The organism is Campylobacter concisus (assembly GCF_002913045.1).
Taxonomy (GTDB): domain Bacteria; phylum Campylobacterota; class Campylobacteria; order Campylobacterales; family Campylobacteraceae; genus Campylobacter_A; species Campylobacter_A concisus_AP.
Map to the genome: position 1 here is coordinate 113,942 of NZ_PPAF01000038.1, position 56,101 is coordinate 170,042.

General features: G+C 38.2%; 58 protein-coding genes and 1 tRNA gene (2 of these 59 cut by a window edge). 35 read left to right on the plus strand and 24 right to left on the minus strand.

The genetic code is table 11. The features are described from left to right. The 8 genes from CYP43_RS07770 to CYP43_RS07805 form a co-directional block, all read right to left on the minus strand. Positions 1 to 337: the beginning of a DMT family transporter gene (locus CYP43_RS07770; RefSeq protein ID WP_103583132.1), read on the minus strand. 551 nt of this gene lie to the left of the window's left edge; the window shows 337 of its 888 coding nt (coding positions 1-337); its start codon is at positions 335 to 337; the stop codon falls past the left edge of the window. A gap of 5 nt (positions 338 to 342) precedes the next feature. Continuing rightward, positions 343 to 1,020: a DUF799 domain-containing protein gene (locus tag CYP43_RS07775; RefSeq protein WP_103583133.1), complete on the minus strand. Its 678-nt coding sequence runs from the start codon at positions 1,018 to 1,020 to the stop codon at positions 343 to 345. Further along, positions 1,010 to 1,414 carry a DUF4810 domain-containing protein gene (locus CYP43_RS07780; protein ID WP_103583134.1) on the minus strand — a complete coding sequence of 135 codons (405 nt, stop codon included), beginning with the start codon at positions 1,412 to 1,414 and terminating at the stop codon, positions 1,010 to 1,012. The genes CYP43_RS07775 and CYP43_RS07780 overlap by 11 nt, the downstream gene beginning before the upstream one ends. Further along, a complete protein-coding gene (locus CYP43_RS07785) occupies positions 1,399 to 2,067 on the minus strand; it encodes a CsgG/HfaB family protein (RefSeq protein WP_103583135.1) in 669 nt (222 codons plus the stop codon). The genes CYP43_RS07780 and CYP43_RS07785 overlap by 16 nt, the downstream gene beginning before the upstream one ends. A 47-nt stretch (positions 2,068 to 2,114) precedes the next feature. Next, entirely contained in the window at positions 2,115 to 3,473 is a 1,359-nt protein-coding gene (locus tag CYP43_RS07790) for an MATE family efflux transporter (RefSeq protein WP_103583136.1), read from the minus strand. 79 nt (positions 3,474 to 3,552) lie between these two features. Beyond that, a complete protein-coding gene (locus CYP43_RS07795; RefSeq protein ID WP_072595397.1) occupies positions 3,553 to 4,884 on the minus strand; it encodes an acetyl-CoA carboxylase biotin carboxylase subunit in 1,332 nt (443 codons plus the stop codon). Further along, the gene (gene accB, locus CYP43_RS07800; protein WP_084041901.1) at positions 4,884 to 5,330 is read right to left on the minus strand and encodes an acetyl-CoA carboxylase biotin carboxyl carrier protein; all 447 of its coding nucleotides are present in this window, start codon (positions 5,328 to 5,330) and stop codon (positions 4,884 to 4,886) included. The genes CYP43_RS07795 and accB overlap by 1 nt, the downstream gene beginning before the upstream one ends. Positions 5,331 to 5,439: 109 nt before the next feature. After that, positions 5,440 to 6,282 carry a DUF3737 family protein gene (locus CYP43_RS07805; protein ID WP_103583137.1) on the minus strand — a complete coding sequence of 281 codons (843 nt, stop codon included), beginning with the start codon at positions 6,280 to 6,282 and terminating at the stop codon, positions 5,440 to 5,442. Between the two features lie 118 nt (positions 6,283 to 6,400). Between CYP43_RS07805 and dcd the strand changes: the two genes are divergently transcribed. The 8 genes from dcd to CYP43_RS07845 all read left to right on the plus strand — a co-directional run bounded on the left by dcd (position 6,401) and on the right by CYP43_RS07845 (position 14,335). Further along, positions 6,401 to 6,961 (plus strand): dCTP deaminase, encoded by a 561-nt coding sequence (gene dcd / locus CYP43_RS07810; protein WP_021091674.1) that lies wholly within the window; start codon positions 6,401 to 6,403, stop codon positions 6,959 to 6,961. Between the two features lie 217 nt (positions 6,962 to 7,178). Further along, the gene (gene pseB, locus CYP43_RS07815; protein ID WP_103583138.1) at positions 7,179 to 8,174 is read left to right on the plus strand and encodes a UDP-N-acetylglucosamine 4,6-dehydratase (inverting); all 996 of its coding nucleotides are present in this window, start codon (positions 7,179 to 7,181) and stop codon (positions 8,172 to 8,174) included. Further along, positions 8,171 to 9,283: a UDP-4-amino-4,6-dideoxy-N-acetyl-beta-L-altrosamine transaminase gene (pseC, locus tag CYP43_RS07820; RefSeq protein WP_103583139.1), complete on the plus strand. Its 1,113-nt coding sequence runs from the start codon at positions 8,171 to 8,173 to the stop codon at positions 9,281 to 9,283. The genes pseB and pseC overlap by 4 nt, the downstream gene beginning before the upstream one ends. 2 nt (positions 9,284 to 9,285) lie before the next feature. Continuing rightward, a complete protein-coding gene (gene pseF, locus CYP43_RS07825; RefSeq protein WP_103583140.1) occupies positions 9,286 to 9,966 on the plus strand; it encodes a pseudaminic acid cytidylyltransferase in 681 nt (226 codons plus the stop codon). Beyond that, positions 9,967 to 10,839, plus strand: a complete 873-nt coding sequence (gene pseG / locus CYP43_RS07830; RefSeq protein ID WP_103583141.1) for a UDP-2,4-diacetamido-2,4,6-trideoxy-beta-L-altropyranose hydrolase — start codon at positions 9,967 to 9,969, stop codon at positions 10,837 to 10,839. It abuts the gene before it with no gap. Further along, entirely contained in the window at positions 10,824 to 11,282 is a 459-nt protein-coding gene (pseH, locus tag CYP43_RS07835; RefSeq protein ID WP_103583142.1) for a UDP-4-amino-4,6-dideoxy-N-acetyl-beta-L-altrosamine N-acetyltransferase, read from the plus strand. Before pseG ends, pseH begins: the two co-directional genes overlap by 16 nt. Positions 11,283 to 11,285: 3 nt before the next feature. Further along, positions 11,286 to 12,317, plus strand: coding sequence for a pseudaminic acid synthase (gene pseI, locus CYP43_RS07840; RefSeq protein ID WP_103583143.1), 1,032 nt, complete (start codon positions 11,286 to 11,288; stop codon positions 12,315 to 12,317). Beyond that, a complete protein-coding gene (locus CYP43_RS07845) occupies positions 12,314 to 14,335 on the plus strand; it encodes a motility associated factor glycosyltransferase family protein (RefSeq protein ID WP_103583144.1) in 2,022 nt (673 codons plus the stop codon). The genes pseI and CYP43_RS07845 overlap by 4 nt, the downstream gene beginning before the upstream one ends. Before the next feature lie 364 nt (positions 14,336 to 14,699). Here CYP43_RS07845 and CYP43_RS07850 read toward each other — a convergent pair whose 3' ends face one another. Further along, a complete protein-coding gene (locus CYP43_RS07850; protein ID WP_103583145.1) occupies positions 14,700 to 16,205 on the minus strand; it encodes a flagellin B in 1,506 nt (501 codons plus the stop codon). 191 nt (positions 16,206 to 16,396) lie between these two features. Here CYP43_RS07850 and topA point away from each other — a divergent pair, with 191 nt between their 5' ends. From topA to crcB, 3 genes are all read left to right on the plus strand, one after another. Next, entirely contained in the window at positions 16,397 to 18,514 is a 2,118-nt protein-coding gene (gene topA, locus CYP43_RS07855) for a type I DNA topoisomerase (RefSeq protein ID WP_180998672.1), read from the plus strand. A gap of 699 nt (positions 18,515 to 19,213) precedes the next feature. Beyond that, the gene (locus CYP43_RS07860) at positions 19,214 to 20,053 is read left to right on the plus strand and encodes a biotin synthase (RefSeq protein WP_103583147.1); all 840 of its coding nucleotides are present in this window, start codon (positions 19,214 to 19,216) and stop codon (positions 20,051 to 20,053) included. Next, on the plus strand, positions 20,053 to 20,406 hold the full coding sequence (gene crcB, locus CYP43_RS07865; RefSeq protein WP_084041889.1) for a fluoride efflux transporter CrcB: 354 nt from the start codon (positions 20,053 to 20,055) through the stop codon (positions 20,404 to 20,406). Before CYP43_RS07860 ends, crcB begins: the two co-directional genes overlap by 1 nt. A gap of 665 nt (positions 20,407 to 21,071) precedes the next feature. Here the strand turns inward: crcB and CYP43_RS07870 are convergent. Next, the gene (locus CYP43_RS07870; RefSeq protein WP_103583219.1) at positions 21,072 to 21,554 is read right to left on the minus strand and encodes a hypothetical protein; all 483 of its coding nucleotides are present in this window, start codon (positions 21,552 to 21,554) and stop codon (positions 21,072 to 21,074) included. 117 nt (positions 21,555 to 21,671) lie between these two features. On the opposite strand from CYP43_RS07870, the gene CYP43_RS07875 reads away from it, so the two are divergent. Genes CYP43_RS07875 through CYP43_RS07885 form a run of 3 tightly spaced genes read left to right on the plus strand, consistent with a single transcriptional unit; the run spans position 21,672 to position 24,918 of the window. Continuing rightward, the gene (locus tag CYP43_RS07875; protein WP_072595383.1) at positions 21,672 to 22,835 is read left to right on the plus strand and encodes a cation:proton antiporter; all 1,164 of its coding nucleotides are present in this window, start codon (positions 21,672 to 21,674) and stop codon (positions 22,833 to 22,835) included. A gap of 2 nt (positions 22,836 to 22,837) precedes the next feature. Continuing rightward, entirely contained in the window at positions 22,838 to 24,115 is a 1,278-nt protein-coding gene (locus tag CYP43_RS07880) for a citrate synthase (protein WP_103583148.1), read from the plus strand. Beyond that, positions 24,112 to 24,918, plus strand: a complete 807-nt coding sequence (locus CYP43_RS07885) for a 3'(2'),5'-bisphosphate nucleotidase CysQ family protein (protein ID WP_103583149.1) — start codon at positions 24,112 to 24,114, stop codon at positions 24,916 to 24,918. Before CYP43_RS07880 ends, CYP43_RS07885 begins: the two co-directional genes overlap by 4 nt. A 107-nt stretch (positions 24,919 to 25,025) precedes the next feature. Here the strand turns inward: CYP43_RS07885 and CYP43_RS07890 are convergent, their stop codons facing one another. Genes CYP43_RS07890 through CYP43_RS07920 form a run of 7 tightly spaced genes read right to left on the minus strand, consistent with a single transcriptional unit; the run spans position 25,026 to position 30,490 of the window. Then, complete coding sequence (locus CYP43_RS07890; protein ID WP_258032191.1) at positions 25,026 to 26,477, minus strand: class I SAM-dependent methyltransferase; 1,452 nt, start codon at positions 26,475 to 26,477, stop codon at positions 25,026 to 25,028. Positions 26,478 to 26,485: 8 nt separating this feature from the next. Continuing rightward, complete coding sequence (locus tag CYP43_RS07895; protein WP_103583150.1) at positions 26,486 to 26,983, minus strand: redoxin family protein; 498 nt, start codon at positions 26,981 to 26,983, stop codon at positions 26,486 to 26,488. A 48-nt stretch (positions 26,984 to 27,031) separates the two neighbouring features. Then, complete coding sequence (gene modB / locus CYP43_RS07900) at positions 27,032 to 27,709, minus strand: molybdate ABC transporter permease subunit (RefSeq protein WP_103583151.1); 678 nt, start codon at positions 27,707 to 27,709, stop codon at positions 27,032 to 27,034. Then, positions 27,706 to 28,563 (minus strand): sulfate/molybdate ABC transporter ATP-binding protein, encoded by an 858-nt coding sequence (locus tag CYP43_RS07905; RefSeq protein ID WP_103583152.1) that lies wholly within the window; start codon positions 28,561 to 28,563, stop codon positions 27,706 to 27,708. Before CYP43_RS07905 ends, modB begins: the two co-directional genes overlap by 4 nt. After that, positions 28,560 to 28,955 (minus strand): TOBE domain-containing protein, encoded by a 396-nt coding sequence (locus CYP43_RS07910; protein ID WP_103583153.1) that lies wholly within the window; start codon positions 28,953 to 28,955, stop codon positions 28,560 to 28,562. Before CYP43_RS07910 ends, CYP43_RS07905 begins: the two co-directional genes overlap by 4 nt. Next, positions 28,952 to 29,707, minus strand: a complete 756-nt coding sequence (modA, locus tag CYP43_RS07915; RefSeq protein WP_103583154.1) for a molybdate ABC transporter substrate-binding protein — start codon at positions 29,705 to 29,707, stop codon at positions 28,952 to 28,954. Before modA (CYP43_RS07915) ends, CYP43_RS07910 begins: the two co-directional genes overlap by 4 nt. Beyond that, complete coding sequence (locus tag CYP43_RS07920; RefSeq protein ID WP_103583155.1) at positions 29,708 to 30,490, minus strand: TOBE domain-containing protein; 783 nt, start codon at positions 30,488 to 30,490, stop codon at positions 29,708 to 29,710. Between the two features lie 165 nt (positions 30,491 to 30,655). On the opposite strand from CYP43_RS07920, the gene CYP43_RS07925 reads away from it, so the two are divergent. The 3 genes from CYP43_RS07925 to CYP43_RS07935 are packed head-to-tail and all read left to right on the plus strand — an operon-like array spanning position 30,656 to position 34,415. Next, positions 30,656 to 31,366 carry an MlaA family lipoprotein gene (locus tag CYP43_RS07925; RefSeq protein ID WP_103583156.1) on the plus strand — a complete coding sequence of 237 codons (711 nt, stop codon included), beginning with the start codon at positions 30,656 to 30,658 and terminating at the stop codon, positions 31,364 to 31,366. Positions 31,367 to 31,368: 2 nt separating this feature from the next. Beyond that, complete coding sequence (locus CYP43_RS07930; protein WP_103583157.1) at positions 31,369 to 31,971, plus strand: ABC transporter substrate-binding protein; 603 nt, start codon at positions 31,369 to 31,371, stop codon at positions 31,969 to 31,971. Then, positions 31,971 to 34,415 (plus strand): efflux RND transporter permease subunit, encoded by a 2,445-nt coding sequence (locus tag CYP43_RS07935; RefSeq protein ID WP_103583158.1) that lies wholly within the window; start codon positions 31,971 to 31,973, stop codon positions 34,413 to 34,415. The genes CYP43_RS07930 and CYP43_RS07935 overlap by 1 nt, the downstream gene beginning before the upstream one ends. 7 nt (positions 34,416 to 34,422) lie before the next feature. Here the strand turns inward: CYP43_RS07935 and CYP43_RS07940 are convergent, their stop codons facing one another. Beyond that, positions 34,423 to 34,998, minus strand: coding sequence for a BON domain-containing protein (locus CYP43_RS07940; RefSeq protein WP_087579260.1), 576 nt, complete (start codon positions 34,996 to 34,998; stop codon positions 34,423 to 34,425). A 75-nt stretch (positions 34,999 to 35,073) separates the two neighbouring features. Between CYP43_RS07940 and CYP43_RS09540 the strand changes: the two genes are divergently transcribed. Further along, positions 35,074 to 35,171 (plus strand) — tRNA-Sec (locus CYP43_RS09540). 8 nt (positions 35,172 to 35,179) lie between these two features. Here CYP43_RS09540 and CYP43_RS07945 read toward each other — a convergent pair. Both CYP43_RS07945 and modA (CYP43_RS07950) read right to left on the minus strand, forming a co-directional pair. Then, the gene (locus CYP43_RS07945; protein WP_103583159.1) at positions 35,180 to 35,839 is read right to left on the minus strand and encodes a molybdate ABC transporter permease subunit; all 660 of its coding nucleotides are present in this window, start codon (positions 35,837 to 35,839) and stop codon (positions 35,180 to 35,182) included. An 8-nt stretch (positions 35,840 to 35,847) separates the two neighbouring features. After that, positions 35,848 to 36,546, minus strand: coding sequence for a molybdate ABC transporter substrate-binding protein (gene modA, locus CYP43_RS07950; RefSeq protein WP_103583160.1), 699 nt, complete (start codon positions 36,544 to 36,546; stop codon positions 35,848 to 35,850). Between the two features lie 124 nt (positions 36,547 to 36,670). Between modA (CYP43_RS07950) and CYP43_RS07955 the strand changes: the two genes are divergently transcribed. The 11 genes from CYP43_RS07955 to CYP43_RS08005 all read left to right on the plus strand — a co-directional run bounded on the left by CYP43_RS07955 (position 36,671) and on the right by CYP43_RS08005 (position 45,452). Beyond that, positions 36,671 to 37,759: a nicotinate phosphoribosyltransferase gene (locus CYP43_RS07955; protein WP_103583161.1), complete on the plus strand. Its 1,089-nt coding sequence runs from the start codon at positions 36,671 to 36,673 to the stop codon at positions 37,757 to 37,759. A 29-nt stretch (positions 37,760 to 37,788) separates the two neighbouring features. After that, positions 37,789 to 38,265 carry a hypothetical protein gene (locus tag CYP43_RS07960; RefSeq protein ID WP_180998666.1) on the plus strand — a complete coding sequence of 159 codons (477 nt, stop codon included), beginning with the start codon at positions 37,789 to 37,791 and terminating at the stop codon, positions 38,263 to 38,265. 112 nt (positions 38,266 to 38,377) lie between these two features. Next, on the plus strand, positions 38,378 to 39,193 hold the full coding sequence (locus CYP43_RS07965; RefSeq protein WP_232524634.1) for an MqnA/MqnD/SBP family protein: 816 nt from the start codon (positions 38,378 to 38,380) through the stop codon (positions 39,191 to 39,193). Beyond that, positions 39,190 to 39,459, plus strand: coding sequence for a flagellar biosynthesis protein FliQ (gene fliQ / locus CYP43_RS07970; protein WP_223154231.1), 270 nt, complete (start codon positions 39,190 to 39,192; stop codon positions 39,457 to 39,459). The genes CYP43_RS07965 and fliQ overlap by 4 nt, the downstream gene beginning before the upstream one ends. Beyond that, a complete protein-coding gene (locus CYP43_RS07975; protein ID WP_103583164.1) occupies positions 39,456 to 40,253 on the plus strand; it encodes a UDP-N-acetylmuramate dehydrogenase in 798 nt (265 codons plus the stop codon). The genes fliQ and CYP43_RS07975 overlap by 4 nt, the downstream gene beginning before the upstream one ends. Positions 40,254 to 40,261: 8 nt before the next feature. Then, positions 40,262 to 40,750, plus strand: a complete 489-nt coding sequence (locus tag CYP43_RS07980; RefSeq protein ID WP_103583165.1) for an addiction module antitoxin — start codon at positions 40,262 to 40,264, stop codon at positions 40,748 to 40,750. A gap of 63 nt (positions 40,751 to 40,813) precedes the next feature. After that, the gene (gene recA, locus CYP43_RS07985; RefSeq protein WP_021085361.1) at positions 40,814 to 41,911 is read left to right on the plus strand and encodes a recombinase RecA; all 1,098 of its coding nucleotides are present in this window, start codon (positions 40,814 to 40,816) and stop codon (positions 41,909 to 41,911) included. After that, positions 41,911 to 43,161 (plus strand): phosphopyruvate hydratase, encoded by a 1,251-nt coding sequence (eno, locus tag CYP43_RS07990; protein WP_103583166.1) that lies wholly within the window; start codon positions 41,911 to 41,913, stop codon positions 43,159 to 43,161. The genes recA and eno overlap by 1 nt, the downstream gene beginning before the upstream one ends. 104 nt (positions 43,162 to 43,265) lie before the next feature. Next, a complete protein-coding gene (locus tag CYP43_RS09815; RefSeq protein WP_180378667.1) occupies positions 43,266 to 43,448 on the plus strand; it encodes a hypothetical protein in 183 nt (60 codons plus the stop codon). Positions 43,449 to 43,453: 5 nt separating this feature from the next. Further along, positions 43,454 to 44,314, plus strand: a complete 861-nt coding sequence (locus CYP43_RS08000; RefSeq protein WP_103583167.1) for an AMIN domain-containing protein — start codon at positions 43,454 to 43,456, stop codon at positions 44,312 to 44,314. A 76-nt stretch (positions 44,315 to 44,390) separates the two neighbouring features. Next, entirely contained in the window at positions 44,391 to 45,452 is a 1,062-nt protein-coding gene (locus CYP43_RS08005) for a tyrosine-type recombinase/integrase (RefSeq protein WP_103583168.1), read from the plus strand. A 220-nt stretch (positions 45,453 to 45,672) separates the two neighbouring features. On the opposite strand, the gene CYP43_RS08010 is transcribed toward CYP43_RS08005, so the two are convergent. The 4 genes from CYP43_RS08010 to CYP43_RS08025 form a co-directional block, all read right to left on the minus strand. Continuing rightward, positions 45,673 to 48,663: a molybdopterin-dependent oxidoreductase gene (locus CYP43_RS08010; RefSeq protein WP_103583169.1), complete on the minus strand. Its 2,991-nt coding sequence runs from the start codon at positions 48,661 to 48,663 to the stop codon at positions 45,673 to 45,675. A gap of 13 nt (positions 48,664 to 48,676) precedes the next feature. Then, complete coding sequence (locus tag CYP43_RS08015) at positions 48,677 to 49,414, minus strand: 4Fe-4S dicluster domain-containing protein (RefSeq protein WP_103583170.1); 738 nt, start codon at positions 49,412 to 49,414, stop codon at positions 48,677 to 48,679. A 325-nt stretch (positions 49,415 to 49,739) separates the two neighbouring features. Next, positions 49,740 to 50,495, minus strand: a complete 756-nt coding sequence (locus CYP43_RS08020; protein ID WP_103583171.1) for an XRE family transcriptional regulator — start codon at positions 50,493 to 50,495, stop codon at positions 49,740 to 49,742. Positions 50,496 to 50,737: 242 nt separating this feature from the next. Beyond that, positions 50,738 to 51,514, minus strand: a complete 777-nt coding sequence (locus CYP43_RS08025; RefSeq protein WP_103583172.1) for a hypothetical protein — start codon at positions 51,512 to 51,514, stop codon at positions 50,738 to 50,740. A 66-nt stretch (positions 51,515 to 51,580) separates the two neighbouring features. On the opposite strand from CYP43_RS08025, the gene CYP43_RS09550 reads away from it, so the two are divergent. The 6 genes from CYP43_RS09550 to CYP43_RS08050 form a co-directional block, all read left to right on the plus strand. Then, positions 51,581 to 51,751 carry a hypothetical protein gene (locus CYP43_RS09550; protein ID WP_180371744.1) on the plus strand — a complete coding sequence of 57 codons (171 nt, stop codon included), beginning with the start codon at positions 51,581 to 51,583 and terminating at the stop codon, positions 51,749 to 51,751. Beyond that, a complete protein-coding gene (locus CYP43_RS08030; protein ID WP_103583173.1) occupies positions 51,752 to 54,211 on the plus strand; it encodes a Mu transposase C-terminal domain-containing protein in 2,460 nt (819 codons plus the stop codon). A gap of 11 nt (positions 54,212 to 54,222) precedes the next feature. Continuing rightward, on the plus strand, positions 54,223 to 55,092 hold the full coding sequence (locus CYP43_RS08035) for an AAA family ATPase (protein WP_103583174.1): 870 nt from the start codon (positions 54,223 to 54,225) through the stop codon (positions 55,090 to 55,092). A 4-nt stretch (positions 55,093 to 55,096) separates the two neighbouring features. Continuing rightward, positions 55,097 to 55,294 (plus strand): sigma factor-like helix-turn-helix DNA-binding protein, encoded by a 198-nt coding sequence (locus tag CYP43_RS08040; protein ID WP_159070832.1) that lies wholly within the window; start codon positions 55,097 to 55,099, stop codon positions 55,292 to 55,294. Positions 55,295 to 55,469: 175 nt separating this feature from the next. Beyond that, positions 55,470 to 55,802, plus strand: coding sequence for a DUF1937 family protein (locus tag CYP43_RS08045; RefSeq protein ID WP_103583176.1), 333 nt, complete (start codon positions 55,470 to 55,472; stop codon positions 55,800 to 55,802). 81 nt (positions 55,803 to 55,883) lie between these two features. Beyond that, positions 55,884 to 56,101 carry the 5' portion of a hypothetical protein gene (locus tag CYP43_RS08050; RefSeq protein WP_103583177.1) on the plus strand. The gene runs 193 nt beyond the window's last position, so only the first 218 of its 411 coding nucleotides appear in the window; its start codon is at positions 55,884 to 55,886; its stop codon lies beyond the right edge, outside the window.

The window sequence follows — 56,101 nt, forward strand, 5'->3', positions numbered from 1 at the left end:
TGAGAACTGGCGCGGTGTATTGAATAACAGTCGCTACTGCGGCATTTGAAAGCTCAATGGAGTAAAAGTAGGCGTACTGCGTCATCATAAGCCCAAGCAAAGCATAGACTAAAAACTCACCAAGTAGCTTTATATCTTTAATCGGAGCAAAAACGGTACTTGGTTCTTTAAAAGCATAAAAAATCACAATAACAATGCCAGCTAGCATCAGTCTATATGGCACCAAAAAATCAGAACTTATACCAAGTGAAAATAGATACTGCCCACAAACCCCACTAAATCCCCAAAGGATACCGCCAACTAAAGTAAGGAGTATCCCAAGACGATGAGTATTCATTAAATTTATCTATCTTTATGAAGCTGTGCATCTTTGCCATAATACGGCGAATATGGTCCATAAAGTATGCAGTTATGGCAATCTCTTGAAAATAAATAAGCATCTGCCATTACTGCTAGATCGTATGATCTATCTGAGATGGTATTTGCCACCTGTGAGATGACAGCTGAGACTAACATACCAAGTAGGCTACTTTGACCGCTACTGCTATCTTCTGCTGCTATGGCACTGCCTTGCCAAAGAGTAGCGCCACTTTTTATATCGATAAGCTTTGCTTCAAGGACAACCTTTGTAGAGCTTGAGATGACCGCATAGCTCGTACCATAATCTTTTATGTTTATGTAAAGTACACTATCGGCATGGAAAATTTTATCAAGCTTATTTAGTGGCACTGCTGCGATCTCGCTTGGCTCGGTTATGCCATTTAGCTTAAAGGTATCATTTACAAGAGCTACTGGAAATACGTAGTATCCTGCCTCACTTAGTGGTGCAACTGTATTTGCTAAAACAGCTGCTGGGCCTGAAATTTCTGTACTATCGTTTGTTGGCATAAGCACTAAGATAGAGTGAGGTCTTTTTTGTAAAAATGCTGAGTAGTCGTATGGCTCAGGCTCTTTTATAGAGCAGCCCGTAAAAAATACTACTAAAAATGCAAAGGCTATAAATTTAAGGCTATTTTTCATTATTTGCCCCCTCTTTTTGCTCTACTTTTTTTGGAGTCAAATTTTTAGAGCCTTTGATGAAATTTATATACTCCCTTGACTCTGGGAAATTCTCTACTTCTTTGTCAAAATTTGCATTTGCAGCACCTAAATTTCCATTATTTAGATACAAAAGTCCAAGGTGTGCGTATACGCCAGGAGCGATCTTATAGCCCTTTTGTGTTGATATCTGCACCAAATTTTCTAAGCGTGAAATTTGCTCGTTTATATCGCCCTCTTCATTTAGGTAGCTATATAGCGAGCTACTATATGATCCGTCCCAATAATAAAGTGATCTTGGAGCGTTTGAATGACCGCAACCCGCTAAAAGTAGCACAAAAAACGCAAAGCTGCCAAGCTTTATTTTACTTGCCATGCTCCACTTTCTATGCCATTTACTAGATTATTTACTGCTTCAATAATAGCTAGGCTTAAAACCTTGCCATTTAGCGTAGAGTCGTATCCTGCTGTGCCGCCAAAGCCTATGATCTCTCTGTTTGAAAGAGTGTATTCGCCAGCGCCGCTAACCGAATAGACAACCTCAGCTGTTTTGGTATCAACGATATTTAAATTTACCTTTGAATAGGCAGTTTGTTGCTTACCTTTGCCAAGTATGCCAAATAGCTGATGATCGCCCGTAGTTTTTCGTCCAAACTCGGTTACATCACCGGTTATCACGTATCTTGCGCCTTTTAGATTTTGAGCGGTTTTACTTAGCTCGCTCTCTTGTTTGATCACTTTCATATTTGATCTATCAAGCACTAAAAATCTACCGCTTTGCTGTAAATTTGTGATCAAAATACTTTGAGCTTGGTTACCAAGCCTATCCTCGCCATCAGCAAATACACCATTTTGGTAAGCTGATTGATTATTAAATCGACCTATCGAAACCGAAATTTTTTGACCATTGTAAACTGTGCCGTAGCTTGCTACTTTTGGAGTCTCAACAACCCTTGAACTCTCACTCGCGCATCCAGCAAAAAGAGCTGCCATAAGCAAAACTGCACCAAATTTAAATATATTTTTCATTTTTTATCCTTTGCGACAAAATCGCTTGTATATTACTAAATTTCTTTTTAAATAGCTTTAAAATTCATCCATGTGCCTTTTAGGTATCTAATCGTAAAAAGCACCGCCTTTACAGCCCAGTCAGCAAACATTGCAAACCAAGTACCTATCATGCCAAGATCAAATGTGAGTGCAAAGACATAGGCCAAGATGACTCTACAAGCAAACATACAAACTAAATTTACAATCATCGGATATTTAGCATCCCCTGCTGCTCGAAAAACGGTTGGATATGTGTAGGCAAGTGGCCAGATAAGACACATAGCGATACCGTGATACCAGACGATCTGCCTTGTTAAATTTATGGCTTCGCTTGAGAGATTATAAACCCTAAGCAGTGGCTCAAGAAGTAGTAAAATCACAGCTGTGCTAAAAAGCTGGACAATATAGATGCTTATCATCGACTTTCTTACGTAAAATTTAGCCTGAGCAAAGTCGTTTGCGCCAACACACCTTGAGATAACCACACTAAGCCCTGTTCCTATCGCCATACCAGGAAGTACTTGAAACATCACGATCGTCCCGCCCACGGCATTTGCAGCGATACTTGCCGTACCAAAGAGAGAAACTAAACTTAAAACAATAATGCGACCCACATAAAACATCGAATTTTCAAAACCATAAGGCACTCCGATATTTAAAATTTTCTTGATGATCTTGTAGTCAAATTTATAGATAAAGCTCTTTCTTATGTGAAGTTTTAGCCTTATATCAAGAAGCAAATAGACTATAACAAAGCAAGCAAGCACCTTTGCTATAAGCGTACTTATGGCGATACCTAAAACACCAGTATGAAATGTGTAGATACTAATGGCAGTTAGAAGTACGTTTAATAAATTTGCAGCCGCCATAATATACATAGGAAGCTTCGCGTTTGACATTGTGCGAAAGATCGCAGCTGCTGCTGCATAGACAGCCAAAAATGGCGCGGAAATGGCCGAGAAAACAAGATAGTGGCTAGCATCATGCCTTACTTGCTCTCCAATATCGCCAAAGACATAATCTAGGATAATATCTTTTAAAACTATGATGACCACTGCGATAAAAAGGGCAAAGATAAAACTAAACCAAACGAGCTGATTTGCTGTGATTTTGGCATTGCCACTTTGTTTACTACCAAGATACTGGCTAGCAACCACTGAGCCGCCAGTAGCGATAGCAGTAAATATGCTAATAAATAGCGCCATGACAAATTCCACAAGACTAATCGCACTTACAGCGCTTTCACTAACACTTGCTGCCATTAGCGAGTTTGCAAGCCCCAAGCTATACTCTAAAAACTGCTCAACTGCAATAGGGAAAAATAGCTTTGCAAGGTCGGCATCTGAGAAAAATTTTGTATTTTGATCTTTGATTTTGTTTACCATACTTCCCCTAAGATAAACTTAAAAATTTTAATAGATTTAAGCCAAGATCTGCCTTTTTGCAAATCCTGACTTAAAAATTTTAGTGTCTTGAAAGGTAGTTTGTATCGTAGTTATTGCTTAAAAAGTCTTTGTTCTCCATCATAGCGATGTGAAAATCTTTTGTTGTTTTTATACCATTTATTATGAGCTGATCAAGAGCTACTTTCATTTTATGGATCGCCCTATTTCTATCGGTATCCCAAACCACGAGTTTGCCAATCATACTATCGTAATACGGTGGTATCGAATAATCTTGATAGATATGACTATCCATTCTAACATTGCGGCCACCTGGACAGACATATTTTGTGATCTTACCAGGACACGGCGTAAATGTATTTGGATCTTCAGCTGTTATCCTGCATTCGATCGCATGACCTTTTAGTTCAATACTCTCTTGTGATGGTAGTGCCTCACCTTCAGCCACTTTTATCATAAGCTCGATGATATCAAGTCCGCTTACCATTTCGCTCACTGTGTGCTCAACTTGAAGTCTTGTATTCATCTCGATGAAGTAAAAGTCTAAATTTTTATCAACCAAAAACTCAAACGTACCAGCTCCCTCGTAGCCGATCGCTTTTGCCGCTTTTATGGCTGTTTCGTGAAGCCTCTCTCTTGTTTTTTCATCAAGTAAAATAGCTGGGCTCTCTTCGATCAGCTTTTGGTGGCGACGCTGCATAGAGCAATCACGCTCACCGATGTGAAGTACATTGCCATGGCTATCGCCAATTACTTGAACTTCGATATGACGTGGATTTAGGATATATTTTTCCATATACATTGTGCCATCACCAAATGCGCTCATAGCTTCGCTTTCAGCAGACCAAAACGCTTTTTCTAAATCAGCCTCTTTTTCAACCACGCGCATACCACGTCCGCCACCACCTGCAGCAGCTTTTAAGATGACAGGATAGCCTATCTTTTTAGCTAGCTCTTTTGCAGCTTTTGTGTCAGCCACAGCGCCGTCTGAGCCAGGAATTACTGGTACGCCAGCTCTTTGCATGACCTGCTTTGCCTTGCTCTTATCGCTCATCAAAGCCATCGCAGCGACACTTGGTCCTATAAATTTGATCTTGTGATGTGAGCAAATTTCAACAAAATTTTGATTTTCACTTAAAAAGCCATATCCAGGGAAAATAGCGTCTGCTTCGCTGATCTCAGCTGCACTTATGATAGCTGGGATATTTAGGTAGCTATCGCTTGAGCGCTCTTTGCCGATGCAAATGGCTACGTCAGCATATTTTACGTAAAGTGCGTCTTTATCAGCGGTTGAATAGACTACAACGGCTTCTTTACCCATCTCCTTTATCGTTCGCAAAGCACGAAGGGCGATTTCGCCTCGGTTTGCGATTAAAATTCTTTTTAATTCCATTAATTTTTCTCCACGCCAAATAACGGCAATCCAAACTCAACTGGCTGTCCGTCAGAGACTAGCATTTCAGTGATCTGGCAGTCAAACTCAGCCTCGATTTCATTCATGATCTTCATAGCCTCGATGATACCTACTACATCGCCTTTTCTTACTCTTTGACCTACTTTTACAAACGGAGCAGCGCCTGGGCTTGGAGCAGCGTAGAAAGTACCTACCATAGGAGATTTTATGCTATCTTTTGGCGAGTTTGCAGCTGGTTTTACCTCTGAATTAACGACAACATTTACAGGTGCTGGAGCTGGCGCTTGTGCTGCTGGTTTAGCAGGCGCGCAATAATCTGAAAATTTTTCAAGCTCTACCTCAAAATCACCACTTTTTATTTTGATATGATTCATCTCCATATCATTAAAAAATTCGATAAGCTCTTTTATATCTTCTTTTTTCATAGAAATTTCTCCTAAATTTTTATATAAGCGTCTAATTGTAGCGAAAATTAGATAAAAAATTTTTTTATGAAGCAAAAACGAGAACTCAAAGTTACTCTTTTTTGCTAAGTTATTTTTCAGTAATAATTATCTTAATGCCTTTAGTATCAACTAAATTTTCATCGATGATGATCTCATCTATCTTTGCTGCCCTTATCACGCCACTTTTTGGATTTTTTATACTTTTTATCGCTCCGATTGTGCTTACATCGACACTTGAATATTCAAACGCAAGACTCGTATCCATAAAAATGCAATCTTTTACGATCAAATTTTCCACGTAACAAAGTGCTTGCAAGCTTTTTATCGTGCAGTTTATGAGCGTTACATTTTTTGAGTTCCAAGCTAGATATTCACCTGAGATTAGGCAATTTTGCGCGGTCACGTTTTCGCAGTTCCAAAATGCATCTTTTGAAATGAGCTTTGAGTTTGTGATATGGACATTTTTACAACTATCAAAGCAGTAGTTTCCATCTAAATTTAGCCCATCGATCTCTAAATTTTCGCTATTTGCCCCAAAGTAATCCCCCTTTGCAAAAACATTTTTTATCCTAACGCCCGCGCATCCCCAAAGTGTTTCACTAGCATCTGAAAAATTTACATTTTCTAGCGAAATTTGCGAGCTTTTTCTAAAGCTTTTTGGAGCGTTGATGAGCGCGTCTTTGAAGCTTAAATTTGCACTGTACCACATGCCAGCTCTTGCTAGAGGCTCTAAGTATCCGCCATTTAGCGTGATATCATTTGCGTACCAAAGTGGATATTTGTAGGCAAAAACGCACTCATTTAGCTTTAAATTTGAGCTGTGTTTTAGCGACGACTCGCCATCTTCAAAGATACAGTTTGTAAAATTTACACTTTTTGCCCCAAACATCACACGCTCGCCAGTAAAAATTTCTGCATTTTTCTCTTGCATTTTTGTCCTTTATTAATTTTTGCTGTTAAAATTATACTAATTTTCATCTAATTTATTCGCTTTATTAAATTTACTTTAAAGACGTAAATCGTTATAATCGCCCAAAAAAGGAGCAAAAATGGGTTTAAAGTCAGACTCTTGGATAAGAAAAATGTCGGTTGAGAAAAATATGATAGTGCCGTTTGCCGAGGAGCAAGTCGGACGCGGCGTGGTTAGCTACGGTGTTTCTAGCTACGGCTACGATATCCGCGTGGGAGACGAGTTTAAAATTTTTACAAACATCGGCGGAACCGTAGTCGATCCGAAAAATTTCGACGAAAAAAACGTGGTCGATTTTAAGGGTGATGTCTGTATCGTGCCACCAAATTCTTTTGCTTTGGCGCGCACGATCGAGTACTTTAACATGCCTGATAATGTTCTAGCGATCTGCCTTGGCAAAAGCACCTACGCAAGGTGCGGCATCATCGTAAACGTAACGCCTTTTGAGCCTGGATTTAAGGGGCACATCACGATAGAAATTTCAAACACGACGCCACTTCCTGCAAAAATTTATGCGAACGAAGGTATCGCGCAGGTGCTATTTATCGAGGGTGATGAGCCTTGCGAAGTGACGTATGCTGATAAAAATGGTAAATACCAAGCCCAAGAAGGCATCACACTACCAAGAATTTTGAAGTAATTTTTTAGCCTTTGCGACCTTGCAAAGGCTAAATTTAAATACTGCTTTTATAATTTCCTCTAAACATTAATTAAAATTTGACGAAATAGAATCTAGAAAGGTAAAAACTTTTGTAATAAATTTTAAAAATTTGGCATAGCTTTTGCTTAAATTTTTATAAAATACAATTTAGATTTAGCTATTTATACCCCAAAAATAGTTAGTAAAGGGTGCAATAATGTTTAATGATAAATCAATACTAATCACCGGCGGAACAGGAAGTTTTGGTAAAAAGTACACCGAAATTTTGTTAAAAAAATACAAGCCAAAAAGGCTAGTTATCTACTCACGCGATGAGCTAAAACAATACGAAATGGCACAAGTCTTTAAAGACAAGGCGATGCGTTTTTTTATAGGCGATGTGAGGGACTATAAGCGCTTAAGAACCGCGATGAATGGCATAGACTACGTCATCCACGCAGCTGCGATGAAACACGTACCAATCGCAGAATATAATCCAATGGAGTGCATCAAAACAAATATTGACGGCGCTCAAAACGTTATCGATGCCTCTTTGGAGTGTGGCGTTAGCAAGGTAATCGCTCTCTCGACTGACAAAGCATGCAACCCTGTAAATTTATATGGAGCCACAAAATTAGCAAGTGACAAGCTTTTTGTTGCTGCAAATAACATTGTTGGGGATAAAAAGACAAGATTTAGCGTCGTAAGATATGGAAATGTCGTTGGCTCTCGTGGCTCAGTAGTGCCACTCTTTAAAAAGCTAATCGCACAAGGTGAAAAAGAGCTTCCTATAACTCACGAGAAGATGACAAGATTTTGGATCACGCTTGAGCAAGGTGTAAATTTCGTCCTTAAAAATTTTGAGAGGATGAAAGGCGGTGAAATTTTCATACCAAAGATCCCATCGATGACGATGGTGGATCTTGCAAAAGCCCTTGCACCAGAGCTTGGCGTAAAGATCGTAGGCATTCGTCCAGGTGAAAAGATGCATGAGATGATGATCTCAAGAGATGATGCGCATCTTACATACGAATTTGATGATTATTACGTTATTAGTCCGTCTATCCAGTTTTTAACAGCGCAAGACTTCTCGACAAATGCTCTTCATCAAAAGGGCAAACCAGTTAGCGAAGACTTTGAATATAGCTCAAATACAAATAAAATTTGGCTCGATAGAGCAGGCCTTCTTGAGATGATAGGAGATGCTAAATGATCCCTTACAGCCGTCAGCAGATCACAGAAGAGGACATAAAGGCAGTCACAGATGCCTTAAAAGATGACATCTTAACAGGTGGCCAAAAGGTCAGTAAATTTGAAGAGGAGCTGGCAAAGTATGTTGGCGTAAAGCACGTGATCGCTATGAACTCAGCCACTTCGGCCCTTCACGTAGCCTATCTTAGCCTTGGCGTAAAGGCTGGCGATGAAGTGATCACGACACCCATCACCTTTGCAGCCACTGCAAATGCAGCTTTGATGGCTGGAGCACAGGTGAAATTTTGCGACGTAAAAGCAAATGGCAACATCGACGAAGAGAAAATTCCAGCTCTTATCACGCCAAAGACAAAAGTGATAACAGCAGTCGACTATGGTGGCAACCCAGTAGAGCTAGATAAGATCATAAATTTAGCCAAAAAACACGGCATAAAAGTGATAGACGACGCCTCTCACGCCCTTGGTAGCGTGCAAAATGGCGTAAAAGTGGGCGTTAAGGCTGATATTAGCATATTTAGCTTTCATCCAGTAAAGCCTATCACAACGCTTGAAGGCGGCGCGATTGCTACAAACGACAATGAGCTTGCAAGACTAGCAAGACTATATAGAAGCCACGGCATCGCTAAAACAAAGCTTTGGGATAGCGACATGAGCCTTCTTGGATACAACTACAGGATCACGGACGTAGCCTGCGCTTTGGGGCTTAGCCAGCTAAAAAGGCTGGACGGCTTTATCTCCAAAAGAAATGAGATAGCTAAATTTTATGATGAGAAATTTAGCGGGTGTGAATATTTTAAAACTATAAATATCCCAGCAAATACAACTAGCTCAAGGCACCTATATCCAGTGCTTTTGGATGAGAAATTTTGGGATAAAAAAGAGCAAATTTTTGAAGCACTTTTGCAAAAAGGCGTTGGTGTGCAGGTGCACTATAAGCCAACATATAAATTTAGCTTTTATAAAGCGCTACTTGGCGAAATTTCGCTGCCAAATGCGGAGAAATTTTATAGCGCCGAGCTTAGTATCCCTTGCCACCATGGCATGAGCGTGGATGATGCTAAATTTGTTGCAAGCATGCTTTTTGACGTGCTAAAAAGCTTTAGCGAGTAAAAATGATCTGTATCATCCCAGCAAGAGGCGGCAGCAAGAGGATACCTGGCAAAAACATAAAAGACTTTTTAGGCAAGCCTTTAATCGCATATAGCATTGAGGCCGCGCTAAATTCTAAAGTTTTTAGCGAAGTGATCGTAAGCACCGATGATGAAATGATCGCAAATGTGGCTAGAGAATTTGGAGCTAGCGTGCCATTTTTTAGAGAGGCGAGTCTAAGCGATGACTACGCGACAAGCACTGACGTGATAAAAGACGCGATAGGGCGCGTAAATTCTGGCTTTAGTGATGTCTGCTGCCTTTATGCCACAGCACCGCTCATAACGGCTGAAATTTTAAAAGAGGCTGCAGGAGAGTTTAAAAAGCAGGAGTGTAAATTTTTATTTTCAGCGACTGCGTTCGATTTTCCTATACAAAGGGCGATAAAACTTGATGAAAACGCTAGCGTTAGCATGTTTTATCCTCAGTTTGAAAAGACACGCTCGCAAGATCTTGAGCCTGCGTTTCATGACGCTGGGGCATTTTATTTTGGCAAAAAAGAGGCTTGGCTGGAGTGCAGTGCTTTGTTTGCGCCACACTCAAAGGCATATTTGCTGCCAAGAAATTTAGTCTGCGATATCGACACGCTAGAGGATTTTGAGTTTGCTAAGAAGCTTTATTTGATAAATAATGGAAAGATCTGATTGAAAGAATTTAAAGGACTCCTCTTGCTAAAAACGCTCGTGCGCGCTGATAGTAGCAGCAAGATAGGGCATGGGCACATCAGGCGAGACCTTTTGCTTGCTAAAAAATTTAACGACATCTCATTTGCATCTTTGAGGCTAGATGGTGACATTTTTAATGAGATAAACTACCCTAAATTTAGTTTAAGTAGTGGCGAGATAGATGAACTTTGTGAACTTATAAAAGATGATAAATTTGAGCTTCTCATCATCGACCACTACGGCTTTAGCTTTGAAGACGAAAGAGCTATAAAAGAAAAAACCGGCGTTAAAATTTTATCATTTGACGACACTTACGAAAAACATTTTGCAGACTATATTTTAAATGTAAATTTATATGCGCAAAAGGCAAGATATGAGGGGCTGGTAGAAAAAGATAGCGAAGTTTTTTGCGGAAGCGAGTTTTTGCTGGTTAGAGATGAGTTTTATGAAGAAGCGCAGGTAAAAAGGGATAAAATTTATGACTACGCTATTATTCTTGGAGGCACTGATATCTCAGGGCTAAGTGCAAAAATTTCAGAAAAACTGCTCTTAAAAGGACTAAAAACAGCCGTCATAACAACTAGTGGAAATAAAAACTTAAGCGCACTAAAAGAGTTATCAAGTAAAAATGAAAATTTTAGCCTTTTTGTAGATAGTAAAAAAGTAGCAAGGCTGATGAATGAAGCCAAAATACTCATCATAACAGCAAGCTCGCTTGTAAATGAAGCTTATGTTTTGAGAGCTAAATTTAAAGCCATTTGCGTAGCAGACAATCAAAAAGAGATATTTGCTTGGCTAAAAGAAAATGGATATGAGGCTTACTGGGGAGATGAAATTTGCTTGAGCTTATAAATTTTACCTCGCTTAGTGGCGAGCAAAAATTGATGGTCTTAAAGTGGCGAAATGACGAGCGTATAGCCAAATTTATGAAAAACAAAAGTGTTGGCAAAGAGGAGCATTTTGCTTTTTTAGAGAGATTAAAGAGCATTCAAGATAAGATCTATTTTTTAGTAAAAGATGAGGGTGAATTTATCGGAGTGGTGAGCTTCGTTGATATAACGAAAGAAAGTTGCGAATTTGGCGTTTATAAAAACCCGGAGCTAAAAGGAGTGGGCAAAAAGTTGCTTGATCTCATAAAAGACTACGCTTTTTTTACATTAAAGGTTGGCTCGCTAAAGGCAAAAGCTTATAATAGTAACGAAAAAGCGCTCGCACTTTATGAAAATTTTGGCTTTAAGATCTATGCAAAAGATGGTGAGTTTAGCTATCTTGAGCTTAAAAATAAAACGGACTAACGGATGAAAATAGGAAATTTTGATACAGACAAAAAGGTCTTTATAATAGCAGAGCTCTCCGCTAATCACAGCGGCAGCCTAAAAACGGCGGTAGATACGATAAAGGCAGCCAAGCGCGCTGGAGCTGACGCGATAAAGCTTCAGACATATACACCTGATAGTTTGACTCTAAATTCACACCTGGACGACTTTGTCATTAAGGGCGGACTTTGGGATGGGAGAAATTTATACGAGCTTTATCAAGAGGCGCTAACGCCAAAAGAGTGGCACGCTGAGCTTTTTAAAGTAGCAAAAGAAGAAGGGCTTGTCTGCTTTTCAAGCCCATTTTGCAAGGATGACGCCAACTTTTTAGAGCAGTTTAACCCGCCAGCTTACAAGATCGCAAGTTTTGAGGTAACGGACTATGATTTTGTAGAGTTTATAGCTAAAAAAGGCAAGCCCATTATCATCTCAACTGGCATAGCCTATGAAGAAGAGATAAGAGATGTGGTGCAAATTTGTAAAAATGCAGGCAATAGCGATATTGCTCTTTTAAAGTGTACTTCAAGCTACCCAGCACCGCTAAATGGTATGAATTTACAAACGATAGCTGATATGAAAGAGAAATTTGGCGTTGAGGTCGGCTTTTCAGATCACACATTAGGCGTGACAGCCCCAGTTGTTGCGGTTAGCCTGGGTGCTAGGATAATTGAAAAGCATTTTATACTTGATAAAAGCGTAAAAAGCGTTGATAGCGCATTTAGCCTAGATGAGAGCGAATTTACTCTTATGGTAAAGTGCGTTAGAGAGGCTGAAGAGCTTTTGGGCGTGGTGAATTATGAACTAGATGAAAAAGCGGTTTTAAACAGGAGATTTTCACGCTCACTTTATGCAAGCGCAGATATAAAAAAAGGTGAAATTTTTAGCGAGCAAAATGTAAGGAGTGTGCGTCCAGGATATGGCTTGCACCCTAAATTTATAAAAGAGCTAGTGGGCAAAAAAGCAAAAAGAGATATAAAATTTAGTGATAGGATAACAAAGGAGGATCTGATATGAACAATAAAAACGATAAGGCATCTAATAAAAAGGCAAAACCATCTAAAGATAATGTATCAAATATCCAAAATCCTATCTTTCAAAAAAATCTTCAAGCACTATTTCAACAAGATGAAATTCTAGCAGCAAGGCTTTGGTCTATTGCAGGTAATGAAAACTATGAAATTTTTATAGGAAAAGATCCAATTGATATAAATTTAATAAACAAACATACTTTTAAATATATCTATGAAAATCCTGGAGCAGATATTTTAAAGCTACTTGAAGATATAGAAAGTGACTACAAACGTTATCCGATACTATTTTTTTATGGACTGGGCAATGGCGTACTCTATAAAGCATTAGCAAAAAATGAAACACACCAAAAAATCGTAGTCATAGAGCCAGAGATCGAGATCATATATCTTGTTTTAAACGTTATTGATCTATCAAGCGAACTAGAAAGTAGACAGATAATACTTTTTTATTCAAAATTTGCTACCTATACACATTTTTATTATCTGGTTACGGAAGCGAAACTAAACTCATATGCAAAAACCTATGATAATCTTATGATCCATATGCCTTTTTATGATCAATTTGAAGAGGACTACATAAGAATAAATAAAGAGATTACAAGAGCATTTTCTCAAATAGTAGTTGCTCACGGCAATAGCATAGACGATCTTTTATTAGGCACAAGACAAAATTGTGAAAATTTAGTGCCCATGATTAGCAATTATTGCTACACAAGTCTTGTTAAAAAAAGATATGGTCTTATGGATACAGCTATAATTGTATCAACTGGCCCAAGCCTAGATAAACAGCTTAATACGCTTAAAAAATTTGCTCCATATGTTAGCATTATAAGCGTTGATGCCTCTTATCCAATCCTTGCAAGGCATGATATCAAGCCTGATTATGTAATGTCGATTGAAAGAATAGAACCAACTTCTAGTTTTTTTGAAAAAAAACATCCAAATATTGATGACAATATACACTTTATTGTTGCCTCAGTTACACACAAGCAAACTATTAAAAATATCTTGCCAAGAAAACTAGTACTAACTATGAGACCTCAACAAGAGGAGTATATGTTTGGTCTAAAAAGATATGGATATTTGGGTGTGGGGCATAGTTGTGCAAACATGGCCTATCAGCTAGCCTATGTCTTAGGACATAAAAATATCGTTTTCATAGGACAGGATCTAGCATTTGGTAAAGATGGGGCGAGCCATGCAAAAGGTCACGCCTTTGCGCAAGCGGATGAAAATTTATATGTTAAAGCCTATGGCGGAGAGGGAGAGGTTAAAACAACATATGTTTGGACTCTATTTAAAAATCAGTTTGAAAATGACATCGCCCAATCAAGCTTAGAGAATATAAAATCATATAACTGTACCGAAGGTGGTGCTAGAATAGAAGGCACTATAGAAAAGCCGTTTTTAGAAGTAATGCATAAGCTTTGCAAAGGCAAAGAGATTAAAAAACTGCCTAATATCAAAAAAGACAGTGAAACGACAGTAAATAAAAACCTTTTAAAAGCTTATAAAGTCATACTTGCAAAAATAAAAGCTCAAAGTGAAGTCAAACAACAAATAGAAAAAGTCTTTTTGGAGGTAGTGCCTAGTATAGATAAATTGCTTGAGCTCAATAAAGAAAATAAAATAGAAAAAAAGCACTTTGATGAGCTTCTTAAGATAACAAAAAAGATAGATAAACTAAAAGATGTAATCGCGAAACGTAATTATCAAAAATATGTAGATAATATATTGCAAATTTCAGTCTACTATCAAGAACTTGAGCTTGCAAAAATTTCTGTAGCACCAAGTGACACAACCATCCAAAAAACCAACAAGCTTCTTATGTGGGTAAATATGCACAAGTACTGGATGTTCTCCGCAGCTGGCGGACTAAATGCCGACATCGAAGTTACTAAAAAAGCTTCAAAAGCACTTGTTGCTGAGCTAAAAAAGAGAAAACTAATAACTAAAAATGAGATAGGAAAAGCAAAAGAAAATTTTATACTGAGTATATAAGCTAATTTGTAAGTAGAATTATTTTACTTACGATCTTTTTATTTGGCTTACTAGTTTTAGTAAGCCTCTGTCACAATTATAAATTTATAACACAACCCATTATAAACCACTAGAGCAAAGACAAAATAGATACATTACTATTTATTTTTAGTAGATAAAGCCCCAAAGTTAAACTCTGGGGCGTGGGTTTGCGTATTGTAAAAGCATTAACACTCTTAAGGCTTTGTTACTGCGACAAAGCCTCTATCTAAAACCTTAATGAAACTATTGTAGAAGCTTCATTACGTTTTCGAGGAAACTTCACTCAGCTCCTACTATTGTAGAAGCTTCATTACGTTTTCGAGGAAACTTCACTCAGCTCCTACTATTGTAGAAGCTTCATTACGTTTTGTTGTACGCTGTTTGCTTGACTCATAGCATAAGCACCTGATTGAGCTAGGATGTTATGTTTTGAGAAGTTAGCAGACTCGCTAGCAAAATCAACATCTCTGATTTGTGATTCTGCTGATTTTACGTTAACTTGAGTTACAGTGATGTTATTAACTGTAGCTTGAAGTTGGTTTTGAACTGAACCAAGGTCTGAACGAACTTGATCAAGTGTTTTTTGAGCTGACTCAGCGATACTCATAACAGCCATCGCACCGCGAAGTGTCATAACACCTGCAGATTGAGCTACTGTTAAAGCTCCACTCATTCTTTGGAAGCCCATAGCTGTCGCCAATTCACCTTTTATTTGGCCTCTTACATCTCTTAAAGAGATAGATTGTTGAGCGCCACCATTTGCTGAGAATGCTACTGATAGGTTTGCAACGCCGCCAGCATCTAGCTTGATATCTCTACCATCAAGGCGCACTAGGTTTAGTCTTCCAACAAAGCCACTAATAGCTGTACCTTTGGCACCACTACCTTTGCCACCAAGACCTTTTGAGATATCTCCACCAGTTGCAACAATAGCACGACCATCACGGCTTGTTAAGACCATTTTGCCGCTTTCAGCATCAACTGAAGCTTCAACGCCTGTTTGATCTTTTACGGCATTGATAGCATTTACTAGTGCGCCATTAGCATCATTTTTTTGAACTTCTAAGTCACCTATTTTAACACCATTTATTGTTAAAGACTTGATTTGACCACCAGCGATAGAGGCACTTGCTCTCCAAGTAACATCAGCTGTTGCTCTAACACCAGTTTTATCAGCAACTTTATTGATATTTTCTGCTAGTGCACCAAGACCTTTACCAATACCTGTTGAAACAACAGCAGATGTAACACCTACATCGTTTACGCCATCAACGTTAAGGAATTTAAGTTTTACTTCACCCATAGCAGTAAGTAGTTTTGAACTCTCAAAACGTGTAAGACCGATCTTGTCAGATGTAGTCGCACCAATACTTGCTTTAACAGTTTGGTTTGAATAAGCACCTATTTGGAACTCTTTATTAGAGAATGTTCCGTTTAGTAGTTGCTGACCGTTAAATGAAGTAGTGTTACCGATATTGTCAAGCTCCTCCATTAGACGAACGATATCAGCTTGCAATGCTTGGCGTGATTGAGTTGTTTGGCCGTCTTGAGCTGATTGAGTAGCTTTTGTCTTGATAGTATCAAGAATTTTTAGCTGCTCGTCCATAGCTTTGTCGGCAACTTGAATGATACCAATAGCATCATTACCGTTTGCAATAGCTTGACCTAGAGCTGAAGCTTGGCTTCTTAAGCTATCTGCGATAGATAGACCTGAAGCGTCATCTGCAGCTGTTTGAATTCTAAGACCAGAACTAAGTTTGTTAAGTGACTTAGATAGGTCAGTGTTGTTGCTAACTGCGTTAGCGTGTGTGTTAAGTGCGTTTACGTTTGTATTAATACGAAAACTCATTGTAAATCCTTTTAATTTTTTTTAGTTACGACTTCATGTCGCACGAAAACTATATCGTGAAATTTTCTAAAAACTTTATAGGCATGAATGAAAAAATTTTTAAAATAATGAAGACGGATTTGATTTTTTATGCCTTGATACTTTAAAAATTATTTTTGCTACAATTACGCCAAAAAAATCAAAGGCTATATATAATGAAAAGCTTAATCATCGTGGAATCTCCTGCAAAAGCAAAGACTATCAAAAATTTTCTAGATAAAAGTTACAATGTCATCGCCTCAAAAGGTCACATCAGAGACCTGCCAAAAACAAGCTTTGGTATCAAGATAGAAGATGATAAATTTACCCCAGAGTATCGCATCAGCAGTGATCACTCCGCCATCGTAAAAGAGATAAAAGAGCTTGCCAAAGCTGCAGATGAAATTTATCTCGCGACCGATGAGGATAGAGAGGGTGAGGCGATCGCGTTTCATATCGCAAACGCCATCGGCAAAGAGCCAACCAGTCTACCTCGCATCGTATTTCATGAGATCACCAAAAGCGCCATACAAAACGCTCTAAAAAGCCCAAGACACGTCGATATGAACAGCGTCAATGCCCAGCAAACAAGGCGCTTGCTAGACCGCATCGTTGGCTACAAGCTAAGCCCGCTTTTAAATTTAAAGATACAAAAAGGCTTAAGCGCTGGACGTGTGCAAAGTGCAGCACTAAAGATAATAGTTGACCGCGAGCGTGAAATCCAGGCATTTAAGCCAGTTGAATACTACACTATTGACACTGTTTTCAAAAAAGATCTGGACGCTGAGCTAGTTAAATTTGAAAACCAAAAGATCGAAAAGCTAACTATCCAAAACCCAGACCGCGCAAAATACATTATAGAGAATTTACAAAATGAGAAATTTAGCGTCCGTGAGATCGAGAGCAAGGATAGAAAGATACAGCCAAGTCCACCATTTATGACCTCAACACTTCAGCAAAGTGCGAGCAACCGCCTTGGCTTTAGCCCTAAAAAGACGATGATGATCGCACAAAGCCTCTATGAGGGCGTGCAAACAAACGAAGGCTTCATGGGTGCGATCACCTATATGAGAACAGACAGCTTAAATTTAGCCAAAGAGGCCGTAGCGGCAGCTAGAGAGCACATCCTCCAAAACTACGGCAAAGAGTATCTGCCAGCCAAAGCGATAAGCTACACGACAAGCTCAAAAGGCGCACAAGAAGCCCACGAGGCGATCCGCCCTACAAATTTAAACTTTACACCGCAAATTGCAGCTAAATTTTTAGAAAAAGACGCGCTCAAACTCTACACACTCATCTACAATAGATTTTTAGCCTGCCAAATGAGCGCATGTGTGAGCCAAACGCAAAACGTCTATGTCGAAAGCGAAAAAGGCGAGTTTAAGATAAGCGGCAGAAAGGTACTATTTGACGGCTTTTACAAAGTTTATGGCGAGCTTGATAAGGATAAAATTTTGCCAAATTTAAAAAAGGGCGACGAGATGAGCTTGCAAAGCATAAAAAGCACGCAAAATTTCACCGAGCCACCAGCTAGGTACTCAGAAGCTGGCCTTGTTAAGAAGTTAGAGAGCCTAGGTATCGGTCGCCCAAGTACCTATGCACCGACTATCACGCTGCTAACCTCAAGAGACTACGTGAGAGTCGAGAAAAAGCAGCTCATACCAAACGAGATCGCATTTAGCATGATAGGCGTTTTGGAGGAGCACTTTAGTAATATAGTTGATAGCGAATTTACCTCACATCTTGAAGAAAAACTCGATGAAATCGCACTTGACAAGGCCGACTGGCAAAAGGTGCTAAGCGACTTTTACTATCCATTTATGGAAAAAATTAGTGCTGGAAAAACTGGCATAAAAAGCCTAAAAACAGCCACTCCAATCGGTGAGAAGTGTCCAGATTGCGGAAGCGAGCTCTTGCTTAGAAAAGGTAGATACGGCGAATTTATCGCTTGTTCAAATTTCCCAAAATGCAAATACTCAAGAAACGTCGCAAAAGATAATGAAAAGAGTACAGAGGCCAGCACTACTGGGGCAGCTAAGCCAAAACGTGAGCTTAAAAAGCTTGATGTGCCATGTCCAAAATGCGGCGGCGAGATCGTCGAGAGATTTAGCAGGCGCGGTAAATTTTATGGATGTGCCAACTATCCAAAATGCGACTTCATCTCAAACTACGAGCCAGTTGAGCAAAAATGCGACGAATGTGGCGGCGATATGATCAAAAAAGAGCTTAAAAAAGGTACATTTATAGAGTGCACAAAGTGTAAGAAAAAGACCCTTATCTCTGAAAACTAAAAATTTCTAGCCAAATTTGAGCCCTTGAGCCTAAATTTGGCTTTTATAAATTTGGGCTTTAAATGTCTGACATCACCGCTAAGCTTAGCCAGCATAAAGGGCAAAAACCTCGTCACCAACTACACTTAGTCAGATGGTAGCTTCAAATCGTAGCACCCACTTTTTGTGCTTTTTGACGAGCTTAGCGCTTTGCCAAATTTAAAAACAGATCTTTTAAAAGAACGAGTGGAAATTTATAAGAGAAAGTAATGTCATAAAATTTAAGTTTTTTCGTATAGTTTTTAATAAATTTATATCTTAGAGCAAATTTTAAAATTCCATTCACTCGCAAGAGTTGACTACTAAATTTTAGTTTCGCTTGTAGCTTAGCTCAAATTTTAGAGCCAAAATTACTCGTTCTTTAAATTTTAAAATTTACTTGACACTTACCAGATATACGAACGCATGCAGTGCAAAATCACTATCGCATGTACTTCTAACGTGCGAAGGGTTTAGAGGATTTAAATGAGGATAAAGGGACGACAGCTCTTTGCTTCGCTAGCTCGCAGCTGCAAGCAGACCGTAACTCAAGCCCATTTATCTCCCTTTGAATAAAAATAATTTTATACATTTCATCAAACTATTTTTGCAAATTCATAAATCACCCTACTTAAATTTTAAACCTATCAAAGCTATAATACGCCCCAAAAAGGATGAAAAATGAAAACAATTATGCTCTGTGCGATATGTTCAGTTACTCAAGGAAACTGCGCTGAGGACTGCGCTTACTGCACACAAAGTGCCAAAGCTGGTGCCGATATCTCAAAATTTAAAGAAAAAAGCGTACAGCAGGTGGTGAACGAGGCAAAAATGGCTTATAAAAACCACGCTCTTGGATTTTGTTTAGTCACAAGTGGTGCTAGACTGAATGACAAAAAGACCGACTATATCGCATCTTTAGCAAGAGCCGTGAGCAAAGAAGTGCCAAATTTGATGCTCATCGCATGTAACGGCATGGCGACTTATGAGCAGCTTAGCGAGCTTAAAAAAGCTGGCGTTTTTAGCTACAACCACAACCTTGAAACAAGCCGAGAATTTTTCCCAAAAATTTGTAAAACTCACACTTGGGACGAGAGATATCAGACAAATTTAGACGCAAAAAGAGCTGGGCTCATGCTTTGTACTGGTGGTATTTACGGCGTTGGCGAGAATGAGACTGATAGGGTGAGCTTTAGAGCTAGCCTAAAAGAGCTTGAGCCATTTTCATCGCCGATAAATTTTTTCATAAAAAATGAATCTCTAAGTCTTGATCTGCCCCCTCTTAGTGTAGATGAAGCCCTAAAAATAGTGCGTGAGACTAAAAGAGATCTACCAGAAACTAGAGTCATGATAGCTGGTGGCAGAGAGAAAATTTTAGGCGAGAGACAGTATGAGATCTTTGAAAATGGAGCCGATGCGATCGTGATAGGCGACTACCTCACCGCAAAAGGCGAGAAAGCTAGTAAGGATATCGAGGAGCTTACAAAGCGCGGTTTTAGCTTCGCTAGCATCTGCCACTAATGCTTGTAAATTTGCTTTTCGCAGGGCTTGGAGGCTTTATAGGAGCTGGATGCCGGTTTTTAGCTGGCGAGCTACTAAAATTTAGCCACTTTCCGCTAGCTACACTTGGTGTAAATGCGCTTGGCAGCTTTGTTATCGGCATTTTGTTTTGTCTAAATTTAAGCCAAAGCGTGAGAGTATTTTTGGTCATTGGCATACTTGGCGGATTTACAACATTTTCAAGCTTTAGCCTTGATAGTGTGAAATTTTTAATAGAAGGCGAGCTGGTAAAAGGCTTTTTAAATATCTTTTTAAACCTTGTCCTTTGCCTACTTGCAAGCTATCTTGGCATTTTGCTTGGTAAAAATTTGTGAGGTTTTTAAGGTACGCAACAAAATAACTTTATCTATACCATTTTTAAATTTTAAAGTTTCACTCACTCGCCACTAAATTTAGAGCCGCGATATGCTCGCTTTAATTTACTCAAATTTATCTGATAACAAATCGCATGCAGTGCGTTAGCACTGGAGCATGTCACCTCTAACGTTGTCGGGGTTAGGGGATCGTTAAGGGGGAAGGGAGCGACTTCGTAATTCAAGCCTCTTCCCCCTTAACAAAGAAACAAAACTTTAAATTTCTAAAAACCTTAATTTATAAATTTTAAAATTTCATTCACTCGCAAGAATTGACTACTGATTTTGGGTCTTACAAAGCTTGTCGCTAGAGCCGAAATTACTTGCTTATAAAATTTTAAAATTTGATAGAGTTTTAACCGCATTCAGTGCGCCAGCACTATTGCGTGCACTTTGAGCGTATTAAGGGATTGGGGATATAAAAGGGAATAAGTGGGCGACTTCGTGTCTGCCATGCAGTTGCGAGCTTGCGAAGCAAAATTCAAGCCACTTTGTCCCCATTTAAGTAAACTTCATCAATCTATGTGCAAATTTTAAATTTCATTCACTCACAAGAATTGGCTAGTAAAATTTGATGAAATTTGACAAAACCGCATGCAGTGCAAAATACCGCCACATCCACCTTTCTATCTAGCTTCTACCTTTGGCATTTGAAGCATAAAATTTCTAGCCTCGCTTAAAAGTACAGGCTTAAGCCCATCTACCAGAGTTTTTGGATCATAAATTCTCTCATATGAAATCATTAAGACTCCATCTTTTTTAAGTAAAAAGTGGATTATTTCTATATTCTTACTGCTAGTTTCATCTTTTATGAGAGCTAAAATTTGATCATTCTCTTCACTATAAAGCACCTCTTTAGACTCTTTTATCTTCTTTTTTAGCTCAGCAAGCATACTTTCACTTTTTATATTTTTGTCAAATTTCACTCTAAATCCTACAAAATGCTCATCAAAATTTTCATTTTTTAAAAAGTAAAAACTCTCATCTTTGGCTGTATTTTTCTTATAAAAAACGCTTCCATCAAATTTAAAACTTTGAACCAAACTTAGCTCATCTGCAAAGCTAAAAATTCCAAAAAACATCAAGACAAAAAATAGAAATTTACGCATAAATTTGCACTCCAAATTTTTAAAAATTTGTTGCCATTTTGCCCAAAGATCGCTTAGCTTAATCAAAAAATAACAAAGCTTTTTATACAATCAAACATTTTTAATTTAAGGATCTTTTTGCAGTTACATCAAGCTAGCGAGCTTAGTATTCTTGTCGTTTTGGCATTTATCGTCTTTGCTTCGCCTTATATTTCTAAAATTTTACGCATTCCTGTCGCTCCTGCTGAGATAATACTTGGAGCACTAGCTAGCTACATCGGGCTTGTCGGCGAAAATGAGATGTTTAAGCTAATTAGCGAAGTTGGCTTTTTCTTTTTGATGTTTCTAGCTGGCATGGAGATCGACCTTAGAATGCTTATAAATATTGACCGCAAAATTTTACGTCTGGGGCTTATCTATCTTGCGCTCATTTACTCGCTAGCAACTGCACTTACATTTAGTTTTGATCTTAGTTTGCTTTATATTATCATTATCCCGATAATGGCCGTTGGCATGATATTTACGCTGTTTAAAGAGTATGGCAGAGATGTAAAATGGCTAAATTTAAGTATGCTTATTGCAACTATTGGTGAGCTTATAAGCATTACGCTTTTGACATTTATAGCAGCCTATTTGCAGTTTGGAGCTAGTATAAATTTATGGCTAACAATTGGCTATTTGATCTTATTTTTAGCTATCAGCGTGCTTAGCTTTAAAATTTTAGATGTGCTTTTTTGGTGGTATCCGGGGCTTAAAGTGATCCTTATGCCACACTACGATAAGGATGAAAAAGATATTAGACTAAGTATTGCGGTATTTTTTTCGATGATTGCACTTATGCTTTATTTGAATTTAGAAGTTGCCTTTGGCGCGTTTATCGCAGGTATGTTTATAGCGACATTTTTTGATCATAAAAAAGACTTACCACACAAGCTTTCAAGCTTTGGATTTGGTTTTTTGGTACCGATATTTTTTATACACATAGGCTCAACCTTCAAACTCTCAAGCCTAAGCTCAAATGAAGTGATAAAAGATGCTATTTTTATATTTTGTGCGATGCTTGCCACAAGGCTTTTTTCAAGTGTGTTATTTGTAGGGAAATTAGGATTTAAGGGGATATTTTTGTTTTCTCTCTCACAATCCATGCCACTAACACTTCTAGTAGCAGTTGCTACTATCGCACACAGATCAGGTGAGATAAGTGATTATTCTTACTCATCTTTTATCCTAGCAAGCCTAGCTCAAGCTATAATAGGGACAATAATTATAAAATTTCTAATGCAATCAAGAAGTAAGGAGTAAAAATGTCATCAAATACAGCTACGCTAACTGATAACAGAACCGGCAAGAGTTACGAGTTTCCTATACTAAAAGGCACCATGGGACCTGACGTGATAGACATCTCGACATTTTTTAGTGATACTGGAATGTTTACTTTTGACAGAGGTTATACTTCAACTGCGATGTGTCGCTCGGCGATAACTTATATAGACGGCTTAAAAGGCGAGCTAATGTATAGAGGTTACGATATCGCGTATTTGGCTGAAAATAAGACATTTTTAGACGTGGCATACTTACTCTTAAACAAAGAGCTTCCAACAAATGATCAGTATATAAATTTTAAAACCGAGCTTAAAAAAAGAAGCTTTATACATGAAGGTATGATGAAGCTATTTGACGCATTTCCGGATAAAGCGCACCCTATGGCGATCTTACAAGCAGCAGTCTCAGCCCTAAGTGCCTTTTACTCAGATCACTTAAATATGGATAAACCTGAAGAGTATCACGAGATGGCTATGCGTATAATCGCTAAAATTCCAACGATCGCGGCCTTTAGTTACCGCTACTCACGCGGTCTTCCTATTATATATCCAAATTTAGATCGTGGCTTTACTGAAAATTTCCTCTACATGATGAGAGGCTATCCGTACGAGCACGTCGATCTTAAACCAATCGAGATAAAAGCACTTGACACGGTCTTTATGCTGCACGCAGATCACGAGCAAAACGCTTCAACGACTACTGTTAGAACAGTTGGCTCTACACACGCGCACCCATACGCATGTATAAGCGCAGGCATCGGCGCACTTTGGGGCTGGGCTCACGGCGGGGCAAACGAGGGTGTCATCCGTCAGCTTGAAGAGATTGGCTCGGTCGCAAACGTCGATAGATACATCGCTAGAGCAAAGGATAAAAACGATCCATTTAGACTGATGGGCTTTGGCCACAGGGTCTATAAAAATTTTGACCCTCGCGCAAAAGTGCTTAAGAAGATGAGAGATCAGCTTATGGACGAGATAGGCATTAACTCAGAGCTTATCAAGATCGCAAACCGAATTGAGGAGATCGTGCTAAATGATGACTATTTTGTGAGTAGAAATTTATACCCAAACGTTGATTTTCACTCAGGGCTCATCCTAAAGGCGCTTGGCATACCAAATAATATGTTTGCCGTCATCTTTGTCATCGGTAGGACTCCAGGCTGGATCAGCCAGTGGATCGAGCTAAAAGAGCAAGATACGATAAAGATCGTCCGCCCAAGACAGCTTTATGTTGGAGAGACAAATAGAACACCAAAATGAGTGAGCTTCTAAATTTAGCCATTAAAGCAGCCGTTAATGCTGGAGCGCGAATAATGAAATTTTACTCCGCAGATAATACGGCTCTTAAAGTCTGCCTAAAAGATGATAGCTCACCACTAACTAGCGCTGATCTAGCCGCAAATGAAGCGATAATAAAAATTCTAAGCAAAAGCGAGATAAAAATTTGCTCTGAAGAGAGCATTTTGCAAGAAAGCGTTAAAGACGAGTTTTGGCTCGTAGATCCTCTTGATGGCACGAAAGAATTTCTAGCTAGAAACGGCGAATTTTGTGTTTGCATAGCACTTATAAAAAAAGCTAGACCAGTGCTTGGCGTGATATTTATCCCAGTTAGCAAAGAACTTTTTTATGCTGATGAAAACGGCGCTTTTAAAGAAATTTTAGATAACAATGATGAAATCATAAAGAGAGTTGATCTAAACAAAAAAGATAAAAATTTAGACAATCTAATCTTTTCAAGCAGAAGAGGCGACGCCAAAGAGATAGAATTTATAGGACAGAGCTTAAATTTTGAGCAAAGGTGCATCGGCTCAGCCATAAAATTTTGCCGTTTGGTTGAATTTGGCGGAGCTTATTTGAGATTTGCCCCAAGCTATCTTTGGGATAATGCTGCAGGAGATGCACTAGTAAATTTTTGTGGTGGGAAAGTATTTGACGCTAATAGCGACAAAGAGATGAGCTACGAGCTTGCTAATTTAAAAAGTCCATTTTTCATAGCCCTCTCAAAAAATACACTAAATCTAAAAGATAAAATCATACAACTATATAAGCAAAGTAAAATTTAAACCTTAAATTTCTTCTAGTAGATAAAGCATGCTAGCTATTTTTGCTGTGCCTAGCACGTAGCTCATTATATTTGCTGCGACTTTATCTTTTTTAAGCACTTTGCCATTTATGTCAAATATATCTTCGTGTTCTCTTTGATAAATTTCAAAGCTTTTGCTGCGACATCTTCTAAGCTATTTTTGCCGTCAAGCAATAAAAGTATGTAATAATCGATATTGTTAAGCTTCCTTGAGATGCTAAATTTATTAGCAAAAACAACATCGGCATTATTTTTATGATTTAAGAAATATCTTACATAATTTATTAATTTTTGACTAAGTCTTGAATATCCAGGTCTATACTCGATATTTTTTTGCTCATCTTTTAAGATCATTGCATCAGATGAGTTTGTTAAAATTCTTACAAAAGCGCTATAAACCATAAGCTTATCTTCTGGCAAAATTTCTAAAATCTGAGAAAGGTTTATGCTGGCTGGATACATCTTATAAAAGACCTCGCAAAGCCATGATATATCTTGTGGCATAGCGCCATAACTATCTTGCCACTGGTTATCTTTCTTTATAAAATCTGCCACAACGTGAATTTTATTAATATCGCTTGGACCTATCTGTTTATTGGCTATGCTCTCATAAGTTTTGCTATGGACTATTAGGCTTTGTCTAAAGACTTTGTTGCTAATCATATCCATGAATTGTTCTAGATCGATCCTGTCTTTAAATTTATTATTTTTGTATTCATCTACTACGGCTGTGCCAACATCTGGGGTAAAAATATCATCAAGTGTATACTCACAAAGATAAGTAAGCTCATTTTTGGCAAGCATGGCATTAAAATCTTTAAAATAAAATGGATCATTTGTGTATTCTAAAAACTCATGAGCTATGTAAAAGTCATCTTTTGAGAGCACATGTTCTGTTATAAAGAGAAGCATCTTAAGAGGTATTTTTCCCTCATAAATTTCTTCATTTCTTGTTAGTAAATATTCTTTATAGACTAAAAGTGCTTCTTTGGCTGCTTTTAGCCTCTCTTGCATGCTCTCTTTATCTTTTGCAGCAAGTAGCATTATATCCCTTACGATATCTTTTACTTTCCAGCCAGGATAAACATTATAAGAGATAAATGCCACGCCATTTGCACTTAAATTCTCTCTTACAACTTTTAATATAGCTTCTTTTACAAAGTCAGGCACCCAGCTAAAAACACCATGAGCGATGATATAGTCAAATTTCTCATCACTTTTAAATTCGCAAATATCGCCGTGTATAAGCTCTAAATTTGTAAGCCCCATCTCTTTAACGATCTCTTGCCCTCGCCTTATCTGCTCGCCGCTAAGATCTATGCCAACTACTTTTGCGTTTTTGTTATTTACTGCAAATGGGATCAAATTTCCACCAAAGCTACATCCTATCTCTAAAACTCTTGCATTTTCGCATGGCGGTGGAGTTATGCCAAGAAGTGTAGCACAAGCTTCAAGCCTATATGGCGACGATTGGGCAAAAGCTATTGATTTATAGGTTAGCTCATCATAAGACTTCTCGATTTTGCTATTTTGGCTCATTTTAGCTCCTAGTAGTCTTTTTCTTTGATTTTTTCTAGCATATTTTTTGCATCATTCTCAGGATCATCCACTATATATGCACGCCTTATCTTGCCATCTTTTATGATAAGCGTTTGTCTAAAGTAAAATTTATGTCCATTTGATGCAGAAAAAACTGGAAGCTCAAGTGCTCTCTCAAGCATAAACTCATTATCATTTAAGAACATAACTCCAGCTGAAGTTTCTTCTTGAAATTTCTTTTGAGCTGCGATATCTTGGGAGCCAATAGCCACTACCATGAAACCAAGATCGTTAAAGTCTTTTAAAAATTTCTTGTAGTTTATCGCTTGTTTGGTGCAGCCCTTCATGCCCGCAGTATTTTGCAATTGCTCACTTAAAAGACTAAAGTCCTCGCCTATCTTTGGATAGATAAAAATGACGCAGTCGTGCGTTCTTGCAAAGGCGGAAAAATCAAATTCCTTACCGTCTAGTGTATTTAAATATATACTTGTAGGCACTTTTATCATACTTCATCCTTTAAAATTTTTTACTATTATATCTCTATAAGCTTTGTCTTAAGCTTTTTTAGAATTTAAAAGATAAACTACGAAAAGAACAAAAAAGCTAATTATTAACATCAAAAGTGCATAGATATGAGCCTTGGTGTAATCAAGCATTTCAACCGCTTCAAATATCGCAATACTCGCGACCTTGCTCTCTCCAGCTACGCTACCACCTATCATTAAAACAACACCAAACTCGCCCATAGTGTGAGCAAAGCTAACGACAGTAGCTGTTAATAAATTTGATCTAATACTTGGCAAAATTACTCTAAAAATAGTCGTGAGTTTGTTTTTACCAAGACTATAGCTAGCTTCAAAAAGGCTCTTTTTTAGGCTATTTAGTCCAGCATAAATCGGTCCAAACATAAATGGCAATGAATATATACAACTTGCCACAACAAGACCTGTGAAGTTGAAAACCAGTCTAATTCCAAAAATTTCTTCAATAAATTTACCAAAGGTGGAATAAGGCGAAAGAAAAATAAGTAGATAAAAGCCAAGAACACTTGGTGGCAATACCAAAGGTAGTGAGATTATCGACTCTAAAAATGATTTACCAAAGAATTTTTTCTGCGACATAAAATAAGCAAATGCAATGCAGACAAAAAACAAAATAAAAGTAGTTATAAAAGATAGTTTTAACGAGAGCCAAAACGGCTCGTAATCTATATTTTTTAACTCGTCTATCATGCTTTTTCCAAATTTACGCTAAATGCTTTTGTGCTAACTACCACCATATCGCCTGATTTTAGATTCATTGCTTCGTTGCTACTTAACACAACTTCACAAATTTGACGGTTTATTAGTACGTTTGCTACGAAGATCGCATCACATTTTTTTATCTCTAAAATTTTAGCATTGAAGGCGATTTTTTGAGATCCGGCAGTCTTTAAAAATATCTCGCTTGCTGTGCCAGATCTTGAAATTTTGCCATTTTCAAGAACAAAGACTTTATTGCAAAGCTTATAAATTTCTGCGATATCATGGCTTACTAAGACGATGCTCATTTTAAATTCATCATGAAGTGCCAGTAAATAGTTTTGCAATCTCTCTCGCATGGCATTATCAAGTGCGCTTAGTGGCTCATCAAGCAGTAAAATTTCAGGCCTTCTCATAACTGCACGAGCAAGTGCTACGCGTTGTTTTTGACCACCAGAAAGAGTGCTGATCTTTGCATTTTTTAGGCTTGTTAGGCCGCATATGTCTAGGAGTTTATTTGCTAGGCTTACGTCATCTTTTGCAAAGAGCAAATTTTTAAAGACATTCATATTTTCAAACAAAGCATAATCTTGAAATAAAAAGCCAATATTTCGTTTTTGTGGAGCTAAATTTCTCTTTTCATCAAAGAAAATTTTATCCCCAACCTTTATAAATCCGCTTTGTGGCGTTTCAAAACCAGCAATCAATCTTAAAATAGTAGTCTTTCCGCCGCCGCTTGCTCCATAAAGTGCGACAAAATCGCCATTTTCAAAGCTAAGGTCTGCCTCAAGCATAAATTTGCCGTCGCCACCATTTAGCTCTTTTTTGCAAGAAATTTCTATCATTTTTGAGTACTTATATGAATACTAGTAGATTTTATATAAGCAAAAACACTATCGTTTTTGCTCAAATTTAACGCTTTTAAAGCATGATTTGAAATGATGGCTTCGAAGCTAATTTGATCGCACTTTAGACCAACAACGCTTAAAACTTCACCAAAATTTATAGCCTCTACTACGCATTTTAATTCATTTTCAAGCGAGCTAGTGTCAAGTTTATTCTTTGCCAAGACGACATCCGAGCTTTTAAAACCTAAACTGATTTCATCATTTAAGGCAAATTTGCTAGCCTCATTTAAGACTAGCATAAATAAATTCGCCTCTAAATTTAGACCCTTTAGCTCAAATAAACTGACATCATCTTTGGCTAAAATCCTAACGATCTTTGCTTTTATCATTTAGCTGGGACGTTATAACCAAATTTCTTAAAAATTTCTCTTGATTTATCGCCTAAGATAAACTCATAAAATGCTTTTGCGTCATCATTCTTATCGGCATGTTTTAGAAGAACTATGCCTTGATCAATCGGAGTGTATAGCTCTTGTGGGACAAGGATGTGGTTAACGCCCTCTTTGTATTTTGACATTTTCTCATCAAAAAGTGCACTAGCAGCGATAAAACCTACATCAGATGCACTTAACGCCTGAGATAGAGTCTCAGAAATTTTTTGAGCATAAACAATATTTTTTTCTACTTCGTCATAAAGTTTTGCATTTTTAAGTGCTTCTATGCTGGCTTTGCCGTATGGTGCAGTTTGCGGATTTGCAATAGAAATCGCTTTTAAACCACGAACAACTTCGATGCCTTTTTTAAAGTCAACATCTCTAATAGAAAAAATAGCCACAGCGCCTTGTGCATAAACTTTTGGTTCAGTGCTTGCAAAACCTGTGTCATAAGCTTTTTGCGCAAAGCCCATATCAGCAGCCATGAATATATCGGCTGGAGCTGAGTTTTGTATCTGAGTAACAAGACCGCCACTTGCACCAAGAGTTAGGTTGATTTTGGCATTTGGATAAAGCTTATTAAACTCTTTTATAAGCTCAGGAAATGCATATGTCGTATTTGCAGCAGCATAGACATTTACTTCAGCACCAATTGCGTTTATGGCAAAAAAAGTTGCCAAACATAAAAATTTAAAAACTTTTCTCATTTAAACTCCTATAATGATTTGTGATGATTTTACTATTGCTAAAAGTGTATCGCCAACGCCTATTTGCATATCCATCGCACTATCTTTTGTGATGATGGCAGTAAGTGTTTGCTCATCGCTTAATTTTAAAGTGATTTCAGCATTTACAGCACCTATCTTTGCTTCGATCACTTCGCCTTTTAATTGATTTTTTGTGCTTATTTTTATATCTAGATCCCTAGCCAAAATAACAGCTGGAGCTTTAAAAATATAAATAACTTTTTGTCCAACTTTTAGGCCTAAATTTTTCTCACTTTCAACCGTGATGTTTGACTCAAGCGTGCAGCCATTACTTAGTTTTGCGACTATTTGAGAATTTACCGCACCGCGGTTTATGCTAATAATCTCACATGAGAGCTGATTTCTAGCACTTAAGTTCATATTCATTCTTTGAAGATTTATAATATCTACATCCTCAAAATCTACTTTTTGACAAATTTTTTGTAAAAAATCCTTTTGAGTCTCAAGAATGGCATCATAAATTTTTATCAGTTTATTGGCATACTCGCTTAGCTCGGAGCCACTATTTTTTTTATTTCCATCAGCTCTAATGATAAGGGGCTTACTACTTTTGTTATTTATCGTATCAAGGCAGTCCCAAGCATTTTTGTATGATATACCAACCAGTTCTGCTGCTTTTGTGATACTTTTTGTCTCTTTTATGGCCTTTAATAATGTAATATGCTTAGCTAAAACCTGTGTATCTTCGCCTAAAAATAGTTCTAAATTTATATCTGCTTTCAAAATTTTTACCTTTACTATATTAGAGAATAATTTGTGAAGTATATCTAATTATATTAATCCTTAAGCTTAAAGATTTAAGCCAATTTATAAATTTCTCTTAATTTCTTGTAAAGTTTTTAAAAGATAAAATCGAGCTACATTTTATAAATAAAAATAAGGCTTAGTATGAAATTTTTGCTTTCTATCTTTTTTAGTTTGCTTTTAGCCTGTGCTAATACGGACATAAATACAAATAGCGAAAGCGACGAATTTGATGTTGAATTTGAAGCAAGAAAAGATGTTTTTGACCCGCTTAGTGGCTACAATAGAATGATGACACATGCAAATGACTTTATCTATGTAAATATGCTAACTCCGGTGGCAAAAGGCTATGCCTATGTTGTGCCAAAAACAGCTAGAACAATGGTTTCAAATTTCTTTGATAACCTGCTTTTTCCAGTTCGCTTTGTAAATAACTTACTTCAGTTTAAATTTCAAAACGCTGGCGAAGAGACATTAAGATTTTTAGCAAATACGATAATTGGCTTTGGCGGACTAACAGACGGAGCAAAATACTACAATCTCAAAGCTCACGATGAAGATTTTGGACAAACGCTTGGATATTGGGGGCTTGGCGGTGGTTTTCATATCGTTTGGCCACTTATTGGACCATCAAATTTAAGAGATACTGGTGGTATAGTCGGAGATTATTTTGCTGATCCTATTAGCTACGTTGATCCTATACTTTTATCAACTGGTATCAAGTCATATAGAGCGTTTAATAGCTTTTCGCAAGATCCAATTGCTTATGAAAAACTAAGAAAAGATGCTATTGATCTTTATCCATTTTTACGCGATGCTTACGAGCAAAGACGCGATAAGCTTATCAAGGAGTAAATATGAAAATTTTAAAAATTCTAACTATGATTCTACTTTTTACAACTAGCCTTTTTGCTATTTCAAAAGAGCAGATCAAGCCTGAAGTAGAGATGAAAACAACAAAGGTTATTGAAATTTTAAAAGATACAAATTTAGACAATGATGCAAAGGCAAAAGAAATTTTTGCTCTTCTTGATCCATTTTTTGACTATAAGCAAATGGCAAAGATAAGCCTTGGCAAACGTTACAATAGCCTAAGTAGCGATGAGCAGGCTAAATTTGACGCAGCATTTGAGCAAAAACTAAAAAGCTCATACATAGATAAACTTTTAGGGTACAAAGATCAAGAGATACATATAACTGGCGAGAGCGAACCTCAAAAAAATAGATATTGGCTCACATCCGAGCTTGTAAATGATGGCAAGAGCTACGAATTTGTCTATAAATTTTATGACGCTAAAGAGCGTGGTTGGCTCATTTACGATCTTGATATCGTTGGTGTAAGCATCATTCAAACTTATAGAAGTCAGTTTGGCGATGTGCTAAATAACGCTGATTTCAATACCCTTTTACAAAAGCTAAACGAAGCTGTTTTGCCTGATCAAAATAAAACCAACCCTTAATGCGACAAATTTTTAAATTTATCATTGCTAAAAATAAGCTTATTATTGCTCTAATTTTAGCTTTAAGCGTAGTTTTTGGCTATCTTAGCACCAAGCTTAGCGTTGATGCGTCAGCTGAAACGCTACTACTTGAGCATGACCCTGACTTAAAAGCTTATAGAGAGATAGCCAAACGCTACGACTCACCTGGATTTTTAGTGGTTGCTTTTACTCCAAAAGATGATCTTTTTTCATCTAAAAATTTAGAACTTATCAAAAATTTAGGCGATGAACTAGCTAAAAACGATATGGTAAATAGCGTCATCTCTATAATAAATATTCCGCTTTTAAATAGTGTAAAAGGCGGGATTACTGGTATCTTAGATCATACTCCAACGCTAAGTGATAAAGATATAAATATTTCAAAAGCAAAGCTTGAGTTTGCCAAAAGCCCGATTTACAGCGGAAATCTAATAAGCAAAGATCTAAAAACCACAGCAATTGCTCTAAATTTAAAACAAGATGAGAAATTTAATGAGCTTGTAAATGAGAGAAATTTACTTAGCCAAAAAGAATCAAACGGCACTATCACACAAGCTGAGCGACTTAAGTTAGAGGCTCTTGCCTATGAGTTTAAAGCCTACCGAGATGAGCTTAGAAAAAGCGATCACGAAAACCTTGAGGCCATAAAAGCAACCATAGCTAAATTTAACGCAAATGACGAGCTATTTTTAGGCGGTGCAAATATGATCGCTGATGATATGATAGGCTTTATAAAGAGCGATCTTTTGGTCTATGGCTTTAGCGTACTTGCTCTTCTTAGCTTTAGTTTGTGGCTATTTTTCAGGCAGGTTAGATGGATAGTTTTGCCGATGTTTATATGTGCCGTAAGTGCCATTTTTACGACTGGAATTTTTGGTATATTTGACTGGGAAGTGACGGTCATTAGCTCAAACTACATCGCACTTCAGCTCATCATTACTATTTCAACTGTGATTCATCTTGTCGTTAGCTATAGAGAATTTTTCGCAAAGCATCCAAAATATAGCCAAAATCAGCTAATTTATCTAACGCTTCGTGATAAATTCTCTCCATCTTTTTGGGCGATATTTACCACGGTTATTGGCTTTAGCTCGCTTATGAGCGCTGACATAAAGCCAGTTATCATGCTTGGCATTATGATGAGCACTGGCATTAGCGTTTCGCTTGTGCTTGCGTTTTTGCTATTTGGTGCGATAAATGTAAATTTAGAAAAATTAGCTCCCATTAGAACCTTTGAAAATAGCTTTAAATTTACAAAATACTGCGCAAATTTAGCCCTAAATTCAAGAAAGATTATCTACGCAGTTTGCGCTCTAGTTGTCTGCTTTGGTGTTTATGGTATCAGCAAGATAAAGGTTGAAAATAGCTTCATTGGCTACTTTAAAGAAAGCACAGAAATTCGCCAAGGAATGCAAGTCATTGATACTAAGCTTGGTGGCACGATACCAGTTGATGTGATAGTGAAGTTTAAAGAACAAAAACAAGATAAAAATGCTGAGCAAGATGAGTTTGAAAATGAGTTTGAAAGCAACGCTAAGGATGCGAAATACTGGTTTAATAGCTATCACACAAGGGTTGCTGAGAAAATTCACGACTATTTAAAAGAGCAAAAATTTGTTGGACATGTAAGCTCGCTAGCAACCCTTATAAAAGCCATAAAAGAGCTAAATAACGGCGCTAGTGATGATTTTTTATTAGCTGCGATGTATGAGAAATTGCCACAAAATTATAAAAACATCTTATTAAGTCCTTATGTAAGCGTTGAAGATGACGAGCTTAGATTTAGTATAAGGATCGTCGATAGTAACTCTGAGCTTAGACGAAATTTATTTCTAAAAGAGCTTAGAGAAGGGCTGGCACAGCTTACTAAAAATGACAATGTAAGCATAGAAGTGGCCGGCATGATGGTGCTTTATAACAATATGCTTCAAAATTTACTTAGCTCACAAGTTGATACTTTTGGACTAACTGTCGCTATACTTTTTGTCATATTTTGCTTTATTTTTAGAAGCATAAAGCTAGCAACCATTGCGATAGTTTCAAATTTAATCCCGCTTTGCACACTCTTTGGTGTGATGGGATTTTTTGGCATTCCACTTGATGTGATGAGCATCACGATTGCAGCCATTAGTATTGGTATCGGCGTTGATGATATCATTCACTACATACACCGCTTTAAAGAAGAAATGCTTACAAAAAGCGTTTTTGAGAGCATTAAAGTCGCGCACGCAAGCATCGGATATGCGATGTATTACACATCATTCACTATTTTTCTTGGCTTTAGCGTGATGATAACTAGTAACTTTATCCCGACTATATATTTTGGCTTACTAACCGATCTTGTTATGGTATTTATGCTTCTTGGCGCACTAATCATCTTACCAAGCCTCATTGCGAGCTTTGTAAAAAAGAGCGATATTTAAGCTAAATTTATTTGATAACTTTGATGAACGAGTAGACATCGGCCACGCCGTCAATGTGCTTAGCATACCAAATAGCATGTTTTTCTTGCTCAATGCTATCAACTACGCCGCTAAATACAACATCACAGCCAACTATGCTAACACGCACATTTGTACCCTCAACTATACTATCTTTAAAAAGATTTTGCTTTAAGTTTGCAAGAATTTTTAGACTATCGCATGGATACTCTGGCTTTTTGATACGAAGATAGGTATAAATTTTCCGCACTCCATCTGTGCTTTTGGCTAATTCTACTAGCTTATCTTCAAGCTCTTTACTATCAACAAGTCCGATCAGATAAGCATCTCCGTAAAAAACCTCTATCTCGATGTCGATATTACTAAGACCTTTTGAAAATAAAATTTTGCTTTGTAATTTGCTTTGTATAAATTTATCTCTTGTGATCGAGTAAATACCACGTTTATCACGTGAAATAGAGTACGCATCATATACATTTAGCGGCGCAGTTGCTGGAGAAAGAACCGAGGAACAAGAGCAAAAAAATAGAGCCAAAAATACAAAAACACTAAATTTTAAAATCAGAAATCCTTTTGTAATTTCAAAAAGTTTATAGAAAATGGGCTAAAATTTATCTAAATCTGCTAAAATAACGCGCACGGAGGATAAAGTAATCTGGTGATGCTCACGGGCTTCAAACCCGATGACTGGGCGGTTGACCGTCTGGTGGGGAGTTCGATTCTCTCATCCTCTCGCCACTCTCATTTTAAATTTTACTTTTATCAAGCAAATTTATAATTCCAAACAAAATAAAGCTTAATACAACCAAAACAAGGCTTAAAATCAGCGCTTCATCACTTTTGCCATCGTATACGGCATTATAAATTGCAAGCGAAATAGTGTCTGTTTTGCCTATGATATTACCACCCAAAATTAGTGTTATGCCAACCTCGCCAAGCCCACGCGAGATCGCTAAAATAAAAGCCGCTGCTACGCTTTTTGCAACACATGGGAAGAGCACGAAAATAGCTGTTTGAAATTTATCTTTTCCAAGGCTATATGCTGCTTCACTTAGGCTCTTTGAAAGTGAGCCAAGAGCAGAAGCGACAGGTTTTACAAATAGTGGCAAAGAAGCTATAAAAGCAGCTAACACAAGAGCCTTAAAACTAAAAATAATCTCTAAATTTAAAGCCTTGCCGATGATGCCATTTTTACCAAGCACATAAAGCAGTAAAAATCCAGTCGCAATGGGCGGAAAGATGAGAGGAAAAGTTACGATCATCTCTAAAATAGCTCTAAGCTTTGTCTTACTAAAAGCTAAATAATAAGCCAAAGCCAGCCCAAAAACGATAAGCAAAGCCCCTTGGCATAAAACGACCTTTACACTTAAAAATAGCGGATCAAATAGCCAAGAGAACTCTTGCAAGCTTAGCCTTATCTTATACCAAATTTAGTGTAAATTTCTTTTGATCTCTCACTTTTTAGCTCGCTTAAAAATTTCTCACAATCAGCCTTTTTATCACATCCTTCAAGCTTTGCAGCTACGATGTTTGCTGGAGCGTAAAGCGATTTGTCTATCAAGATAAAACTACCAAATTCATCTTTGTGTGCATTTAGTTCGGTCTGGTTGATAAATCCAGCATCAACTTCGCCGTTTAATATATATGTAACGACCTGTGGCACACCAGCAACTGCTAAAATTTTATCCTTTAGCTCGCCACTTAAATTTGCTTTTTGCATAAATTCATTTGCTCTTTTGCCATAAACTGTCTTTACGGCATCTGGCATAGCGATCTTAGAAAGAGCTTTTAGCTCATCAACTTTTTCTATTTTCACACCTTTTTTAGTAGCCAGCACCAAGGCGCCTGAGCCTAAATTTACGTATTCAGCGATCTTTAGATTAGACTTTTTCAAAAAGTCTTCATCGCCCACGATCACGTCAGTTTTGCCCTCTTTTGCCTGCTCCATGATCGCTGTGATGTTTGCAAAAGAAGTGTCAATATTTACGCCATCTTTTTTGAGATTTTGTGCGACTGCCTCAACTATCTTTTTATATCCGCCACCAGCACTTACTAGCAAATTTTCATTGCCAAATGCAAATAGTGCAACCATTAGAAGTAAGAACTTTTTCATATTTTTCCTTTAAAAGTAAAATTTAAAGATTTTATAAAATATACTCTTATACATTCTTAAAATATATTTTTATAATTTTCACTTTTCTACCAAAATGCTATAATCACACTAAAAAAGGATAAATATGAACGAACTTGAGCTAAAGATGCAAGGCAAGATAGATAGGCTAACAGACAAGACCTTTAAGCTAGATCCAAGGATTGGCGAGGGCTACTTTACTGCGAAATATTTTCTAAAAGTAAATGAGATAATTAAGCAAAATTTGCCAGATCAGCACGTGACGATGCAGTTTTTCCAAAGACGTAATGATATCGTGCTTTGTGGCATCGACGAGGTTTTAGCCGTCATCAATAAATTTGCCAAAAACTCAAGCGAGCTTGAAATTTACGCACTTAATGATGGCGATATCATAAACGCAAACGAGCCAGTTTTAAAGATAAGCGGTAAGTATGAAAATTTCGGCTTTTTAGAAAATGTGATTGATGCGACGCTTACTAGAAGAAGCTGCGTAGCGACAAACTCAAGAGATGTGATAAGAGCGGCAAACGGCAAAGACGTCTTTAGCATGGCGGATAGGCAAGATGACATCTGCACGCAACCAGGCGACGGCTATGCATCATTTGTAGGCGGCATCAAAAAGGTCGCCACAGATGCTCAGGGCGAGCTTACTGGGCTAAAAGGTGGTGGTACCATGCCTCATGCGCTTATTCAAATGTGTGGTGGGGATATAGTAAAAGCCTCAGAAATTTATGCTAAAACCTTTAAAAATGAGAAGATCACGGCCTTAGTGGACTATAACAACGACGTGATTACAGACGCATTAAAGGCTGCAAACGCCCTAAAAGAGAGGCTTGGCGCGGTTAGGGTTGATACTAGTAAAAATTTGATAGATAAATATTTTGAAGGCAAAGATACGAGCAAATTTGACCCACACGGTGTTTGCAAGGAGCTTATATTTGCTCTAAGAGAGGCGCTTGATAAAGCTGGCTTTAAATACGTTAAAATCGTCGTTAGCTCAGGCTTTAGCCCTAAAATTATAAAAGAATTTGAAGCTTATAATACGCCGGTTGATACTTATGGCGTGGGAAGTTATCTTGTTAAAAATGACATTTGTGGCTTTACAGGTGATCTAGTCGAGCTAAACGGCAAAAATGAGGCTAAATTTGGTAGGAAAAATTTCGCTTCAAATAGGCTAAAGAGAGTGGAATTTTAAGAGAAAAGATGAAATTTATAAAAATTTTAATGTTTCTGTCACTTTTACTGACTACTTGCAATGCCGCAAACTACGCTAATGCCTTTGAAAAGGTTGGCATCCTTGAAGACGGAGTTTATCTCTTTAACCAAAATGGCATAGGGGTCAAAAAAGACCTGCTTGTAAAGGTGATCTCGGTGCAAAACTTGGACAGCACACGCAAAAAGATCATCTCCATGCTAAATATCCCTAAAAAATCTAAAATTACGGACTTTAAAACAAGCGATGCAGGCGTGATAGTCTGGCCATTTTACGAGTTTGATGGCAAATTTATAACGACAATAATCGTTGAAAATATAAAAAAAGAAGATAGCGATCAAAAACTGATTAAGATGCTTGAACTTAAGCATCCGTTTTACTCAACGCTCCAAGCTCGAAGAAAAGGGGCTAAAGACGCCATAGACGTGAAATACGTGCTAAATTTCAAAGAGGCAAGGCTAGTGAAATCGTTTAAAAACCGCCCTTAAAACTTTATTTTAAATAAATTTCATTAAAATGGCGTAATCAAAAAAAGGATCGTCTTTGCAAAATTTCAAGAATATAAACGTCGCTCACTCGCCTGATGCTGACGATATTTTCATGTATGCCGCGGTCAAATTTGGCTGGGTTAGCAGTAAAAATTTAGCCTTTACATCAAAGGCACTTGATATAGAAACACTAAACGAAGAAGCGCTAAAAGGCACTTATGAGGCCACAGCGATCAGCTTTGCACTCTATCCAAAAATTTGCGATGAATTTGCACTTTTACGCTGTGCGGTGAGCTTTGGCAATGGATATGGCCCAAAGCTTATCAAGCTAAAAGGCAAGCAGCTAAAGCGAAATTTTAAAGTCGCGCTATCTGGCAAAAATACGACAAATGCCCTGCTCTTTCGCATAGCCTACCCAGAAGCAAGGATCGTTTATAAAAATTTCTTAGAGATCGAAAATGCCGTGCTTAGCGGCGAAGTCGATGCTGGCGTGCTTATACATGAAAGTATCTTAAATTTCTCAGACCAGCTCTGCGTAGAGCGCGAAATTTGGGATATCTGGAGCGAGCTAAACGGCGAAAATTTACCGCTTCCACTTGGCGGCATGGCGCTTAGACGAAGCCTGCCCATAACCGACGCGATCGAGTGCGAGAGAGTGCTTAGCGAGGCCGTTAGGATCGCCACTTCGCACAAGCCATTTTTATCTCACATGCTAATGGAGCGAAACCTCATCAGAGTTGGCAAAGATGAGCTTAAAACGTATCTAAATTTATACGCAAATGACGAGTCAATAAGCATGAACGAAACGCAGCTAAAAGCGCTAAATAAGCTCTATCAAATAGGCTACGACAAAGGTTTTTTTGAAAAAGCTATCGACGTAAACGACTACCTAATTCCAACTGAATACAACGAAGTAAGGTTTAGCTGATGCAAAGTACGCTTGTCTCACTTGGAGTTGAAACCTTTAAGATCGCCCTTTACATCAGCCTTCCGATGCTGCTAAGCGGCCTAATCGCAGGTCTTATCATCTCCATTTTTCAAGCGACCACACAGATAAACGAAACCACGCTAAGCTTTGTGCCAAAAATTTTGCTAGTTGTCGTTGTCATCATATTTTTGATGCCTTGGATGATCTCGATGATGGTTGAATTTACCACCCGCATGCTTGATTTTATACCGGAATTTATCCAGTGACGAGGCTTGTTGATTTTTCTAAATTTACCTCGGTTAGGATAGGCGGCGTGCATGAAGTTTTTGAGGTAACTAGCCTTGAAGATCTAAAATCGCCTCACTTTTTAGGCGCTGTGATGATAGGCGGAGGTAACAACCTACTCATCTCGCCAAATCCCCCAAAAATGGCGATGCTTGGCAAGAGCTTTGACTATATAAATTTAGAATGCTTCGGCGATAAAATTTGCCTTGAGATAGGAGCTGCGACAAAATCTGCCAAAATTTATAACTTCTGCAAACAAAACAATATCGCGAACCTTGAGTTTTTAAAAAATATCCCAGGCACACTTGGCGGACTTATCAAGATGAACGCTGGGCTGCTTAAATTTAGCATAAGCGACAACCTCACGCATGTGCGTCTGGCTCGTGGCTGGGTGAGCAAGGATGAGATAAACTTTAGCTACCGCCACAGCGGCATAGATGAGGCTATTTTGGGGGCTAAATTTGAGCTTCAAAGTGGCTTTGACGTAAGCATTTCTGAAGCTATCAGCGCAAAAAGGGCAAATCAGCCAAAAGGAGCTAGCTTTGGTAGCTGCTTTGTAAATCCAGAGGGGTACTTTGCAGGGGCATTGCTTGAGGCGGTTGGACTAAAAGGATACGCGATAGGCGGAGCGAAATTTAGCGAGGAGCACGCAAATTTTTTGATAAATTTTAACCACGCAAGCTTTGAGGACGCCACTAGCCTTATAAATTTGGCAAAGACTAGAGTTTTAGAGAAATTTGGAGTAGAGCTTAAGACTGAAGTTTGCATTTTATAAGGACGATGATGAGTGAGTTTTTGAGCGAAGTTTTTACCCTTTCATTTTTATTTATAGCTATTGGGTTTTACGCCATTTATAGGGCTAAAAAGGCGCAAAGCGAGCATGAGAAAAATGTGGCTGATTACGATAAAAATCTACTAAATTTTGCCAAAATTTTAGGCGTTCAAAATCATATAGACCTAGTTAAATTTGATGAAATTTTAGCCCAGGCCTTAAAAGAAAAATTAATTTTTAAATTTAATAAAAGAGCCTCGCAAGAGGAATTTGTCTCTTTTATAAAAGATGAGAATTTCAAAACCAAACCCCAAATTTCACAAAATAATATCGACGAAGCCTTTCTTACACTTTGCGCTAGCTCACTTGTAGAGCCGCTTAAGCTTGCGATACTAAAAAACGAAGATCAAATTTTTGGATTTTTGTTTGAAAAAGAGCGCCTTTTTGCTCTAATTGATAGCGCTGCGCTGCTTGGCGAAAATATTATAATTTGCGAGTAAATCAAGTAAAATTCATCTCTTTTTAGATAGAATCAAGCCAAATTTCAACTTATAAGGTAAAAAATGGCAAAAGAAAAAGATAGTGACAAAAAGATAGCTATCCCAGAGAGCGAAGCGGACAAGAAAAAGGCGCTCGAGCTTGCGCTAAAGCAGATCGATAAAGCTTTTGGTAAAGGCACGCTTTTAAGACTTGGCGATAAAGAGGTTGAGGCGATCGAGTCGATACCGACTGGCTCGCTAGGGCTTGATCTGGCTCTTGGAATAGGTGGCGTTCCAAAAGGCAGGATCATCGAGATCTACGGACCAGAGAGCTCTGGCAAAACCACGCTCACACTTCACATCATCGCTGAAGCGCAAAAAGCTGGCGGAATTTGTGCATTTGTCGATGCAGAGCACGCCCTAGACGTAAAATACGCTTCAAATTTAGGCGTAAACACTGACAACCTTTACGTCTCCCAACCAGACTTTGGCGAGCAAGCACTTGAGATCGTTGAAACGCTTGCAAGAAGCGGTGCGGTCGATCTTATCGTAGTTGATAGCGTCGCTGCGCTTACTCCAAAGAGCGAGATAGATGGCGACATGGGCGATCAGCACGTGGGCCTTCAGGCAAGACTTATGAGCCAGGCACTTAGAAAGCTAACTGGAATTTTAAGCAAGATGAAGACAACTGTTATCTTTATCAACCAAATTCGTATGAAGATTGGTATGATGGGATATGGCACGCCTGAGACTACAACTGGCGGCAATGCACTTAAATTTTACTCATCAGTAAGAATAGACGTAAGAAAGATAGCCACACTTAAACAAAACGACGAGCCTATCGGCAACCGCACGAAAGCAAAAGTTGTTAAAAACAAGGTCGCGCCTCCGTTTAAAGTGGCTGAATTTGACATCATGTTTGGCGAGGGTGTGAGTAAAGAGGGCGAGATCATCGACTATGGCGTAAAGCTCGACATTATCGACAAATCAGGCGCGTGGTTTAGCTACAAGGCCGAAAAACTAGGCCAAGGCAGAGAAAACGCCAAAGCCTACCTAAAAGAGCACCCAGAAATTTCTGACGAGATAGTGGCGGCGATAAAAGGCTCAATGGGGATCGATCACCTAATAAGCAGCGGCGCAAAAGACGAAGACGACGATACAAACGAAGCAGGAGATGAATAATGGTATTTATTGAAGATGTAGAAGCTCATGAGGTTTTAGACAGCAGAGGCAACCCAACAGTTCGTGCGACAGTTAGACTTAGCGACGGGACTGAGGCAAGCGCGATCGTACCAAGCGGCGCAAGCACCGGCAAGCGTGAAGCGCTCGAGCTTCGTGACAAAGACGAGAGATACGCTGGCAAAGGCGTTTTAAAGGCCGTTTCAAACGTAAATGAAAAGATAGCCGAGGCTATCATCGGCCTTGATGCTTATAACCAAAAAGCAGTTGATGAAGAGATGCTTGAGCTTGACGGCACACACAACTACTCAAATTTAGGCGCAAACGCAGTTCTAGGCGTATCTATGGCAGTAGCTCGCGCAGCTGCAAAGAGCCTAAATATCCCGCTTTATCGCTACCTTGGCGGTGTAAACGCTAGCATCTTGCCAGTGCCGATGTTTAACATCATAAATGGCGGCGCACACGCAAATAACAGCGTTGATTTTCAAGAATTTATGATCATGCCATTTGGCTTTAGCACATTTAGCGAGGCACTAAGAGCTGCAACTGAAATTTATCACAAGCTAAAATCTATCCTAAACGCAGTCGGACACAGCACGGCTGTCGGCGACGAGGGCGGTTTTGCTCCAAATTTAAAAGACAATGAAGAGCCACTAAAACTGATCTCACAAGCTGTAAAAGAGGCTGGATATGAGCTAGGCAGCCAGATAAAGCTAGCCCTTGACGTCGCTTCAAGTGAGCTTTACAAAGACGGCAAATACGAGCTTGAAGGCAAGAAATTTAGCAGCGACGAGCTCATTAGCTACTACGAAAAACTTTGTGAAAAATATCCGATATTTTCTATCGAAGATGGCCTTAGCGAGGATGACTGGAGTGGTTGGGCTGAGCTTACAAAAAGGCTTGGCAGCAAAGTGCAGCTAGTAGGCGACGATCTTTTTGTCACAAATGAGAAAATTTTACGCGAAGGTATCGAGAAAAAGATCGCAAATGCAATATTAATTAAGCCAAATCAAATAGGCTCAGTCACACAAACCATGCAAACTGTCCGCCTTGCTCAAAGAAACGGATATCGCTGCATAATGAGCCACAGAAGCGGTGAGAGCGAAGATGCATTCATCGCTGACTTTGCAGTCGCACTAAATACTGGCGAGATAAAGACAGGTGCCACTTCAAGAAGCGAGCGCAACGCGAAATATAACCGCTTGCTCGAGATCGAGCTTGAGGCTGGAGAGTTTTTGGGGGATAATATTTGAGCGAAATTTTAGACGAATATGGCAACACCGATGGCATATTTCATAAAATTTTAAAATACATTAGACCGACATTACGCTACGTCATAGCCACCATTTGTGTGGCTATGTTTGCTTTTTATGTAGGCAATATGATGTTTGGCAAACGCTCACTTGATGTTATGTTAAGCCTTCAGAGCAAAAAAGAGAGGCTTAGCGAAGACGTGGAAATTTTAAAAAAAATGAACGCGCGTCTGCAAAAAGATTATTTTGAATTACAAGGCCTTGAGCCAGACTTTAATAAAAAGTAGGAATGATGAAAAAATTTTGGTTAGTTTTATCTATATTTGCAGCAAGCGTCTTTGCTAGAGAGAACCCATTTATGCCTATTAGCGAGCTAAATACAAGCGTTATGACAACAAATATCATAGAAAAATTTGATAGATTTGATTCTCTTTCGTTTAAATTTCCAAGCGATGCGGCACTTTTACTAGATGTCACCATAAGATATAGAGCAAATGACGGTACTATAAAGGAAAAAAGGCTAGCCGATATAAATAAAACTATCGATTACAGCGATGAATTTGCTTTAAATAAGGTAAAAAATCCAGAACCAGTCGTGGCAAAAAAGCTAGATGTTTCGGTCACAATGGCAAATATGCCTAGCCAAAAAGTAAGCACTCCCGTGATAATAGAAAAAAATGAAACTAAAATTTCAAATAAAGATAGAAACAAAACTTCAGATATGCCAACTCCAAATGTTGTAGTGATCGATCTTAGCACAGATAAAGCAAAAGAAGCTACCATAAAGCCTGAACAAAAGGTGGTCGAAATAAAGATTGAGCCTAGTACAAAACCAGTTGATAGTGTCAAAAATAAAAAGGATGTTAAATTTTTAGGTTTTATAAGCTTTCTAGCCAACGACAAAGAGCTAAAAATCGCTACAAAAGCTAAGAATTTAAAGCATTTTGCTTATGAGAAAAATAAGATCGTTCTTGACTTTGCAAGGCCGCCAAGAAGCTTTAAAACCAAGAGCTTAAAACTTGAAAATGAACATTTTAAGAATGTGATCATAGGCTGGCATGATAGATATTTCAGAGTGGTTTTAGAGCTTGATAAGATGCATAAATATAAGCTTGAAGCCGTTGAAAATGGATATTTGCTTAAGCTTTTATAGTTGAATTTTAAAAAGAGTAGATTTTATAAAATTTCAAATATAATACTTTTCAAAATAAAAATTTAAGGCTATTGGTTTGAAATATCCACTTGATTGCAAAGATAATTTTGAAAACTCATTCATATTTTGGCTCACCCGCTACGTCAAATTTAAGCTAAGTTCACTTTCAAATAAAGAGCTTAGGGATCCAAAGGCACTTGCAAGTGTGAATTACGCTCTAAGCCGCGAGGTAAAGAACATTGATCAGCTTGATGGCTTGGTAAAAAGTGCGAGAAATGCAGGGCTTACTGGCATAAATACCTACTTTAATCCACTTAAAAAAATATATGAAACGATGAAATTTTACGAGCTTAGCAGCCTAAAGCAGATCGATGAAGAGCTGTTAAGCGAAATACTAGCTAGCACGACTGGCGGACTAAGCGATGCTAGTAAGAAAAATTACCGCATCTCAGTGATAAATTTCTTTGCGTTTTTAGACAAACAAAATGAAGAGGATGGCAAGGCCCATGTTTTTGATATAAATTTAAAAAACTGGGGCGGAGTGAGCGGTAACAAAGGGCAAAAGCTGCCTGAGTTTATGGGCGAAGATGAGGTCAAAAAATTTCTTGATGCGATCGAGGAGAGTGACTTTAAGCAAAACTCAAATCGCAATAAGCTCATAATAAAAACGATAATTTTTACTGGCGTTCGTGTGAGCGAGGCTCTAAATTTAAAGCGAAAGGACATCACTGAAGATGGCGATCTTTTTATCATTAGGATCCGAGGCAAAGGCAACAAATACCGCATCGTTATGATAAAACGACACTTAATAGAAGCTCATCTAAACGCGATCGCAATAAACTACATCAATAAAGAAGGCTATCTTTTCATCAATAAAAAAGGCACCAGGCTTACGCAGGCTTATGTTAGCCGCATAGTTGAGCAAATTTTATTTAAAGCTGGCATCAGAAAAGAGAAAAATGGTGCCCACATGCTGCGCCACACCTTTGCAACGATGCTTTATAAAAAGCAAAAAGACCTTGTTTTGGTGCAAGAAGCTCTAGGTCATGCAAGCTTAAATACCTCGCGAATTTACACACACTTTGATAGCGACAAGCTAAAACTTGCCGCAAAGGTAGCTGAAGATCTAGCAAACTAGAGCGCTTAAAGCCAAAGCAAACTAGCAATACTAAATTTAACTCATGCAAAATTAAAATATTATTTAACTATGAAACCCTATAAATATATGAGGAAAATTTAGCTTGCAAGCAGTCCAAAGGTTTGCTCTGTATCTAAATTTACAATCCGCAAGACAAAAGCTTTTACAAAAGTGAAATTTGGCAAGCAAATTTTACTCTGCTCGCCAAATTTATATTAAATTAGCCGATCTTCCTTATCTTTGCAGGAAGTGCTTGTCTAGCGCAAGTACCAACCAGCCAGTCATTTAAACTAAATTCGCCATTTCTTTTTGGATCAAGAAGTCCAAGTTTATTATGATTGACCCCTTTTTCTAAATTTGCGATCCCAAAAGCTGGCTTTCCATCGACGATGTGCGTTCTTATACCAAACTCATCATGTCCAAATCCATGCTCTATGCTAATAACCCCGCTAGCAACGCCATCTGTCACAAATGCCTCGCCAACTTGCGCGCCGTAAGGCGTAGTCACTTTGACCTTATCGCCTGAGACTATGCCTTGCTCTTTAGCCACGTCTGTTGCAATCCTGATGAAGTTTTTAGGATGAACAGCTCTAAGTCTTGGGCTAACAAATGTGTAGAAGTGCTGTATATTTGACTTTCTAGAGCTCACCACATATTTCCACTCAGAGCGTGGGAAAAATTTCTCAAGTGGCGTGCCATCGCTTGCAACTGGAAGCATTAGAGTTGGCACTCCTGGCATATATTCGCCTGTTATTGAGTGTCTATGCCCGCCAAGTGGCTCGTAGTAGATAGAAGCTGGCGTAGGCGCTGGCACCTTTAAGGTCATTTTGTCGCCCTTGTAAGCACTCTCGTAGCTATCGTACCTACCGCCTTTTGCTAGCACGTGCGCCACTTTTGGCTTCTCTTCGTCTTTTAAATAAGGATCAAGCTTGTCCATTATCTTTGAAATTTTACTAAGCTTTTTATCTTCGTTGCTTATATCTTTTACACCCTCGCCGTCAAATGCTAAATTTGCCAAAGCAGCCGCATAATACTGCTCTTTTACGTCAAGATCCATGAAATTTCCGTCTTTATCTTTAAATGCATTTTTGCCAAAGCCTTTTAGTCCAAGCCTCTTTGCTACGGCTATATAAAACGCCTCAACGTCGATTACGCCGCCGTTTTTATCCTTTGCTTGCTTTGGGCTAACGGCTGGGTAGCGTACGACTGAAGTTTTAGCGATTGTTCCCCAAAGAGAGTTTGGAAGCGCCCAGTTTTCTAAATTTACCCCATCTGGCACGATGTAGTCAGCATAGGCGTTTGTTTCGTTCATAAAGGCGTCGATACCCACAAAAAGTGGTAAATTTTTACTATCTTTTAGCGCGTCTAAAACCGCTCTTTCAAGTCCAGCTTGGCCGTAAAGTACGTTTGTCATATAGTTTATGAAAACTTTTACTTTGTATGGATAGCCAGCCTTGTGGCTCGTAAGTGTTTCGTTTACAAGTGGCATAGAGATAGGATACCATGGCTGAGTTGATGGATAGCCGCTGCCGCCAGCTGCCACTTTGCGCTTATACTCAGAGCTTGTTTCATAGTATTTGCCTGATCTTGATAAATTTAGACCGTTTGGTTTATAAGCGCCTTCAAAACCCTCAAGGTCATATCTGCCTTTTAAAAACTCGTGAGTGCCAGCACTTGCATTGACGTTGCCGCCTTTGTAGCCGTAAGTGCCCATTAGTGTGTTTAGACAAAGTATCGCAAAAGTAGTCATACCAGCTTGCGTATGCATCATACCGCCATGCACGTTTGTGCTTACCTGTCTGCCATTTTTAGTGAAATTTTCACAAAGCCAGATGATATCTTCAATGCTTACACCACAAATTTTTGAGTACTCCTCTAAGCTATGCTTGTAAGCTGATTCTTTTAAAAGCTGCATTGAGCTTTTTACCTCGACTTTTTTGCCATCTATTAAAATTTTGCCTTTGTAGTAGAGCTTGGCTGGTTCATTTACCTTGTAGCTTTGTATCTTGCCATCTTGTGAGCAAACCTGCCATTCATTGTTGATAAGTGCAAATTTACCATAGTCTTTGTGGTCTTTTTCGGTGATGACTAGATGCGTGGCATTACACCAGTGTATCTCGCCTGCTAGCTTTGCCTGGTCTAAATTTGGCTGGATAAGGTAGTTCGTTGCGTATTTTTCATTTTCTATGATCCAGCGTATCATCGCCATGGCTAGAGCTGAGTCGGTGCCTGACTTTATCGCTATCCAGCGGCCTTTGTCCGAAGAGGCGTATTTTACAGCATTTGTAACGCTTGGATCGACCACTGCATAGGCAAAGTCATCTCTAGTGCCTCTTGCGTAAGAGAGCATTTTTGCCTGTTTTTGGAAAGGGTTGCCACCATTTGACGGCGAAGTGCCCCAGTAGATGACAAATTTAGAGTTTTCATAGTCTGGTTTTGTATGTGCAAAGCCCTTTGCGTTGTGCGCGATCTTGCCGCCAACCCTGAAGCCACCACCGCAAATTCCGCCGTGTGAGTAGTGATTTATAGTGCCAAATGACTTTTTGACAAAGCGATCAACGATGTCTGAGCGTCCGTCATATAGGTAAAAGCTTAAAAATTGGTTGCGTTTAGTGCCGTACTCTGGGTTTTCGCTATCGATTAGCTCGTCGCTATATATTGCTCTTAGCCCGTCCACGTGCCCCTCGCCAAAGAGATCTCCGCCCTCCACTACCTCTTCTACTAGCTGTTCAAAGCTTATGCTCTTCCACTTGCCCTCACCCCTTTTACCAACTCTCTTTAGTGGCGTTAGTATCCTTGCAGGTGAGTCTATCATCTCAGGCAATATCGCTCCTCTAGCGCAAACTGTGGCTCGCTTTTCATCTTCACCACTTGCCGTTGTGGCAAGAAGTGCGTCATTTATCGATGTGTCAAAATTTGCCCAGTGCAAATTTGCAAGTGGGTGGTATGGGTTGCCGCTACATCTTACAACTTTGTCGTTTTTCTCATCTACGTGAAGCCTTATGCCACACTTCGTCGTACAGCCATGACACATCGAAAAGACAACGCTATGTCCATCACTAAGTGAAATTTTGCCGTCCTTTACTCGAAATTCAGGCTCTAGTGAGTTTGCCTGCGGTTTATAGTCGTCCTTGTCTTCATCTGCCAGCATAGCACTCGTGGTTAGTGTTGAGAGCACGGCTGATCTTTTTAAAAATTCTCTTCTTTGCATTATTTATTTCCTTTTACTGTGCTATCTCTTCGCTCCAGCTGATAACCTTTTTATATCCATTATCAAGCTCGAGTTTTTTATTGTTTTTAGCCAAAATTTCACTAACGCCGTGGTAGAACACCTGTGGATTTGTATTTTTAGGGCTATCTATAACCATAGTCTCATGTGTGGCTAGAAATTTTCTAATATTTGAGTTAGGATCATTAAGATCGCCTATTATACGGCTACCGCCCACACAGCTCTCTACACATGCTGGCTGAAGCCCTGCTCTTAGTCTGTGGTCACAAAAGGTGCATTTATCGGCCTTGTAGGTATGCAGGCTAAGATATCTTGCGTGATATGGACAGGCCTCTACGCAAAGCGCACAGCCTATGCACTCTTTTGCATCAATCTTTACTATGCCATTACTTCTTTGATGGCTAGCACCAGTTGGACAAACGCTAATACAGGCTGGATTGTTGCAGTGGTTGCAAAGCCTTGGAAGTGACGCAATGACTACCATTTTACCGCTTTTATCTCTTGCCTCATACTCGGAAACAATGGTTCTAAAAGCGCCTGGCTGAACGTCGTTTTCTAACATACAGCTCATAGTACATGACTGACATCCAACACATCTTGTTAGATCTATAGCCATGCCGTAGCGAACATTACTACCGCTAAAGTCCTTTGGTGCAGCCTTTAGCGCGGTCGTAGCAAAAAATAATCCTGCAGCTGCAATGAAGCTGCGACGAGAATTTAAGGTCTGTTGCATAAAATTCTCCTTTCTTTTTAGAATTTTTTCTTATTTTAACATAGTAAATATTTTTTCTAAAGTTTATTTTATATTTTTGCAAAATGTATTAAATTTTGAGAATTTTTATAGCACTTAAAAGATAGAATTTGGATAGTAAAATTTAGAAAGATGTAAAGTTATGTTAGATATCAAAGTTATAAAAAGGCATAGGAAAGTGCGATTAATTCGTAGTTAGAGTGAGTTTTGGTCAAAATCAAAGTGGCGAAAATTTTTTTACATCACTTTACAAAAGCTTTACATCTTTTTACAAAGTCTTTTAAAAGCCGTTTAAATGGGCTTTAAATCAAGATTTTTTCATATGTGACACTACCCTACCCATTATGTGGCAACATTCTAAATCTTGTTTTTGTATGATAATGGGCTCATATTTTTTATTGTCCGAAAAAAGCGTTATGGCCTTTGTTGTTGGATTTTTCTCAATACGTTTTACATATAAGTCACCATCGTAGTTTATGATATATATACAACCACTTATAATGCCATTTTCGTTTTGCATAGGATTTACAAAAAGGAGCTCTCCACTAGTTATAGTAGGCTCCATACTATCTCCACGAGCATTTATTATATGTATGCCCTTTATGCTCCCACTTATACGTAAAAACATACGCAAAAAATCTTCATCAAAGTCCATGATCACCGGTGCCTCATCGTAGTTTATCATTCCCCCACCAGCACTAGCATACGTATCTTCAAAATATGGTATAGATATAGTTTTTATATCTTTTTGTGAGTTTTTAAGGTTTGTAGGACTTATGGACAAATTTTTAGACTTACGAACTAAATTTTTATTACTTATGGACAAATTTTCATTTTCACTTATGGACTTACTTATGGACAAATTTTCATTGGCTAATTCTGAAACACTAATACGAAAAGCATTGGCTAATTTTTTTAAATTTTCATTCGTAGGATTTTTGTTACCTGTCTTTCCTTCATATAATTGGATAGTAGATTTTCCAATACCTGATTTATTAGCTAAATCCTCTTGTGTCCAACCATTTTCTGAACGTAAAAATTTAATTTTTTGTGCTAAATCCATAAAAAGTCCTTGACAACACCTAATATATTAGGCTATAATTCAAAATGTATTTGGAAAAATATTACTTTAAAAAAAGTAAAAAGTTTCTAAAAGGTTCTTTTAAAATTTTATTGTTGAGATGAATATAGGAGCAAAAATGGATGAATTGATGCTTTTTATGGCTTTTATGCTATTTGGCTGGATATTTTTATTTGATGAATAGCTCCTTGCTTTGTAGAGCAAGGAGCTGTAAGAATGAGTGGCTACTTTTTGTCCTTCTTATAAACAGTAGCATTTGTTTCGCTGCTTGGTTTTGGTTTTTTGCTTGCAGTAATAGAAATGCTACCACTTTTTCTGATTTCAACACTCTCGTTAAGGCTTTCTTTGTTGACTTTTACTTGATTGTTGGTGCTTAGAAACATCTTAGTTGCGTCGTTGCCATCAGATTCTACTGGTGGTTTATCATCAGCCATAGTTTTTACCTCCTTTCTATAATTTGTATAAAAATAGTTATATGATATATGAGCTGTAGTTAAGGCAAAAAATAAAAAGGATAAAAATAGAAAAGCAGCTCCCCATCTAATAAGGGAGGCTCTAAAACTAACTATTTTAGAGTTAAAGTCAAAGGCTTCTTTGGTGTCTTTTATACAATTTATAAGCCCTTGAGCATAGCCCCATTTATCATTCTTGATATTGGCAATAGTTTTTGGCTCAAAGTATATAAACAGTTTTTCCTTATTGTGATATAGAGCAAAAAGCAAAATACCCATTGATATAACACAAGGTAAGAGAGTTATAAATAGTTCAAATAGAACAAAAGATGTTATCAGTTTTTCCTTGACAAAGAAAAAGCATATACCAAGAATGAAAGTATTAAGCCATAAATATGTTTTTATGAGATTTTTTTGAGTTGGTATGATACTTGTAAGTATAATGTCATAATCTTTCCTAATAGAGTCGTAGCTTAACTTTAGGTTACTTTCATAGTTTTTTACTATAAAGCTATCATCTTTTTTCTTTCTTAGTGTGTCTTTATACATCTTTGCTCCTTTTAACTCATCTTAATAATGAAATTATATAAAAATTTAAAATAAAGGAGTGAAAAAATGAGAGCATATAGGGTCAAGCAAGTGACAAGAGAGGTAAAACAGAAGCTAAAGCACGACCTCAAGGACTATTGTGAGATGAGAGGACTTAGTCTTAGTAGCCTTTATAAAGGTTTTGTGAGCCAAAAGGCTAAAAAAATACTAGAGAAAGATGGAATAAAGGTAGCCTAAATGTGGGTAAATTCAAGGGTTGCAGCTGAAATTTTAGCTATAAAATATGATGCTTTGGTAAAAGCAGTAAAAAGAGCTGAAAAATCAGGCAAAAAATTTTGCTGTATAAAGCCTAATATATTAGGTTTTATGTATATAGACGGCATTGGTCGTGGCGGCAAAACCCTTCGAATAGATATAGACGAGAGAATTTACCCAGAGATCGTAGAGAGGATCAGTAAAACAAGAGAAGGAGAGAGCTATGACGTGCCTTACAATGCAGCAAGTGGAGCGAAGTCAGGCAAAGGGGCTAGCGCTAATGATGAGAGATGTATCAGCACAGGACGTGCCAGAGCAGATGAGCTGGGCGGAAGAGATGGAGCTAATGCAAAGGGCGATAGAAGAGCAAGCAATGGAGCAAAAGAGGCAGGAGATAAAAGCAAAGAGAGCGCTGGAAGAATTTGTGATGAAGATGCAAGAGATGGGCTTTGTGATAAGAGTAACAAAACACGGAATATATGGATACAAGAGGAGGTAAAAAGAGATGAACAATGTGGCAATGATAGTAATGGCTATGTACTTGCTATATCTTGTAGTAATGATAAGCTAGAGAATATAGATAATGGCAATGGCTGCGCTGCTACTGGCACCATGTATGGTAGCAGCGCTAATAATAGCGGCAACTCTTTAGCAAATTTGCCGCTAATAGCAACTTGTAGCGATGAAAAAAGAGCTGATGCACTATGTAAGCGTGCAATAGTTTTGGAGTGGGATAAGGCAAAAGGGAAGATAGATGAGAGTAGTTTTATAGAGTTTTTAAACACAAACAATAAATACCCTATAAAAGTAAGCTCAAATAAGCTTTATGACTGGCAAAGAAAATTTAAAAAGGGTGGCTTAGATGCACTTGTGGATAGCAGGAGCAACAATAAGACTTTAAAGCTAGAAGAGCTTGGGCTTAGCAAAAAATGTGAAGAGCTAATAAAGTCTTGCGTTGGTAAAGGTGGAATAAATATAACAAACATCCATAAGATGCTTAACTACTACTATACAACTTCACAGATCGGTGAGCTAAGTTTTGATGAGTTTTTAGCCAAAAAAGATGAGTGTGTGAGCTATGAGGTGGTAAATAGGTATGTAAATAACTACCTAAAGAAAAACAAACTTCTTAAAAATCTCATACTTTACGGCGAAGATGGCGTTATAGGCAGACAAATGCCAGCACTTGGAGTGAGCAACTGGGCAGTAAGAACGATAAATGAAGTCGTTGAAATAGATGCTAGCCCACTTGACATGATATGTAATGCCAGTGATATATGCAAGAGCATAGGATATGAGGCTGTAAATAATATCTTTTCAAGCAAAGAGGAGTTTGAGAGCTACGTAAGGCAGTGGCAAAAACGCTATACGATCATAGCACTAATCGATACCTACTCAGGAGTGGCAAGCTTTCATATAAGCGATAGCGAAAATAGCCTAGCAATAGCAAGAGCTGTGGCTAAATACATAATAAGGTATGGCAAGCCAAAAACTATAAAGGGCGATAATGGTAAGGCCTTTAAGAGTGAATATATGAGCTCGGTTCTTGGTTCGCTTGAGATACGCTATGAGGCCGTTAGAGCATATAGTGGTTGGTTAAAACCTTATGTAGAGAGAAATTTTAGAGCGCTTCAACATAGTTTTAGTGAAAATTTAGCCGGATATATCGGACATAACATAACTGAGAGACAAGCGATAGAGTTTTTCTACTCTAAAAAAGAGAGACGCCTTAAAAAGGGCGTAAAAACTAATATAGCAAAACTAAAAGAGCTTAGCGAAGTGCAAGAGCTTATGGATCTTTACGCTGAAAATTTCTTAAACGCACGCTACCTAGAGCGCCTTAATAAAACATGCAACGAAGCATATAACGAAAAGATAAACGATGCTGTGGCTATGGACGCAATAAGTCTTAGTGCAAGACTTAGTAAAAAAGAGCTAAAGCATGTGAGTAAAAAGGGAGTAAGCGTGGGTGGCGTGAATTTTTATAACGCTCAGATGTTTGGGTATGAGCGAGTTACCATCCGAGAAAACATAGACAACATAAATGAGTGTTTTGTTTGGGATGAGGATGATAAGAATTTCATAGGCGTGGCAAATGTTCTTGATATGGATGAGGGCGTAAGTATTGAGGAAGCAAAAGCAGCTAGAAAGCTCTTTAGCAAACGCTTGCATGATATAAAAGCTGATGCTAGCGAGGCAAGAGATAAGAGCCAAGAAGAGTTTAAACAAATGGTCATGAGCTTTGAAGCCAAAAGAGCACTAAAGCCTGAGCTAAAGGGCGTAAATAATGAGAGCAAAGAGATCGAAGCAGCACAAAAAAGCAGCCGATCACTAATCAAAAATAGAGCTCTTGATAATGAGCTTTTGGCTGTAGCCGGCAGTGATGTAAAAAAAGAGAAAAAGATAAAAAGTTGGCAAGAAATAGTCAATGAAAATAACTAAAAGGAGTAGTAATGAGTGAAAATATAAAAAAGCTAGATGAATTTTTATCTAGTAACAACATAAGTGCATCAGCACTTGCACGTGCAATAGGAGTGAGTGCATCGCTAATAAGCCAACTTCGTGCCGGAAGTTATAAGGGCGATAGCGATGCAGTAAATGCAAAAATCAATGCTTACATCGATAATTTTAACAAAAAAGCTAAGAATTTTCACGCAAACGCAAAAGAAAATGAGTTTTACGTAACTAGCGATGTAAAGATGGCAAATTTCATCATAAGTGAGGCGATAGCCGAAAAAGAGATAGGGCTAATATATGGCTTTGCTGGAAGTGGCAAGACAACAGTTTTGAAAGAATTTGCCAAGAATAATCCAAATGTGGTTTTGATAGAGGCAACTTGTCACACGAGCGCTAAGGTTTTGCTTGAAGATCTATGCGAGGCTTTAAAGATCGATGCTAGTGGTGGGCTAAGCACAAAGCTAAAGGCGGTAGCAAGGTTTTTAAAGAGTAGCGATAAGGTGATAATGGTAGATGAGGCGGAGCATCTACCGCTAAAGGCTCTTGAAGATCTAAGAAGAATTTATGACTTCTCACGCACTCCGCTAATACTTTGTGGCACAGAGATACTACTAAAAAATCTAATGGGTAAAAACAAGGAGCTAAGACAGCTTTTTAGCCGAATTTGTGGCAAATGGTGCATGCAAGGGCTTAGCAAAGATGAGTGTGAGAAGATCTATACAAAAGAGATATTTCCCTACTGCAAAGGTAACTTTAGAAGCAGTGCAAAGCTATATAAAAAGGCTTTGAGGCTAGCTGAGCTAAATGGATGCCTTGTTGATGAGAGTGTCGTTGCTAGGGCACTTGATATGGTTATCTTGGGATAGAAAAATGACACTAAAAGAGATAGCTTTGGTACTAAATCTAAGCGTAGAGCAAGTGCGTAGAATAGAAAAAGGCGCGCTTTTAAAGCTATCTCACCCAAGAAATTTTAAAAAATGGCAAGAGATAAGAGAGCTTATGGCTTTGCTTGAAGAGCGTAAGGCAAAAAGCGATAGCGATGAGATATATCAAGGCATAAAAGCATAAGGAGAGAGCCATGATAAAGGGAATGTTTGCATCTTACTCAAAGAAATTTTACGAAGTAAGAGGCTTATATATCTATGTGAAAGATAGTGATTTTGTAGTTGATACTTTAAGTATTTGATTTTACAAAGCCCTTAATAGAGGGCTTTTTTAAGTCAAAATTTTACAAAGGAGATAAATGAAAGAGACAATGAGACTTGTATATGTTGCTAGCCCTTATGCTGCCTTTAAAAGCGGTAAGGTAAATGCTGACTTTATGGCTTGCATGGTAGCTAAAGAAGAGTGCAAAAAGGTAAAAGAAGCCGGATATATACCGCTTAGCCCTGTGCTTGCATTTAGCGGTGTGTTTAGCGAGGAGCAAAGAGACGAGGTGCTAAAGGCTGGACTTGAAATGCTTAGCCACTGCTCTTATGTGTATTTTTCAAAGCATCCAGCTAGTGAGTTTTCAAAAGGTATGGATATAGAAAGAGAATATGCAAGAGAGCTTGGCATAAGTGAGTTAGAAATTTAAAGGAGAAGAGATGGCGAGTTTAGACAAAAAACTAGCACAAAAGCCTAAAAAGGCTAAAAAATCTAAGAAAGGAGAGAAAAAATGAGAGTAAAAATAGGCAAAAACGAGAACGAGATAAGCGACAAAAAACTAACTCGCGCGGTAGAGGATTTTTGCGAGATAAAGATGCAAATAGACGCCCTTAACGAGAAGCTAAAGGAGCATAAAGATGTCATTGTTTGTTTTGCTAGGGATGCACTATGCGAGAATGAGGCTACCACCATAAGCTTTGTAGGCGAAGAAAACGGCGTAAAAGTTAG

What these genes read in the sequence shown, in the direction of transcription:
- CYP43_RS07960 (WP_180998666.1), top strand. Translation starts at nt 37,789, where the DNA reads ATGTTTCTGTCACTTTTACTGACTACTTGCAATGCCGCAAACTACGCT.
- CYP43_RS07790 (WP_103583136.1), bottom strand. Translation starts at nt 3,473, where the DNA reads ATGGTAAACAAAATCAAAGATCAAAATACAAAATTTTTCTCAGATGCC.
- CYP43_RS07880 (WP_103583148.1), top strand. Translation starts at nt 22,838, where the DNA reads ATGTCATCAAATACAGCTACGCTAACTGATAACAGAACCGGCAAGAGT.
- CYP43_RS08025 (WP_103583172.1), bottom strand. Translation starts at nt 51,514, where the DNA reads ATGTATAAAGACACACTAAGAAAGAAAAAAGATGATAGCTTTATAGTA.
- modB (WP_103583151.1), bottom strand. Translation starts at nt 27,709, where the DNA reads ATGATAGACGAGTTAAAAAATATAGATTACGAGCCGTTTTGGCTCTCG.
- CYP43_RS08030 (WP_103583173.1), top strand. Translation starts at nt 51,752, where the DNA reads ATGTGGGTAAATTCAAGGGTTGCAGCTGAAATTTTAGCTATAAAATAT.
- dcd (WP_021091674.1), top strand. Translation starts at nt 6,401, where the DNA reads ATGGGTTTAAAGTCAGACTCTTGGATAAGAAAAATGTCGGTTGAGAAA.
- CYP43_RS07795 (WP_072595397.1), bottom strand. Translation starts at nt 4,884, where the DNA reads ATGGAATTAAAAAGAATTTTAATCGCAAACCGAGGCGAAATCGCCCTT.
- CYP43_RS08045 (WP_103583176.1), top strand. Translation starts at nt 55,470, where the DNA reads ATGAAAGAGACAATGAGACTTGTATATGTTGCTAGCCCTTATGCTGCC.
- CYP43_RS09550 (WP_180371744.1), top strand. Translation starts at nt 51,581, where the DNA reads ATGAGAGCATATAGGGTCAAGCAAGTGACAAGAGAGGTAAAACAGAAG.
- CYP43_RS07785 (WP_103583135.1), bottom strand. Translation starts at nt 2,067, where the DNA reads ATGAAAAATATATTTAAATTTGGTGCAGTTTTGCTTATGGCAGCTCTT.
- pseF (WP_103583140.1), top strand. Translation starts at nt 9,286, where the DNA reads ATGATCTGTATCATCCCAGCAAGAGGCGGCAGCAAGAGGATACCTGGC.
- CYP43_RS08010 (WP_103583169.1), bottom strand. Translation starts at nt 48,663, where the DNA reads ATGCAAAGAAGAGAATTTTTAAAAAGATCAGCCGTGCTCTCAACACTA.
- CYP43_RS07885 (WP_103583149.1), top strand. Translation starts at nt 24,112, where the DNA reads ATGAGTGAGCTTCTAAATTTAGCCATTAAAGCAGCCGTTAATGCTGGA.
- CYP43_RS08015 (WP_103583170.1), bottom strand. Translation starts at nt 49,414, where the DNA reads ATGCAACAGACCTTAAATTCTCGTCGCAGCTTCATTGCAGCTGCAGGA.
- CYP43_RS07845 (WP_103583144.1), top strand. Translation starts at nt 12,314, where the DNA reads ATGAACAATAAAAACGATAAGGCATCTAATAAAAAGGCAAAACCATCT.
- modA (WP_103583160.1), bottom strand. Translation starts at nt 36,546, where the DNA reads ATGAAAAAGTTCTTACTTCTAATGGTTGCACTATTTGCATTTGGCAAT.
- CYP43_RS07965 (WP_232524634.1), top strand. Translation starts at nt 38,378, where the DNA reads ATGTATGCCGCGGTCAAATTTGGCTGGGTTAGCAGTAAAAATTTAGCC.
- CYP43_RS07850 (WP_103583145.1), bottom strand. Translation starts at nt 16,205, where the DNA reads ATGAGTTTTCGTATTAATACAAACGTAAACGCACTTAACACACACGCT.
- CYP43_RS09815 (WP_180378667.1), top strand. Translation starts at nt 43,266, where the DNA reads ATGTTTGCTTTTTATGTAGGCAATATGATGTTTGGCAAACGCTCACTT.
- CYP43_RS07955 (WP_103583161.1), top strand. Translation starts at nt 36,671, where the DNA reads ATGAACGAACTTGAGCTAAAGATGCAAGGCAAGATAGATAGGCTAACA.
- CYP43_RS07895 (WP_103583150.1), bottom strand. Translation starts at nt 26,983, where the DNA reads ATGATAAAAGTGCCTACAAGTATATATTTAAATACACTAGACGGTAAG.
- pseI (WP_103583143.1), top strand. Translation starts at nt 11,286, where the DNA reads ATGAAAATAGGAAATTTTGATACAGACAAAAAGGTCTTTATAATAGCA.
- CYP43_RS07930 (WP_103583157.1), top strand. Translation starts at nt 31,369, where the DNA reads ATGAAAATTTTAAAAATTCTAACTATGATTCTACTTTTTACAACTAGC.
- CYP43_RS08000 (WP_103583167.1), top strand. Translation starts at nt 43,454, where the DNA reads ATGAAAAAATTTTGGTTAGTTTTATCTATATTTGCAGCAAGCGTCTTT.
- CYP43_RS07860 (WP_103583147.1), top strand. Translation starts at nt 19,214, where the DNA reads ATGAAAACAATTATGCTCTGTGCGATATGTTCAGTTACTCAAGGAAAC.
- CYP43_RS08040 (WP_159070832.1), top strand. Translation starts at nt 55,097, where the DNA reads ATGACACTAAAAGAGATAGCTTTGGTACTAAATCTAAGCGTAGAGCAA.
- CYP43_RS07925 (WP_103583156.1), top strand. Translation starts at nt 30,656, where the DNA reads ATGAAATTTTTGCTTTCTATCTTTTTTAGTTTGCTTTTAGCCTGTGCT.
- modA (WP_103583154.1), bottom strand. Translation starts at nt 29,707, where the DNA reads ATGAGAAAAGTTTTTAAATTTTTATGTTTGGCAACTTTTTTTGCCATA.
- pseB (WP_103583138.1), top strand. Translation starts at nt 7,179, where the DNA reads ATGTTTAATGATAAATCAATACTAATCACCGGCGGAACAGGAAGTTTT.
- recA (WP_021085361.1), top strand. Translation starts at nt 40,814, where the DNA reads ATGGCAAAAGAAAAAGATAGTGACAAAAAGATAGCTATCCCAGAGAGC.
- CYP43_RS07870 (WP_103583219.1), bottom strand. Translation starts at nt 21,554, where the DNA reads ATGCGTAAATTTCTATTTTTTGTCTTGATGTTTTTTGGAATTTTTAGC.
- CYP43_RS07775 (WP_103583133.1), bottom strand. Translation starts at nt 1,020, where the DNA reads ATGAAAAATAGCCTTAAATTTATAGCCTTTGCATTTTTAGTAGTATTT.
- crcB (WP_084041889.1), top strand. Translation starts at nt 20,053, where the DNA reads ATGCTTGTAAATTTGCTTTTCGCAGGGCTTGGAGGCTTTATAGGAGCT.
- CYP43_RS07905 (WP_103583152.1), bottom strand. Translation starts at nt 28,563, where the DNA reads ATGATAGAAATTTCTTGCAAAAAAGAGCTAAATGGTGGCGACGGCAAA.
- CYP43_RS07890 (WP_258032191.1), bottom strand. Translation starts at nt 26,477, where the DNA reads ATGAGCCAAAATAGCAAAATCGAGAAGTCTTATGATGAGCTAACCTAT.
- CYP43_RS07935 (WP_103583158.1), top strand. Translation starts at nt 31,971, where the DNA reads ATGCGACAAATTTTTAAATTTATCATTGCTAAAAATAAGCTTATTATT.
- CYP43_RS08020 (WP_103583171.1), bottom strand. Translation starts at nt 50,495, where the DNA reads ATGGATTTAGCACAAAAAATTAAATTTTTACGTTCAGAAAATGGTTGG.
- CYP43_RS07780 (WP_103583134.1), bottom strand. Translation starts at nt 1,414, where the DNA reads ATGGCAAGTAAAATAAAGCTTGGCAGCTTTGCGTTTTTTGTGCTACTT.
- CYP43_RS07805 (WP_103583137.1), bottom strand. Translation starts at nt 6,282, where the DNA reads ATGCAAGAGAAAAATGCAGAAATTTTTACTGGCGAGCGTGTGATGTTT.
- CYP43_RS07910 (WP_103583153.1), bottom strand. Translation starts at nt 28,955, where the DNA reads ATGATAAAAGCAAAGATCGTTAGGATTTTAGCCAAAGATGATGTCAGT.
- eno (WP_103583166.1), top strand. Translation starts at nt 41,911, where the DNA reads ATGGTATTTATTGAAGATGTAGAAGCTCATGAGGTTTTAGACAGCAGA.
- accB (WP_084041901.1), bottom strand. Translation starts at nt 5,330, where the DNA reads ATGAAAAAAGAAGATATAAAAGAGCTTATCGAATTTTTTAATGATATG.
- CYP43_RS07980 (WP_103583165.1), top strand. Translation starts at nt 40,262, where the DNA reads ATGAGTGAGTTTTTGAGCGAAGTTTTTACCCTTTCATTTTTATTTATA.
- CYP43_RS08035 (WP_103583174.1), top strand. Translation starts at nt 54,223, where the DNA reads ATGAGTGAAAATATAAAAAAGCTAGATGAATTTTTATCTAGTAACAAC.
- pseC (WP_103583139.1), top strand. Translation starts at nt 8,171, where the DNA reads ATGATCCCTTACAGCCGTCAGCAGATCACAGAAGAGGACATAAAGGCA.